Raw genomic sequence first — 57191 nt, 5'->3', positions numbered from 1 at the left:
GCTCATAGATACTTAGCCTGCACAACACAGGTGAACGGGAGGTAACGCCCGCCCTACATCTGGGCGTCGAGTTGTTAAAGGCTCTGAGCCGCTACGCTTAACCCCTTTCAGGTCCACCAGCCACCAGCAGCTCGGTGGCGCCCATCCTGTCCAGCTCCCAGGCGGTCTCAAAGGCCGCCTGGCGCCACTTGGCATAGCGGCCGGATACGCCGCCGTGGCCGGCCTCCATGTCGATGCGCAGCAGCGTGTTCTCGGCGCCCACCTCGCGCAGCTTTGCCACCCACTTCGCGGGTTCCACATACAGCACGCGGGTGTCGTTCAAGCTGGTCACCGCCAGGATCGGCGGATAGGTCAGGTCGGCCGAAACATTCTCATAGGGAGCGTAGCCCGCCATGTAGTCGTAGACCTGCGGGTCGTGGAAGGGATCACCCCACTCGTCCCACTCCGTCACGGTCAGCGGCAGCTCCGGCATGAGCATGCTGGTCAGCGGATCCACGAAAGGAACCACGGCCTCGATGCCCGCGAAGCGATCGCCCGCCAGGTTAGCCACAGCACCCATCAACATGCCGCCGGCGGAGCCGCCCTCGGCCACCATCTGCTCGCGGGTGGTCATGCCCTCGCGCAGCAGATGGTCGGCGACGGCCACGAAGTCCGTAAACGTGTTGCGCTTCTCCAGTCCCTTGCCGTGGTCGTACCACTGCCGGCCCATCTCGCCACCCCCACGGACGTGTGCGATGGCGTACACCACGCCGCGGTCCAGCATGGACAGCCGGAACAGGGAGAATCCCGGGTCGATGCAGTTTTCATAGGAACCGTAGCCGTACAGCAACACCGGGTTGGCCTGAGTGATGTCCACGTCCGTGCGGTGGATCAGGGAAACCGGAACGCGCGCGCCATCCTCGGCCGTCACCCACAGCCGCTGCGAGGTGTACTGCGCAGGGTCGAACTCCCGGCCGTCCGGGTCGGTCAGCACCTGCTGTTCCTTGCGCAGGATCTTCTCCCCCGTCGCCAGGTCGATGTCGTAAATCCGCGGCGGGGTGGTGAAGGCGGTATAGGCCACGCGCAGCACCGGGCTCTCCCACTCGCTGTTGCCGACGGCGCCAACCCCGCAGAGTTCCCCGGGGAACTCGATCCGCTCGAACTCGCCGAAGGCCGGGGCGGAAGAGTCGCCGGTCGAGGTGTCGGCGTCACCAAGCTTCATGATGTAGCTGGTCTCCAGCGCATTCTCCCGAGCTTCGAGGACAATGTGGTCGCTGAAGACATCCACGCCCTCCAGGCGCGCGTCCTCGCGGTGCGGCACTAGCGCTTGCACGTCGTCCCACGCGGCGATCTGGCCGGTTGGGTGGTAGCCGAGCTCGCTGTTCGCACCGGTCTTGTTATGCAGCACCAGCCACAGGTCCTGGCCGCCCACAACTGCGTGATCCACTCCGTACTCCACATTGGCTTCGCGCGGGATTACGCAGGTCAGCTCGGCATTCGGATCCTCCAGATCGAGGTACCACACCTCGCTGGTCACCTTCGAGCCCGTGTGGATCAACAGGTAGCGCTCGGAGCGGGTGGTTGCCACGCCCGTCCAGAACCGTTCGTCGTCTTCGCGGTACACCAGCTCGTCTTTATCGACGCCCTCACCGACTGTGTGGCGCCAAATCTCGTGTGGTCGCCACGCTTCATCCACGCGCTGGTAGTACACGGTATCCCTGCCGACCCAGGTGGCTCCGTAGAAGACATCCTCGATCTCGTCTTCCAGGTCCTCCCCCGTGGTGAGGTCGCGGATGCGCAGGGTGAAGCGCTCGGAGCCGGTCTCGTCCACCGAATAGGCCAAGCGCGTGCCGTCCTGGGTTACGCTGGCCGCACCCAGGCTAAAGAACTCCTTGCCCTCTGCTAGGGCGTTGCAGTCCAGGAAGGTCTCCTCGCCCGGCGCGGGGATGCCCGGTTCGATCGTCGGCGGGGTCCAGTCGTCCTCGTCGGCGATGGGAACGCGGCACATGGTGCCGTAGCTCTTGCCTTCCTCGGTGCGGGAGAAGTACCACCAGCCCTCGGAACGCACGGGCAGAGACATGTCCGTCTCCTGCACGCGGGCCTTAACTTCCTCGAACAGGCGGTCCTGCAGAGTCTTGAGGTGCTCCGTCTGCTGGGCAGTCCAGGCGTTCTCCGCCTCTAGGTGCTGGCGGACCTCCGCGTTTTCCTTGTCCCGCAGCCACTCGTAGTTATCGACGAACTCACGGCCGTGGAAGGTGCGGGTGTGCGGCACCCGCTTCGCAACCGGCGGGGCTGCGATTGGGTTGTTAGCTGTCTGGGGCGCGTCGTTATTAGGCATACGCGCCATGCTACTCAGACAGGACTACTGGGAGCCGAATTGGTTGGGACTGCAGTCGCCTAGACGCACTGGCCGATCCAGTCAGAGAAACGCTTGCCGGATAGTTTCTCGTAGGCCTCGATGTAGCGCGAGCGGGTGGCTTCCACCACGGAGCCCGGCAGCGGTGGCGGGGGCGTGCCCTCGGACTTGTCCCAGCCGGACTTCGGGCCGGTCAGCCAGTTGCGCACGTACTGCTTATCGAAGCTGGGCTGCACTTTGCCCTCCTCGTAGCCCTCGGCGGGCCAGTAGCGGGAGGAGTCCGGAGTCAGAACCTCATCGGCCAGTACCAGGGTGCCGTCGGCATCCAGGCCAAACTCGAACTTGGTATCAGCCAGGATCAGGCCGCGCTCCTCGGCAATGGCGGCGGCCTTCTTGTAGATCGAGAGGGTCGCATCGCGCAGCTCGTTGGCGCGCTCCTCCCCCAAAGCCTCGACGACCACGTCAAAGCTCACGTTCTCGTCGTGGTCACCCAGCTCGGCCTTGGTGGCCGGGGTGAAGATCGGCTCCGGCAGGCGGGAGGCCTCCACGAGCCCCTCGGGCAGCTCCACACCGCACACGCTGCCGGTTTCCTGGTACTCCTTCAGGCCAGAGCCAGTCAGGTAGCCGCGGGCCACGCACTCGAAGGGGATCATATCCAGCTTCTTGCACAGCATGGCGCGGCCGAGGACGTACTCGGGGATCCGCTCGTCATCCAACGCACCGGCCAGGTGGTTGGGGAAATCGATCTCGTCAAAGAAAAAAGCGCTCACGGCAGTGAGCACCCGGCCCTTGTCTGGGATCTCAGTATCAAGGACGTAGTCGTAGGCACTGATCCGGTCACTGACAACCATCAGCAGGTTGTCCTCGTCGACTTCGTAGATCTCCCGCACTTTACCTGCGGAATGGTGCTCGTACTCGCACAGTTCTGGACGCATGAGTAGACAGTGTAGCCCTGTACCATGCATTTGACTATTTGTGGCCGGAACTGTGCGAATCTTCGGCGTTTCCGCAGCTACAGAATCTCGCCCGGCGCGTAGGAAGCTGCCTCCGGGTGGCGGTTCTTAACTTCCTCGATGCGCGCCAGAACGCGGGACACCTGGGACTCGGCCGCGCCGATGAATGCGTGGCGATCCGCCAGAGCCTCCTCCAGCTGCGGTTCGTCCAGCGGGAAGCGGTCGTCGCCGGCGAGGCGCTGCACCAGATCCTGGTCGCCACCGTTCTCGCGCATGTTCAGCGCCACCGCCACGGCGTGCTCCTTGATCAGCTCGTGGGCCGTCTCGCGGCCTACCCCGGCGCGCACGGCTGCCATCAGGATGCGCGTGGTGGCCAGGAACGGCAGGTAGCGCTCGAGTTCCCGGTCGATCATCGCCGGGAAAACTCCGAACTCGTCCAGGACGGTCAGGAAGGTCTCACACATGCCGTCGAAGGTGAAGAAGGCGTCCGGAAGAGCAACGCGACGAACCACAGAGCAGAACACGTCGCCTTCGTTCCATTGCGCACCGGCCAGGTCGGCGGCCATGGTCAGGTAGCCGCGCAGCAGGACCTGCATGCCGCCCACGCGCTCGCAGGAGCGGGCGTTCATCTTGTGCGGCATGGCGGAGGAACCGACCTGGCCTTCCTTGAAGCCCTCCGTGACGGTCTCGTTGCCCGCCATCAGGCGAATCGTCATCGACAGCGAGGACAGGGCGGCGCCGATTTGCGCCAGGGCGCTCAGCGCGTCCATGTCCAGGCTGCGCGGGTAAACCTGGCCGACGGAATCGAATACGCGGGAGAAGCCAAGGTTCTCGGCGATGGTGCTTTCCAGTGCCACCAGCTTGGACTCGTCGCCGCCGACCAGGTCCAGCATGTCCTGGCTGGTTCCCATCGGCCCCTTAATGCCACGCAGCGGGTAGCGCCCCAGCAGGTCCTCGATGCGCTCCAGCCCTACCAGTAGCTCATCGGCGGCGGAGGCGAAGCGCTTGCCCAAGGTCGTTGCCTGGGCGGCCACGTTGTGAGAGCGCCCGGCCATCACCAGCGAGTGATTCTCCGCCGCACGGCGGCCGATGCGCGCCAGGACGGCGACAGCCTTGTCGCGGGCCAGCTGCAGGGAACTAAAGATCTGCAGCTGCTCCACGTTCTCCGTCAGGTCGCGGGAGGTCATGCCCTTGTGGATGTGCTCCTGGCCGGCCAGCGCATTGAATTCCTCAATGCGGGCCTTCACGTCGTGGCGGGTGACCTTTTCCCGCTCGGCGATGGATGCAAGGTCTACATTCTCGATGACCTTCTCGTAGGCCTCAATAGCCTCGGCCGGGACTTCTACCCCGAGATCAGCTTGGGCCTTCATGACGGAGATCCAGAGCTTGCGCTCCATGATGATCTTGTCCTCCGGGGACCAAATGGCGGTCATCTCCGGGGAGGCGTAGCGGTTGGCAAGGACGTTGGAAATATTTTTCTTAGCAGGCACGTCCCCGAGTTTATGCGTACCGCTGACTTTTAGGAATCCGCGAACTTATCCAGGTCCTTGATCCGCCCCGCGGCGATCACGAGGTCGCCGGAGCGAATCACGTACTCCGCCGGCGGAGTAGAGAAGTGCCCGTCCGCCGAACGCACCGCGACGATGGCGATCCCCTGCGGTGTCTCCTCCACCTTGCGACCGTGCATGTGCAGTGGCGGCGCCAGCTTGGCCATCGCAAAGTCGCGGTCGAACTCGATGTACTCCTGCACGTGGCCTGCGATCAGGTGCGCCACGCGCCGCCCGGTATCCCTTTCAGGGCGCACGACGTGGTGCACGCCGATCTGCGTCAGGATCTTCGCGTGTTGCTGGTTGTCTGCCTTCGCCCAGACGTTGGGCACCCCTAGGTCCATCACGGCGGAAGCTGTAAGTAGTGACGCCCCCATGTCTGAACCGATGCCGATTACAACACGGTGGGCATCATGCACCCCGAGCTGGCGCAGCGCATCCTGATCGGTGGTTTCGGCGATGACCGCGTGCGTCAACAGCGGGGCGGCTTTCGTCACCACAGCTTCGTCCACGTCGATGCCCAGCACCTCCACGCCGGACTGCACGAGTTCTTCGCCGAGGGCCATGCCGAAGCGGCCCAGGCCGATGATGACGACGGGAGGGTTAGCAGGGCGGGAAAAGAACTTAGCCAATGAACGGCCTTTCTACTGGGTAGGAATAGAGGCGTTGGTTAGTGCGGGCGGCCAGAGCCGCGACCACGGTGATGGGACCGATGCGTCCGAGGTACATCAGCACGACCAGCCATATGCGGGCGAAGTCCGGCAGCTCCGGGGTGATGCCGGTGGTCAGGCCCACGGTGGCGAAAGCGGAGATGGTCTCGAAGGTGATTTGATGGGAATCGTACTGCGGCAGCAAAAGTTGCAGCGCCATGATGGATACTCCGACCACCAGGAAGGCCATCATGAATACCGCCATCGCCTGGCGGACGATGCGGCTCGGAATTCGCCGACCGGCGACCAGCAGCTGCTCGTCGCCACGCACCTCCGCGATCAACACGGCCACCAGCACCGCAGCGGTCGTCACCTTCACGCCACCCGCGGTGCCGCCCGAGCCGCCGCCGATGAACATCAGAAAGTCCGTCAGCATCAGCGAGGACGGGCGCAGCTCCGTCAGATCCACTGAGTTGAAGCCGGCCGTGCGGGAGGAAACAGAGTGGAAGAACGCCGCCTGCAGCGCCGATAGCGGTGTGAGGTCGCGCAGGGCGTTGGTCCACTCCATCAGCGCGAAGCCGACCGTACCCACCACCAGCAGGATTGCGGTGCCGGTGAGCGTGAAGATCAAAGTCAGCGATGGCGGGCGCTTCACCTTCGAACGCCACCGCGCCCGCAGTTCCAGCAGCACGGGGAAACCCAGGCCGCCTATGACGATGCCGACGGCGATGGGCAGGATGATGCCCGCGTCGTTGACGTAGGGCATCAGGTTGTCGGAGCGCAGGCCGAAGCCAGCGTTGTTGAACGCGGAGATCGCGTGGAACGTACCCTCCCACACTGCCGGCAAGAAGCCGTATCCATAGCCAGAGGCAAAGCGGAAGGTCAGCACAATGGCTATCACCAGCTCAGTGGCCAGGGAAAAGCCGATGGTGCCGAAGATGATGGTGCGGATTTCGCCCAGGCTTCTTCCGCGTTGTTCCGCGGCGGCGCGCAGGCGGCCTTTGACGCCCATCTGTCCAGCCAAAACATAACTCACCACAGTGGCGAGTGTCATGATGCCGAGACCTCCGACCTGGATGAGCAGCATGATGACGACCTGCCCGAAATGGGACCAGTAGGTCGCGGTATCCACGACGGTGAGACCGGTCAAGCAAGTGGCCGAAGTGGCGGTGAAAAGAGCGGTGGTGAACTCCGGGCTCTCCGGTCCGCTGCGGGATATGGGCAACAGCAACAGCGCCGTGCCTGCGAGGATAAGCAGCAGGAAACTGACGGAGACCAGCTGCGCGGGGCTGAAGCCTTGCCAGCCCCGCCGGGGATTTTCGCCTGGGTGTGCAATCACAAGTGGTTACATTAAACCTATTGCCCCCAGTGCGAAACCCTTATGCGCGAGTTTTTCTCACAACATCCCGGGCGCTAGATGGAAATGCGGCCTTCAACTGCGGGAAGGGCGATGTCGGAGCGGTAGTGCGAACCTTCCAGCTGGATGCCCTGCAGGGTCTCATAGGCCTGCTTGCGTGCCTCTGCCAGGGTGGCGCCGGTGCCGATGACGTTCAGCACGCGGCCGCCGGAGCTCACCAGCTGACCATTCTGTTCCGCCACGCCCGCGGCCAAAATGCCGCGGGATTCGTTGCCCGGCTCCGCGCCGACAATCGGCTTGCCGGTAACCGGGCTGGCCGGGTAGTTCTCGGCGGCTAGCACGACAGTCAGCGCGTAACCGTCCTCCCACTCCAGCGGCGGAAGCTGGTCCAGGGTGCCGGTCGCCACAGCATTCAGCACCCCACCCAGCGGGGTCTTCAGCTGACGCAGCACGGGCTGAGTCTCCGGGTCGCCGAAGCGGCAGTTGAATTCCACCACAGCCGGACCTTCGCTACCCCAGGCCAGACCTGCGTACAGCAGGCCGTTGAAAGGCACGCCCTCGGCGACCATCTGCTTGGCCACCGGCTCCACAACCTCGGTCACGATGCGCTGCACGCCATCCGCCGGCAGCCACGGCAGCGGAGTGTAGGCGCCCATGCCGCCGGTGTTTGGGCCTTCGTCGTTGTCCCCCACTCGCTTGAAGTCCTGCGCGGGCAGCAGCGGCACCACGGTCTCGCCATCCACCAGGCAGAACAGGGAAACCTCCGGGCCATCCAGGAAGCTCTCCAGCAGCACCGGGTTGCCGCCTGCGTGCACGGCGTGGATGTGCTCCAGAGCCTCCGCACGGTCGGCCGTGACCACCACACCCTTTCCGCCGGCCAGTCCATCGTCCTTGACAACGTAAGTCGGGCCGAACTTGTCGAGGGTGGCGTCAATAAAAGAATCGCTAGACCCGACAGGAACAGCGACGGCATCGGCGGTACGGACCTGCGCCTTTGCCATGATGTCCTTCGCGAAGGCCTTCGAACCCTCGATCTGTGCGGCGGCGGCCGACGGACCGAACACGGCAAAGCCCGCCGCTCGCAGCTCGTCGGCAACCCCGGCGACCAGCGGGATCTCGGGGCCGATAACAACCAGATCCGCCTCGATCTCGCGGGCCAGGGCCACCGGATCGCCGTCCGGGTGCAGGGTGGCCACCGCCGTCATGCCGGCGTTACCCGGGCTGACGTGGACCTGTTCGACGGAGGGATCCAGGGACAGAGAATAAGCCAGTGCGTGCTCGCGGGCACCGCTGCCGATAACAAGAATGCGCATGGTTCCCCAGTCTAGCGAAGCCAAGCCCCGCCACCAGATACGTTTAACGCGCTAACATCGGCAGCATGGCTACGGTATTCACGAAAATCCTGAACGGTGAGATTCCCGGTCGCATCGTCTACCGCGACGAAACCGCGGCGGCGTTTTTGACCATCGAACCCGCGGCATACGGCCACACGCTGGTCGTACCGATCGAGGAAGTCGACCGCTGGACCGATATGGATGCGGCGACGTGGGCTCACTGCAACGAGGTCGCGCAGCTGGTGGGCAAGGCCATCGTCGAGGCTTTTGACGCCCCCCGCGCCGGCTACCTGATCGCTGGATTCGAGGTGCCACACGCCCACATCCACATTTTCCCGGCTTCCGACATGTCCGGCTACAGCCTGCAGAACGTGATGCGGATGGACGAGACGGATCCGGAGAAGATGGATGAATCGGCAGCCAAGATTCGCCAAGCGCTGCAGGCTCAAGGGGTAGACGAGGCGAAGATCCCTTCCGCTTAGCCTCAAACCCAGCAACTCAACCAGGCACCCTCTTACGTTTCATTGTCATTGCGACATTGTCGACATTGTCTTTGCGGTGGATAACCAATGGAAAACGACAACAACACCGACAACACCGAAAGCCCTCACAACGCTGACGACGTGGTTGACCCAGAACTCGACTTAGAGGAACTAGCCGAAGTCGATCCCCCGGCGGGCGCGGCCGTGACAGAGAACTTCGAGCGCCCAGAGAGCTTCGATAGCTACGACGGCTACGGCGACTACCACCGGAATGATGACTACGACCCTGCCAACGCGGGCGACGTCATCGGCCCCGACCCTGATATCCGCAGCTGGCTAAGCCGCCTTGGCAGCGGCATGGCCAGCGGTCTTTCCAACACCGGGCGCTTCCTTTGGGACATTCCGGGGCGCATGACCCGCCCGCAGCTACCGCAGCTCCGCGGTGCCATCCCCGACCCGCCGCTGGGCGCCCGCCAAGTCTCCCCCGGTTACGCGGACGACCTCTGGCAAGCCCGCCCCACTATCGACCGCCCGTACCCGGTAATCCTGATCCACGGGACGATCAGCTCGAAGAACGTGTGGCAGAACCTGGTTCTGCGCCTGCGGGACGACGACTTTGTGGTGTTCAGCCCGGACTATGGCGTGCACGGAACGCAGGATATTCCAACCTCCGCCCAGGACATCGGTGCCTACATCGAGCAGGTGCTGGCCGCCACGGGCGCGGAGGCTGTGGACATCGTGGGGCATTCCCAGGGTGGGCTGCTGGCCCGCTATTGGATCAACGAGCTCGGCGGCGAGGATTACGTCCACCACCTCATCACGCTCGGCGCACCGCACCAGGGCACCACGCTCATGGGCATGTTGGGCGGCATGTTTACCACGGACATGAGCCAGCGCGTGGCGGCTGCCACCATTCGCCGGGTCTTCGGCGCAGCGGGCATGCAGCAGGTCATCGGTTCGCCGCTGATGGAAACCCTGGCGGCCTCCCCCGAAACCCGCAACCACATTCGCTACACCTGCTACGCCACCCGCAACGATGCCACCGTGGTGCCTCACGAAAATGCCTTCTTGGGTGACCGGCAGCCCACCATCCCCAGCGACCACACCACGTTCCAACTCGAGGACGGCCATTCAAACGACACGGGCGAGGCCATCATCACGAACTATTTCCTGCAGGACTTGGGCGTGTCCAAGTGCAAGCACGAGGAGCTGCCGACGAACCCGGACGTGCAGGACATCGTCCACTTGGCACTGCTCGACGGCTTGGAGGAAGGCGATACAGAAGCGTAGGCGGGGCGGCCTCACATGCCCCGCGGGGCGCTATTCCGCTTCGGGTGCTTCGGGCAACTCGATCCGGAAGCGCGTTCCCTTGCCTTCTTCGCTGTCCACGGTGACCGTGCCGCCGTGGACCTCCACCAGCCCCTTGACGATCGACAGCCCCAGCCCCGAGCCACCGGAAGCTCGGGAGCGCGAAACATCCGGGCGGTAGAACCTTTCAAACAGGTGTGGCACGTCTTCAGCCGGGATGCCCTGGCCGTTGTCCTCCACATCCACGATCACGTTGCCGTCGCGCTTATCCAGGCGCAGCTTCACCTCAGCGTCTTCGCCCGCGTGCCGCAACGCATTGGTCACTAGGTTGCCCAGCACCTGGTGCAGGCGGTTCACGTCGCCGATGACGATCGGCACATCCCCGGTTTCGTTGACGACCTGCACCGTGCGGTTCGGGAATCCCGCGCGCGCCGACTCCGCGGTTTCCAGCACCAGTTCCAGCATGTCCACGCGGTTCTTCGCCAGCGGTCGGCCTTCGTCCATGCGGACCAGTGCGAGGAGGTCTTCGACCAGCAGACTCATGCGGCCAGCCTCTTCCGAAATCCGGTCGATGACCATGGGGGCGTCATCAGTAGCACCCGATTGGTACAGCTCCGCGTATCCGCGCACCGACGTCAACGGCGTGCGCAGCTCGTGCGAAGCATCCCCGATGAAGCGGCGCATCGATGCCTCGGAGCGACGTGCCTGCCTTTCCGAAGCGCCAATGGCCACGAACGCCGCTTGGATCTGCGCGAGCATCTTGTTGAGCGCCTGCGAAAGCCGCCCGACCTCTGTGTTGGGCCGCCAATTCGGCACGCGCTGCCCGAGGTCACCGTTCGAAATTTTTGACGCCGTCAGTTCCACCTCGTTCAGTGGACGCAAAGCGCGGCGCACCAGATACATCGATGCCAGGATGACGAACGCGACGACCGTCAGGCCGATCACTGCCTGCAACAGCACGAGGCGGGAGATAATGTGCTCTTCTTCGGCCAAAGGCAAAGCGACGATCGTGATGGTGCCGTCGTCATTGCGGAAGCTGGTAGCACGCCAGCTGATGTGCGTGCCGGAGTCCTCGCGCGAGCCGACGGTCACGGGCATGGTGGGCTGCCCCAGGCCGCGGATCTCGGGGCGGGCCTTCAACGGGGAGTTGAAGTACTCATAGGAGACCTGGTCGTCGACCACCAGAATGTAGAAGTCGCTGGGTGGGCGGGTAACACCGGTGACGGGATTCGGCGGCTGCTGGAGGTTCAGTACACCGAAACCTTCCAGCCCCAGAGCGCTGCTGTCGCTCCCGCTCCCGCTCGGCGCACTCTGATCCTCGGAATTGCCGTCGGCGAGGCCGGACCGGTGAGCCCAACCGTTTGTCGCCTGATCTAGCTGCTCATCAACCCTTTGAATGAGGAAACGCTGCAGGGTGGTCGTCACGGAAACACCGGAAACCGTTAGCCCCATTGCGACCAGCACCGCGATCACCACGACCAGGGAGATGCGCAGCGGATAGTGAGACAGGAAATGCCCAGGATGACCGGAGCGGACGGGGACGGCGGAGCCTACAGCAGACTCAGCAGACTCGGGCGCGCCGGTGTTTTCAGCGTTGGACATGGGAATCAGGTTTTAGGTGCGGGGCTTACGCAACACGTAGCCCACACCGCGGACGGTCTGGATGAGGTGTGGCTCTTCCTTGTCGATCTTGCGGCGCAGGTAGGAAACATAGGACTCGACGACGTTGCCGTCGCCGCCGAAGTCGTAGTTCCACACGTGATCCAGGATCTTGGCCTTGCTCAGCACAACCTCGGCGTTGACCAGCAGGTAGCGCAGCAATTTGAATTCCGTGGGCGATAGGTCGACGATCTCGCCGGCCTTCGTGACCTCGTGCATGTCGTCATCCAGAGTGATGTCCTCGTAGGCGATAAGGCTGGATTCCTGCTCTTCCTCGGAGGACACACGGCGCAGGATCACGCGCAGTCGGGTAATGACCTCTTCCAGGCTGAACGGCTTGGTCACATAGTCATCGGCGCCGATGGTCAGGCCGTGGATTCGGTCCTCCACACCATCCTTTGCGGTGAGGAAGAGCGCCGGGGCATCGTGGCCTGCGGCGCGGAGCTTGTTGAGGAGGGTGAAGCCATCCATGCCGGGCATCATGACGTCCAGGATGAAAGCGTCCGGTTGGTAGGTTTCCGCCAGCGCCAGCGCGTCTTGGCCGTTGTCGGCCGTTTCCACATCAAACCCCTGAAACTTCAGGCTTACCTTGAGGAGGTCAGAAATATTGGCCTCGTCGTCGACGACGAGGACCTTCACCGGCTGGGTGTTAGGCATTGTCATGCACCTCATTGTGCTGCAGAGAATTAGCGTCTATCTGCATGATAGCTGGATGTTTCCTGTGAACCCTGTAGCGGTTTCCCACCACGGCATGCCACCACGGCATACCAACGCGGAAAACTCTCGGAACTGTCTTCCTGCCTCCACGCGCCAGCTACCGCGCCAACTTCATTGCCCTCGAAAACTGCAGTGGTTCTGGAGAGAATCTAGGAATTAACTCGTGATTCAGTACACGTATTCTTCATGCGACCCGATAAGCTATCCCCATGACGAAATCCAACTCTCGCTCCCTCCGCCGCCGCCTCGCCGCTGCCGGTGTCGCAACCATGATGGCTGCCTCCCTGGGCACCGGCGCCGCATCTGCCGCTCCTCTGGGCTCCTCCCAGCAGGACATCAACAACTTCGTTCTGGGCGCCCGCGATAACGTCCACAACAGCACCCGCGGTCTGCCAGAGCCCGTCCGTGGCCAGATCAACCGTGCAGCCGACGATGCCGCTAACTTCTTCGCCCCAGGCGCCCTGGCCGCCCGCGAGCGCGCCAACAAGCCCGCCCCGCGCCCGGCTCCGAAGCACCGTCCCGCTCCGCGCAACACTCAGTGCCCGGCTCAGGCCCGCGGCTGCGTTAACCTGCGCAACCAGACTGCTTGGCTGCAGCGCGGTGGGAAGACCAGCTATGGCCCGGTGAAGATCTCCAGCGGCAAGCGTGGCTACGAGACCCCGAAGGGCTGGCACGTGATCACCCGCAAGGTGAAGAACGAGGTTTCCCGCACCTACGGCAACGCCCCGATGCCCTACTCCGTGTACTTCACCAACAACGGCCACGCCTTCCACCAGGGTGATCCGAACGTGATGTCCCACGGCTGCATCCACCTGGCTTCCCCGCACGCCAAGAACTTCTTCAACGCGCTGAACGTCGGCGACCGGATCTACATCTACTAGGATTCAACAGCGCTAGGGTTCAACAGCCTGAACGCCAGACCCCCAGGGCAAGCACCGCACCGGAGCAGCTTCGCCCTGGGGGTTGCTTTCGCTACGCTTACTCCTATGACTTCTTACAAAGAAAATCCTGAACTGTTCACCTTCCGTCGCGCGGTCGAAGCCGACCGTCCATTCATCCACAAGATGAACGCTGAGACGGATACCTGGGGTGATCCGAACAGGGAATACTCGGACACCTTCGACGAGGACACGGTCTTCTACGTAGATGGCTGGACTGAGGGACAAGGTGGCGTCATCGTCGAAGAAAACGGTGAGTCCATCGGCGCAGCATGGCTGCTCGACTCTACGGAAGAAAACCACGGCTACGGCTACGTTTCTGCAGAATACCCTGAGGTGGCGATCGCCATGGCGCCCGGCAACACGGGCAAGGGGCTGGGCACGAAGCTGATGCAGGCAGTGCTGGATCAGGCGAAGGCCGACGGCAAGCCGGGCGTAAGCCTGTGCGTCGTTTTCGGCAACGACCGCGCGAAGCACGTCTACGAGAAGATCGGATACGTCGACAAGGGCGTGGACGAGGCCGAGCACGCGCACGTGATGCTGTACACGTTCGACAGCTAGCCCCCACTTGCCGCCCCAAGGCGAGAGAAAAATTTGAGCCGGCGACGAGAATCGAACTCGCACTCTCAGCTTGGGAAGCTGATGTTCTACCACTAAACTACGCCGGCAGTTCCAGCACACGGATTGCATAGGTGCAGCCCGCCACGTGCTGTCGAATACTCTAGCACCAGGGGTTCCGCCGCCACGATAAGCGGGCGAATTCCCTGGGCGCGAGGTGAGCTGGAGACGAGACTTGAACTCGCAACCTACGGTTTACAAGACCGTTGCGCTACCGATTGCGCCACTCCAGCACTGATCCACCTTCAAACGCGAGCTCTAGCAACCGGCGACGACCGGGGGCTCACCCGCAGGCGATGGACTTTCCAAGCCTAGCAAGCCACACCTGTGAACAGTAAAACTTCCCCGCTGCACCCCATCCCACCTGGGGGAACAGGCTCTTGTGAAATCTCCCTAGCCCCGATGTACGGTGTGGGAGTGTCTAGTTTCATGTCGAAGGCATTGAGGAAGGGCTCTGACCTGCTGTTTTCCGGCAACAGGGCAACGATCGATGCTATCCGCTTAGCGCCGCCGCCATCTCCTTTGGCGCCGGTGGATCTTTCCGATCCTGTGAAGATCCACGCAGTGATGGACCTGGCCAGCCGCATCGGCGACCAGCTCCTCACCGCGGGCACCAGCAATTCGGATGCGAAGGCGCAGATCCGAAGCATCATGAGTGCCTACGGCCTGAACAATACGCACGTCGACATCACGTTGAACACGATCTACGTCTACTCGCGCTTCAACGAAAACACCCCGCCGACGAACATGTTCCGCGTGGTGCGGCAGCTTTCGACGGATTTCTCCCGCATCACTGAGGTCGACCGGCTCATCCGTTCGATCGTCGCAGGCGCCACCCCCCTGGAGATGGCGCAGAAGATCCTCTTCGACATTGAAACTTCCCTACTGCCCTACCGCAACCGCTACGCGCTGGCCAGCTGGGGTGGGTTCGCCGCTGCCGTCGCCCTGCTTCTCGGCGGCGGTTGGGCCGTGGCGATTGTTGCTGGCATCACCACGATCTTCACCATGTTTGCCAACGCCTGGCTGGCCTCGAAGTCCCTGCCGCTGTTCTTCCAGAACGTCCTCGGCGGATTCGCGGCGGTGATCCCGGCGGCGGTGACGTATTCGATTGCGGATCGGATCGATTTCTACCTGCCGCCCTCGTTGATTATTGGTTCTTCTATTGTCGCCCTGCTTGCGGGGTTGACCCTGGTCCAGGCGCTACAGGACGGCATAACGGGCGCCCCGGTCACCTCCGCTGCACGTTTCTATGAGACGGTTCTGCAGACCGGCGGCATCATTACCGGCATTGCTGCCGGTATTCAGACGATGGCCGTCATGGGCATTACCCTGCCACCGCTGGATACGACTCATACCTCGGGCGTGCTGGGGTCGGTGACCATTCAGATCATCTCGGGCGCTGTGGCCACGGCATTCTTCTGCAGCGCCTGCTTCTGCGAGCGACGCGCCACCGTGGTCGCCAGCCTGACGGCCTTAATCGCCTCGCTGGCGCTGTTCAGTGTGACGAACGTGCTCAACTGGCCCGGCACCTTCGGCACCGCAATGGCCGCCCTGGTCGTCGGCCTGGCCGGTGGTCTGCTTTCCCGTCGCTACATGATTCCCCCGCAGATCACCGCTGCCGCGGGCATCACCCCGTTCCTGCCCGGCCTGGCACTGTACCGGGGCATGAGCTCCGTCCTCAACGACCAATTCGTCGTCGGTATGTCCAACCTGGGCCTCGCGCTGACAACCGCGACCGCGCTGGCTGCGGGCGTGGTACTGGGCGAGTGGATCGCCCGCCGCATTCGCCGCCCCCGCATCCTGCACCGTTACCAGCAGTTGCGGCGCCCCCGCGTGGATCCCCGACGGACGAACCAGAACAAGCCCCGGATGGGCGCCGACGGACGGGTGCGCCAGCCCCTGCACTGGCGTAGGCGCCGCAAGAGCGCGTCGAAGAGTACGTGGCAGCTGGATAGCGAGATGCGCGCGGCGGAGGGCGAAGAACAGTCCGAAGACCACCCGGCGGGCACGAGCGAACACTAAATCGCGTAAAATATTTAAAGTTGAGACTTAAAGTTCCGTACGTCGACTTTGTAGAAATGGGGTCAGGCTCGTGCCTCCGAAGGTCACCGACAACCGTTCCGCCAACAATGAATCCCTGCACGCGGTAGAAGCGGAAACCGCACAGGCAGCGCAGCGCATCGTCGCGACCTTCTCCGAGGACTTCCTCGACGCTGCAACGCTGATGTGCATGCTGGGCGTGGAGCCGGAGGGTCTGATCCACCGCCGCGTGGTTGCCGAGCTCGAGGAGGCGGAGCAGGAGGCCAAGAAGTCCACCCGCAAGACCACCAAGAAGGCCGCAAAGAAGACTGCCAAGAAGTCGACGAAGAAGACCACCAAGAAGGCCGCGAAAAAGACGACCAAGAAGGCCGCCAAGAAGTCGACGAAGAAGACCACCAAGAAGGCCGCAAAGAAAACCACTAAGAAGACGGCGAAGAAGGCCACTAAGGCTAGCGAGTAGCACGTAGCGAATAAACCGCCTAATTGCACCGACACGGGTGATACACATGCAGTCCGATTTTCTGGTTGTCGCCAATCGCCTTCCCGTCGACCGCAACGTGGATGGGTCCACCGGGGAGGTCACGTGGGTTCCTTCTCCGGGTGGGCTGGTCACCGCGCTGAAGCCGGTGCTGGAATCCAACCGCGGCGCGTGGATCGGCTGGCCGGGGGCAACGGACGAGGTCGCGGCCGAGGATATGCCCGCGCCGGAGGAAGCCGGCATCCAGATGGTTCCGGTGAACCTGGACGCGCAGGATTTCGCGCAGTTCTACGAGGGTTTTTCCAATGCCACCCTGTGGCCCCTGTACCACGACCTGATCGTGCATCCCACTTACGATAAGCGCTGGTGGGAACGCTATCAGCAGGTTAATCAGCGCTTTGCCCAGGCGGCGGCGGATACGGCCGCGCAGAACGCAACCGTCTGGGTGCAGGATTATCAGCTGCACCTGGTTCCCGGGCAGCTACGCGAACTACGCGACGATGTCTGCATCGGCTTCTTCCTGCACATCCCCTTCCCCGCCCCGGAGCTTTTCCGTCAGCTGCCGTGGCGCCGCCAGGTGTTGGACGGCACGCTGGGCGCGGACGTGGTGGGCTTTCACACCCAGGATTCCGCGCGGAACTTCATGGTGGCGCTGCGGGCCATGGATTATTCGGTGCAGATCGTGGACGATTCCGAGTCCGCGAACTTCCTGCGCGGCGCCCGCCTGCCGGAGGAAGCGCAGGTGGTCGGCACCGTCACGCTGGATTCTGGCCGCCAGGTCAAGGTGGGAGTGTTCCCCATTTCCATCGACTCCGCGAAGGTAAACGCGCAGGCCAATCAGCCGGACGTGCTGGCCCAGGCCAGCGACCTGCGAGCCCGCCTGGGCAATCCGAAAGTACTGATCGCGGGCGTGGATCGGCTGGACTACACCAAGGGCATTCAGCACCGGCTAGAGGCCATCGAGTTCCTGTTGGACTCCGGCCGCCTGGCTCCGGAAGACGTGGCTATGGTGCAGGTCGCCACCCCGTCGCGCGAGCGCCTGGATGATTATCGGCGCACCCGCCAGCAGGTGGAGGCCATCGTTTCCCGCATCAACGGCAACCATGGCAGCCTGGGGCGTTCGCTGATCCACTACATGCACTCCGGCCTACCGTTCGAGCAGATCGTGGCGCTGTACACTGCGGCGGACGTCATGCTGATCACCCCGCTGAAGGATGGCATGAACCTGGTGGCTAAGGAGTATGTGGCCTGCCACTCGGATGGTTCAGGGGCACTGGTGCTCTCGGAGTTCGCGGGCGCGGCGACCCAGCTGGTGCAGGCGTACCTGTGCAATCCGCACGATGTCGATTCCATCGCCGACGCGCTGCAGCTGGCCATCGAGGACGAGCCTGCGAATAAGATTCGCCGCATGCGCCAGATGTGGGAGCACCTGCAGGATCACGACGTCAACCGTTGGGCCGATGCGTTTTTACAGCAGCTGCGGGAGGTTGAATAATGCGCCGTGCCGCTAGTTTCCTCGCGCTTGGTCTAAGCGCTGCAACCGTGGCCGGTCTTTCGGCGTGCTCCGACTCGGAGGCGCCACTGGGCAACTCCCAATGGCAGGTTTCGGCGATTTACGATTCGGACGTGCGTGGCGGCCTACTGCCGGAGGCTCAGCAGGGCCGCAGTTACTTGATCTTCGGCATGGAATCGCTGAACGGCGCCAGCGGCTGCGTCCACTTGACCGGAAACGTGGAGTGGAAGGACGAGTCCATACACATCACCGACTTTTCCTCCTCCCGCATCGACGGCGCCCAGTGCCTGCCGGGCGACGAGGACACTGCCGACCGCCTGAAGTCCGTCCTCAACGACCAGGACCTCACCTACACCCGCCCTTCCGATAATTCGCTGAAGCTGCAGCAGCCCGCGCCGGAGGACAAGCAGGATTGGCAGTCCGTCCCGGCGGTTGAGTTCATTAGCGGTCCGCAGGAGGGTTAGGCGCATGGATGGTTCGTTACTGCCCCTTCTTTCTGACGCCGACCTCTCCGGCCTGGCCGCCACTCCAGACTTACTGGTAGCGATGGATTTCGACGGCACCCTGGCTCACTTCTCGGACGAGCCCACGGGCGTGCACGCCGTCCCCGGCGCGATGGAGGCTTTGGAGGGGCTGGCGGAGTTGCCGAACACAGTGGCGATGGTGATTTCCGGGCGCAACTTGGAGCAGCTTGCGCATGCGACGATGCTGCCGGTGCACGGCCCGGTGCGCCTGGTCGGCAGCCACGGCGCGGAACCCGCCGACGGTGGCACGGCGAACCTAAGCCCAGAGCAGCAAGCCTGGCTGGGCGAGCTGCGTTCCCACACGGAGGGCATTGCCGCTGAGCACGAGGGCGCGTGGGTGGAGGTCAAGCCCCTGGCGGTGGGACTGCACACCCGCCTGGTGTCGGATAAGGAACTGGCTGCACAGTTGAATCAGCGCCTGGCGAACTTCGCTGCCACCAGCGAGCTTTCTCACGTGACGTGGGGCAAGGACATCTTGGAGGTCGCGGTGGATAAGACCACCAAGGGCTCCTACATCGAGGATTTCCGCCGTGCCTACGCACGCCAGCACGACCGGGAGCTGCGAGTGCTATTCGCGGGGGATGACACGACGGACGAGACGGCGCTCTCCACGCTGCGTTACTCCCCGGCCATCGCGCCGGCTACCGCGCCCGCCCCGGACGTCGGCATCCGCGTCGGCGGCGGCGAGACCTCCGCCACGCACCGCTTGGACACCCCGGAGGACGTCCGGGACTTCCTGGAGGATCTACTGCGGCGCCGCGACGGACGTTCCGCGGATTAGCTCGGTATCCAGCAGCACGCTCGGCGCCGCTGCCCGGCGGGCGGCCTTGGCCGGGTTTTCGCTCAACCGCTGTTCGATGAGCTCGGCAAGCATATTGCCGCTCTCCAGTCCCTTGTCTTTGCTGGGTTGGCGGACGGTTGTGATGTGGGCGTCAATAGCTTCGGGAATACCGTCGAACCCCGTAACAGAGAGCTGACCCGGCACGTCGATCCCCTGCTCGGCCGCGTAACGCACCACCCCGAGGGCCTGCGAGTCGGTGGTGCAGGCGACGGCGGTGAGCTCGGGGTGGTTGGTTAGCAGCTCCTGGGCTGCTTCGAAGGCGGTCTGGGGATTGTTGATGTGCCGTTCGACGATGGGTGCCTGCGAGATCCCGGCTTCCTCCAGCACGTCCAGGATTCCCAGCACTCGCGAGCGCTGTACGTGCATGTGAGCGGCCTGAATGCGTTCGTCGCTCACCGGGCCGTTGTTCGGGGCGCGGTCCAGGCGGATACACAGCACACCGATGTGGCGGTGGCCTGCGTCGACGAGTTCGCGAATAGCGGGCTTGATGGCCTCGCGGTCGTCGATGCCCACGAAGGGGTCACCCACTCCGGCGGGCTGGTCGCACACCACGGTCGGCAGACCACGGTTTCGGACGGCGGCCAGGTACGGGTCGTCGACTGCCACGGAATAGACGATGAATCCGTCCACGCTGGCCTGGTTCACCAGCTGTGCGGGGCGGTCGGCGGTGGGGTTATCGTCCACGCCCGCCGGGATCAGCAGCATGGAGGCGTCCATCGCCCCGCAGCTCACCGACACACCGGAGACGAACTCCAGCGAGGCCTGATCCTCGAACGCATAGGGCAGCTCTTCGGTCAACAGCACGCCGATCGCCCCCGCCCGGCGCGTACGCAGCGAGCGTGCCATCGGGTCCGGCCCTGGGTAGCCGACCTTCGCCGCGACGTGCAGGATCTTGTCGCGCAGCTCGGGCGAAAGCTGATCCGGGCGGTTGTACGCATTGGACACCGTGGTGCGCGAAACGCCCAGTTCAGCCGCAATGGAGGCCAAGGTGCCGCGCCGTGCTGGTCTGTTCATTCTCTTAAGGGTAGTCGCCGGCCCTTCCTTCTTGGGGGTTGACGCCACCTTCTCCGGGCTGTCGTGGGGTTCCGTAGAAGATTCAAACTTAATATTGACGATCGTTTTCGTGACCACTAACCTCGGAAGAATGAAGAAAATGGTTGCCAATATCGCAGCAGTGTTCAGCATCGCAACGTTGGCGTTGGGCGTAACCGCCTGCGCCGGCGGCTCCGAGGATTCCGCCGCCGACGGAGACAAGATCAAGCTCGTCGCCTCCACATCCATCTGGGGAAGCATCGCGGAAGACATCACCGAGGGTCACGATGACGTCGAGGTGACCACCATCCTCAGCAGCAAGGACGACGACCCGCACGAGTACGAGGCCACTGCCCGTGACATCGCGGCGGTTAAGGACGCGGACATCGTAGTCGCCAACGGCGCGGGCTACGACAACTGGCTGACCGACAACGTGGAGGAGGGCACTCCGCTGGTTACGGCTCAGCCGCTGGCCGAGGCGCACCACCACGGCGATGGCCACGGTGACGAGGGTCACGACCACGAGCACGGACATGACCACGAGCACGGCGAAGATGCCGGGCACGATGAACACGAGGGTCACGACCACGAGCATGGCGACGAGCACGATCACGAGGGGCACGACCATGAGCATGGTGACGAGCACGGTCACGAGGGGCACGACCACGGTGGAGCCAACCCCCACGTCTGGTTCGACCTGGACGTCGTCTCTGAGTTCGAGCAAAAGCTCTCCGCCGAGCTGCACAAGCTCAACTCCGACATCCCGGAATCCAACGAGGACGTCACTAAGAAGACCGACGAGCTGAAGCAGCGCATCGAGAAGCTGAGCGGCAAGAACGTCATCCTCACCGAGTCCGTCGCCGCCGAGCTGGTGGACGATTCCGAGCTGAAGGACATCACCCCGGAGGGCTTTGCCCACTCGGTGAATAACGAGTCCGAGCCTTCCGCCGCAGATCTGGCGGCCACCCGCCAGCTGATCACGGACAAGAAGGCCGACATCCTCATCACCAACGAGCAGTCGGAAACCCCGGCTGCCGAACAGCTGACCGACGCAGCCAAGGAAGCTGGCATTAAGGTAGTAAACGTCAACGAAACCCCCGATGAGGGTCAGGATTACTTCGAGTACGCCGATGCCCTGATCAAGCAATTGGAGGATGCAACCAAGTAATGGTTCTCGCTCTCCGCGAAGCGGCAGTCGAACCCCTCTGGCGCGACCTCAACCTCGAGGTCGCGCCAGGGGAGTTTTTGGCTATCTTGGGGCCCAACGGAGTGGGAAAATCCACCCTGCTGAACGTCGCCCTCGGCACCCGCAGACTCAGTCGCGGCAGCGTCAAGGTGACGGACAAGCTGGGATACATCCCCCAGCAGAGGATGTTCGACCCGACCATTCCGCTACGCGCGAGAGATCTGGTTGGCCTCGCGCTCGCAGCGGGCGTCATAAAGAATAGGCGACCGAAGAAAGCCCAGATCGACGCAGCGCTGGAAGAAGTAGGCGCGACCGGCCTGGCCAATCGGCGGGTCGGCGAGCTATCCGGCGGGCAGCAACAGCTGATCCGGCAGGCGCAGGCGATGGCGCAGGATCCGGAGCTGCTGCTGTGCGACGAGCCGCTGCTTTCCCTGGACCTGCGCGCGCAGAAGAAGACCGTGGAACTGCTGGATCGCAGGCGGCGGGAGCACGACACGGCAATCGTGTTCGTCACCCACGGCATCAATCCGATTCTTAACGTGACCGACCGGGTGCTATACCTCGCCCCGCACGGCCACACGATCGGCACGGTGGACGAGGTAATGAACAGCGAGACGCTCTCCCGCCTGTACCAAACGGACGTGAAGGTAGTGAACGTAGACGGAAAGCTGGTGGTCGTATGAGTAGCCAATTTCAGACCGGCGACTGGTGGGAGGACACCCTCGCACTGCTTTCGGTGGACTTCGTGCAGAACGCGCTGCTGGCGGCGCTGCTACTGGGCATTGTCTCCGGCGCGATCGCTCCGCTGATCGTGATGCGGAAGATGAGCTTCGCCGCGCACTCCACCGGCGAGCTGGCGCTGATGGGCGCCGCCGCCGCGCTGCTGTTCGGCTTCAGCGTGAGCTGGGGCGCGCTGATCGGCGCGGTGCTTGCTGCCGTGGCACTGACCGCGCTGGGGCAAAGGGAGCAGGACGCCATCGTGGCGGTGATCTTGAGCTTCGGCATGGGCCTATCCGTGCTGTTTATTTACCTCTACCCAGGCAGGTCGTCCGCCGCGTTTAGCCTGCTGACGGGCCAGATTGTGGGCGTGAGCTCCGCCTCGCTGGGCATCCTGGCGGTGCTGGCAGTGCTGGTAGTGGTGACGATGGCACTTCTATGGCGGCCGCTGCTGTTCGCCACGGTGGATCCGGTGCTGGCCGCAGCCTCGGGTGTGAAGGTGCGCACGTTGGCGCTGGTGTTCGCCGCGCTGATCGGTGTGGTGGCCAGCCAGGGCGTGCAGATCGTCGGCGCCCTGCTGTTGATCGCGCTGCTGATCACGCCCGGCGCAGCAGCGGTGAAGGTGACCAGCAACCCGGTATTGGCAGTGGTGCTGTCGGGCGTTTTCTCCGTGGTGTCGGCGGTCGGCGGGCTGGTGGCATCGCTGGCGCCGGGGCTGCCGGTTTCGGTGTTCGTGACTACCTTAAGCTTTGTGATCTACCTGATCTGCCGCGGGATCGCGTGGATGCGTTCCCGGAATGTGCAGGCGGATGCGGTGCGGGCGCGGGAGTATTCGGCTGCTGGCGAGTCGATCTCGAAGCAAACCAGCAACGAGGCCGCAGGCCACGCACACCACGCCTAGAGCAACCAGGCGGGTAAACCGCATAAAACATAAGCACCGCCCCCGGAAGAGGGACAAGGTCAGCGCGGCTCGTTAAGGTAGCACTTGTGATTACCGAGACGTCTGCGAACTCACAACCCGCAAACCCCTGGATCGTCCGCACCACTACCGGGCTGATCAAAGGCCACGCGGAAACCGGCGTGACCGCCTTCCGCGGAATCCCCTACGCCGAAAAGCCCACCGGGGAGCGCCGCTTCCGCCGGGCCGAACCCATCGCGCCGTGGGAGGGCGTGTTCAACGCCGCCACCTCCGGCGATGCGTGCTCGCAATACCGCCCGGCGCGCAAGTCCGCCGGCAACTGGGAGGGCACGGAGGATTGCCTCTGGCTGAACGTGGTCGTTCCCCGCCCGGCGGACTCACCTACCCCAGCCATCGACCCGGAAGCCGGCCGCCCGGTGGTGGTCTACTTCCACGGCGGGTCGAACATCCACGGCTCGGCGAACAAGCCCCTGCTTTCCGGCGAGTACTTCGCCCAGGCCATCGATTGTGTGTACGTGGCCGTGAACTACCGCGTGGGCATCTTTGGCCAGCTGGCTCTGGGCGAAGGCACGCATACACCGGAGGGCATGGATAGCAACGCGGGCCACTCCGACCTGCTGACGGCACTGCGCTGGATCCACGACAACGCCCGCGCTTTCGGCGGCGATCCCGACCGCGTAACCATCATGGGCGAATCCAGTGGTGGCTCCATGGTCACCGCACTGATGGCCACCCCGTCCGCGAAGGGTCTGTTCAGCGCGGCCATCGCGCAATCCCCCGCCCCGATGATCGTCCACACCCGCGCGAATGCGAGGTATTGGACGGACTTCGCCGCCCGCTGGCTGCACCGCATGCGCGCGGAAGAATCCCTGCCGATGGACCAGCGCACCCCGGTTCGCCAGGTCCCACCGGAGCTCAGCGACGAGGAGCTTGCAGCCGCCACCGAAGACCTGCTTACCGCCGAGCACGCAATTCTGGGTCGCCTCTCGGACGAGATCGTGCGCTTCCACGCGGACAATCCGATCTCCAAGGCCGGCCCGTTTGCTCCGGTTATCGACGAGGACCTGCTGCCGGAGCACCCCCTTTCCCCCGGTGCGATGATGGATGTGCCAATGCTGATCGGCACGAACCGCAACGAGTACGACATGATGCACCTGGAGCCGAAGCGTAGCTCCATGCAGTACACGCGCACGCGCACGTTCGCCCACGCGATTTCCGGCGCCGATGCTCAGGCCGCCAACATCCTGGAGCAGCACTACGGTGGCCCGAAGTCCCGCAAGCTCAAGGGGCGTTTCTTCGGCGATGCGCTGTTCACCGGCCCCTCCTGGTACTTGGCGCAGAATCACCCGAGCGACCGGGCGTGGGTTTACCGACTGGATACCACTACCCCGTTCCTGCGCTATTCCGGCATGGGCGCGATGCACGCCCTGGATCTGCCGATCCTCTTCCAGCGCTATGACCAGGACAAGGGGCGCATTGCCGTGCTACTCGGTGGCCGTGACGAGATGCGCGCCACCACCGTCGCTATGCAGTCGCGGTGGAGGCAGTTCGTGCACTCTCACGACCCCGGTTTTGATCCTTATTCGCTGGGCTTCGCCACGCAGGTTTTTGACGCCCACTTCCCCACCGGCGAGGAAACCATCTACGACCCACAGCCCGAGTTGCGGGAGGCGTGGGCGCAGGTTCAGTGGGATAAGCAGGAGGAAATGTTCGGCTAGCGCGAATTATTGGCTAGCGCTGGAGCCGGCTACGGCTGGGACGAAGGGGGCGTCACTTAGTAGCGCGACGCTTCCGCCACGAAGCCAGAGCGACCATGCCCACGCCGAGCGCGACCCAGCAGAACAAAACAACCACCGCGTGGGTAATGCCGTGGCCATCGAAGTAGGCGACAGAGCGCACGGCCGTTCCTGCTGCGCCGATGGGTAGGTACTGGCCGAACCAGCCCCAGGGGCTAGGCAGCCACTGCCAGCCTGTCGCTATGCCGGACAGCGGGTTGGAAACAAGCAGAGTGATGATCGCGCCGATGCCCAGACCTGCGCCGCCGAGCAGGGATTCCATGCCGAGTACGAACATCGAGGTACCGGCGATACCCAGCGCGAGGATTCCCGCCAGTTCAAGATAGTTTCCGTCGAACAGGTCATATCCGAACTGCATGATCGCACCGAGCACCAGACCGGCCAGAATGGAGAACACGGCTGCGCCGACCACCCGGCCCCAACGACGCCCCTTGAGCCCGAAGGTCAGCAGCGCGGCCGAGGCCATGCCTCCGAAAGCCAGCGGCAGGGCAAGGGTATTCAGGCCGATTCCGTTCGGGTCGCCTTCGGGTAGCGGGGCGACGTCCTCCACGGTGACCTTCTGTCCCTGCTGCTTCATACCATCGGCAAGGCCGGTCATGATCTGTTTGAATGTGGAACCGGCGCCGCTAGCGATGGTGACGACGGTGCCATCCTTGCCGATAGTGATGCCGCCGATCGCTTCGCGTTCCAGGACCTTCGTTTTTACCTCGTCTGGATTGTCGTAGGCGGTGACGTCGAAGGCGCCGGGCTGCTTCTGCTCGAGCATTCCCTCAACCTTCTGGACTGCAGGCGCAGGGCCAGAAACCGCAAGAGGCAAATCTTCCGGACCGGAGTTCATGCTCGGGGTGAGGAACGCCAACAGCATCAGAGTGATAATTCCCGTGAGGGCAACGACGATGGCGGCGAGGCGACCGTTGCCACTGCGCTCAGAAGCCGGAGGCGCTTGGGTTGGTGGATTCTTCTGTGCATCTACAGCGTTGGACATTGGGTTTCCCCTTTCTGAGACCCATAAAGCGGAACGTTGTGTTCCGTTTTAACAAAATGGATCATAACGTTCCGTTTAGATAAAATGCAAGCGATAGAGCAACAAATTGCGAAAGGTTGGCTATGCGCGCGGACGCACACGAGAACAGGCAGGCAATACTCATTGCAGCTTGGAGGATGTTTTCCACCGTCGGGATCGACGTTTCAATGCGCACTATTGCCAGCGAAGCCGGCGTGGGCATCGGCACCCTCTACCGCCACTTCCCCACCAAGCAGGACTTGCTGACGGGGCTTTTCGACTACGGGCGCGAGCGCCTCATCGACATCATCGACCGCCACACGACGGGATGGGACGACGCTCAACAAGCTGCCGAAACGTGGAACAGTTTCGTCCATAACGTAGCGGAGCTCAAGCTAGGGGTCATCGTCACGCAGGTAGAGCCCACTATTGTGGAAAACATGGACTTCGAGGCAGACCTCGCCCCTCGAATGAACGAGCTGATGGAACAATTAGAAAGGGTGCTTCACCGGGCACGCCGCTGGGCACTCCTCAGAGAGGACGTAGACACACTACATTTCCACCTCGGCCTGGCGGTGGTCGCCCGCCCCCTCACCGACGATGCACGAAAGCTTGTCCCCGATTATCAGCCTTGGCTCGTGGAGACGTACATTCGGGGACTTAAGCCTTAGAAACTAGCAGCCCCCGCTGAGAAACACGGAGGGCGAAAACGAAAGGGCGTCACCTAGCAGCGCGGCGCTGACGGGCGAACTCGCTGAGCACCACGCCCGCAGCGACCGACGCATTGAGAGATTCCACCCACTTGGCCATGGGGATCGACATGATCGTGTCGCACGTTTCCGAAACCAGGCGGGACAGGCCCTTGCCCTCCGATCCGACGACGATGACAGTCGGGGTGGTGCCGTCATAGGTATCAAGGGTGTGGTCGCCACCAGCGTCCAAACCCACGACCTGGTAGCCGGCCTGCTGGAACTGCTTCAGAGAGCGCACCATATTGGTGGCCTTCGCTACCGGCAGGCGCGCGGCCGTGCCCGCGGAGGTACGCCAAGCAACAGCGGTCACGGAGGCGCTGCGGCGCTCCGGGATGATCACGCCGTGGCCGCCGAATGCCGCTACGGAGCGGATAACCGCGCCGAGGTTACGCGGGTCGGTGATGTTATCCAGTGCAACAACCAAGCCGGGCTGGGGCGCGGAGGCGGCCTGCTGAATCAGGTCTTCCACCTGCGTGTACTGGTAAGGCGGGATCTGCAGACCAATGCCCTGGTGCATGCCGTTGCCGGTCATACGATCCAGCTCGGCGCGGGAAACCTCCAGCACAGAAATGCCTCGGTCGGCGCAGGTGTGGACAGCCTCTGCCAGGCGCTCGTCGTTCTTGGTGCCCTCCGCGACGTACAGCGCGGTGGCGGGAACCTTGGCGTGCAGACACTCGATCACCGGGTTGCGGCCGACAACCAGCTCCACCTGGTTATCGTCCTTTGCGAAGCGGTCGTGTGCGCCGGAAGCCCGGCGCTTGGCAGCCTGCTTGCGCTTGTAGGCGGCGTGGTAGACGCGATCCTCCGCCTTCGGCGTGGCCCCCTTGCCCCGCAGGCTGCGGCGCCCCTGGCCGCCGGAGCCCTTGGTTGCGCCCTTCTTGTTCTTCTTGCGCACGCCTCCGCTGCGCTGGGTGTTGCCCGCCACTGTGATTGCCCCTCTTACCTGGTCGACTACGTGCGTTTGTGTATGTTACTTCCCGGCACGCAAAACTGGAACCAGGCTCACGAGAACGTGGACAGCAAAGCACCCCACCTGCTGTGAATTTGTTGCTTCCATTACCAATCTTGCCGGCAGCAGCTGAAACGAGCAATAGTTCTTCGCAGATGGGGTGGTACGATGCTTTCCTTCTAGGCAGTGATGCCGAAGTTCTTCAAAACTCCTCGCCAATCCACGGGCCCGAAGGCCAGTGCCCCTACCCCAATCACTGCCACAATGGCGGCGATCACACCGGCCGCGATGCCAAGGGACGAGTTTTTGGAACTGCCGCTAGAAGAACCGGAGAATCCGCTTGCACTTCCCTGCAGTTCCTGCGGGGTTACATCTTCTATCTGCTTGCCATCGTCATAGTCCAGCAGCAGGTCAACGTCCGCGCCCTCCAGCTGCTCGCCCTCGTTGTAGCGGAGTAGAGATCTCTGCAATCCGATACCGGCCGTTGTGGGACGGTTCTGGGCAACGAGATCCTTACCCGGATCAATCGGGGCTTCCAGGGTGAAGGTCACGATTACTTCATCGTCGCCGCGCTTGTCTAGCTGTGTAGGATCGTTCGCCGTGTTACCGGAAAGGGAGTAGTCCCCAATAAGCGATACCGCCTGACCTGTGACATTCAACTTCAAGTCGAAGTAAGAGACATCCAAAGCTGGCCCGCCGTTCTTACCAAGACCTTTGTATGCGGTCACATGTGCGCTGCCGTCCAGGGCAATCGTGCCATTCCCCTGCGGGTCCAGCTTTGTTTCTTGGGTATTTACTGGGAACACAAACTGGTTTCCCTTAAACTCCGCGCCTCCATCGCCGATGACGGTTCCCCTGGCGATCGGCCCCTGCACATGCTTAAGGAAAGAGGTTTTGATCGGCCAGGCAAAAGCACCGGCTCCTAACACTGGGGCGGACACTTCCTCTGCCTGTGCTACAGGAACCGCCATGCCGCTTAACGCGACGGAACCGGCCAAGGCGCTGGCAACGAAGTGGCGGGAAGTGGACTTGGACAAGAATGGTGTATTCACGCGCAGACTCCGTAAAGATCTGTGAACAGGGAAAAATTCATACCAAAAGCATCGATGGCTTCCTCAATCAATTCGGAACGCTGCTGTGCTGTGAGTGGCAGGCTATCGAGGCGCTGACGGTAGCTGGTTCGGTACGGAGGGATCTTGCCAATAGCGGAGAAGTCATAGAACTTCAATGCCTCAGGAGCGACATTGTAGAGGTCTGCTACACGTACAGCGATGACCTGACCGCCGGAAATATCCCCGAGGTAGCGGACATAGTGATGAGCGATCACTCGTACAACGTCTTGTTCTCCGAAAGAGTCGAGGCGATCTACATACCGCCGGGTGGCGGGCAGTAGTTCAAGTTGTTCGCGCCAATCGGAGCCGAGGCAATACGTCAGATCGTGTTCCAACGCAGCGCAACGTTGCAGGCGCGGATCGGCAATAACCGACCCGATGGGAGTGCCGGAGACTCTTTCTACAGCGTTCTCTAGAGCGCTGTAGACAAACCAGAGTTGTCCCGAAAGCGCATACACCGCTTGAGCGTCAAGCTCGCCTTTGAAAAGGGTGCTCATGAACTCGGATCCTTCTGCGCGCCCGTGCGCCTCCGCAGTGGCATTGCGCAGTGCCTGAGAGATCGGCTCGGCTGTGTTAAAGCTTGTGTTTGAAAGTGTGGAGGTCGAAGCCATCACGTTATTCCTTTCGAAAGAGTTTCAAGATCCGCGTGGAATCTGGAATTTGTCGCTGAACGAGAAAAGGGAACTCGTTATTAGCGCAAGTTGTGGTGGCGTAGGAATTCATCAATCTTCTTGTGAATGCCATCGAGAGCGCCAGACACGTTGATCGCGTGGCCAATGATCGCCAGCATGCCTAGGATTCCGACCGTGCCAAGAATGTAGTTCCACACCTTTCCGAACTTGCCCAGCGAACCTTGGCCTTGCCCCTGGTCATCCGGGTTGTCTGGGTTGCTCGGGTTGCCCGGGCCAGAACCACCTTCATCATCCGGATTCGGCTCCCCTGGCGTTGCACATTTCTTCTCGGTGGTCAGAGAAACATTGATGTCATCCAGCTCTGGCTTGTAGTCCGCCGAGTAAATGCCCATGAATAGGACGTCTACGCCCTTCACAATGTTCTTGCCCCCATCCGTTCCTGGCTTAGGAACGTAGGTCATGCTGCTTGCATCCAGCGTGACAGTATCCCCGTTGACCTTCCAGTTTCCGTGCCCCTTCGAGAACACGTCCCTGCCGGAAACCTTGTTCTCTTCGATACGGTCCTCAGGCGTATACTCAGTCATGTGCTTGCCAGGCACGTAGTATCCCTCATAGCTGGCGCCGCCCTGAATACTAGCTCCCTCGGCTGTGATGTAAGGGGACTTGAAGTTCGAGTACAACGCGCCATGATGGCCTTCGAAAACGACATCGGACGGCTTGGTGCCGATCTCTGCCTTGGTTACGTTGCCCTCGGAATCGACCTCAATGCTAGATACACTTGGGTCTACCTGGAATTGGAATTGGAAGTCCTTGGACTTCTTGTTGGCAGGATCAGATTCCTTAACCTCACCCTTCGTCTCCCAGCTTCCCTTAGCGATATTCCCCAGAATGTAGCTGCGGAAGCTCTCCTTCAATCCCCAGTTGAAGGTACCGCCAGTGATAACAGTTTTGCATTCAGGTTGAGCTTGAGATGCGCCATCCTGTGCCGATGCAACGGGTACGGAAAGTGCAGCAGTGCCCAGGGCGAAAGTCATCACAGTGCCGAGCATGACATTTCGAGTTGACTTAATAGACATGAGAATTACTCCTGATGAATGGATCCTAGGGACTTAGCCCTAGTGAATGGAATGGATTGATATGCAGAAAGCAGTCGAGCTACTGCAGCTGGCGGATCCCTCCGCCGCGGACGAACAGAGACGTCATTATCCGCACTGCGGACAACTTCGATGGGCCAGTCATAAACGCTGGAGAGAATCTCGTCGGTATAGACCGAATCAACCGATCCAGCGGCGGCAATTCGCCCATTCGATAGACAGACGATGTGATCGCAATACGCCGCAGCTGCGTCGAGGTCATGCAACACAATCACCACCGCAGTTCCAACTCTGTGAGCGATCTGCTGCATCAAGCTCAAGACTTGTTCCTGATGACGGATATCCATCGCCGCGGTCGGCTCGTCTAACAACACCACCGGTGTTTGCTGGGCCAAAACTCGGGACAACGCAACCCGAGCACGTTCGCCACCGGAAAGAGTGACGATGTCACGAACTGCCAACGCAGTGGAACCGGTGGCGTCCAGAGCAGCGTCAACAATGAGCTCATCCACACTGCTATCGACTGTCCCTCGCCACGGTCGCCGTCCCATCGCCACAACATCTCGAACAAGAAACTCAAACGCGACTTGGACATCCTGAAGCAACACCGCACGGCGCTGCGCCATTGCCCTTGCATCGGCCCGAGAGGGGTCTAATCCGGCGACGGAAACCACACCCTCAGTAGGTTTAATATCCCCAGACAGCGCGGCGAGCAGCGTCGACTTACCAGCACCATTCGGCCCAATGAGCCCTGTGACCTCGCCGGCACGAGCGACAAAACTAATGTCACTGAGCAACCGCTTGGCACCAACGTCGACGGCGAGGCCAGATACCTCAATGGCCTTATCGCCGATAGCCATACTGTTAGTAGTCGCATCGCTACCGTGAGCACTCATGCGTGCATCCCCTTTCGCATCATTCGGCGCAGCAGAACGAAGAAAGTCGGGCCGCCGACAAGGGCAGTGAAGATGCCAATCGGCAAATCTGCGAATTCAATCAACGTGCGGGCAGCCACATCGGCCAGACCAATCAAGACCGCCCCGCCAAGCGCAGAAGCAGGGATGAGGAGATAATTCTCCGGCCCCATGACCGTTCGCAACAGGTGCGGGATAATCAGCCCTACGAAGCCGATGAGCCCAGCAAAGGCAACTGCACCTGCAGTGAGTACGGTCGCAGCGATGATCACAATCGCTCTCAATTGACTTACATTGATCCCTGTGTGACCAGCGGCTTTCTCACCCAAAGCAAGCACGTCTAGTGCCCCACCCATCCGTAGGGCTACGGCAATTCCAACCATCGTGATCGGCAAAACCGCCCAAACGTGCTTCCACTGGGCACCATTTAGGGATCCCATCTGCCAAAAGATGATCTCTTCCCGACTGGCGGTCGGAGCCAAATAGACCATGAAGGAGATAATTGCTCCACACACGGCATTGACCGCGATACCTGTGAGAACCAGATTGATAACCACAACTCGGCCTTGACTTCGTGCTAGCTGGTAAATCAGGCCAGCGGCAACCAATGCGGAAAGAAAGGCGAAGAACGGAACGGTGAACGTGCCGAAGAAAGCAAGGTTAAAGACGATTGCCAACGCCGCACCAACCCCGGCGCCCGAGGTCACGCCAATAATCGATGGCTCGGCCAGAGGGTTGGCAAACACCGCCTGCATCAATGTTCCAGCCACACCCAAACATGCGCCGACTAGGAACCCCAGCAGGATGCGCGGCAAGCGAATATCCCACACTACGCTGGAGGCCAGACCTGAATGATGGTCTTTCCCCAGCAAGATTGAACCTAAATCCTGCAGTGGCACGTAGTACTGTCCAAGCACGATCGATAGCACCGCAGCAACAAGCATTAGCACCACCAGTGCACCGAAAATCCCTACCCATCGGCGCGTTCGCGCCCGGAGAAACTCGTTCGTATTAACCGTGTGGGTCATATAACGCCTTCGCTGTCCGCAAAAGTGTTTGCCCAGTCATAGGGCCGAACGCCAACGATTGACCATCTGGAATCGTGATTACGCGCCGCTTCTGTCCTGCCGTGGTTTGAGCTATGCCGGGGCGTTTGAGCAGGCCTTCGATCCCTCCGGTGGATTCCAACCCGCCGGTCATCATGATGAACGCATCTGGGTTTAACCTAGCTAGCGACTCCGCATTGGCTGGTTCGATGTAGGAAAGGTTGTTCTCCGTCCCCACGTCAACCGCACCAACGCCCTCGATCAGGTCTTTTGCTCCGGTCCCTTCGCCCATGATGAAGAACACTCCACCATTTCCACGGGCATAAAGGAATGCCACCCGCATCGGTGTAGAGGGCACCATCTTCTTGATGGTCTCTTTATCCAGATTTATTTCCTCGACTGTGCGATCCGCAAGCTTTTCCGCATCCTCCGGGAGGCCCACGACAGCACCGAGCGTGGTGATGTCCTCGGCTACCGAATCGATCGTGCGGGTCGGTTCCATGACCACAGTGGTCACGCCCGCCTGACGAATCTGATCGATAGCGTCCCGTGGCCCGATGGAGTGGTCCACGATGACGATATCCGGCTCCAACGACAACACGGCTTCCACGTTGATGTTGTGCCCACCTTGAGTGACCACTGGCCTGTCGGCCAAGATGTTTTCAGTAGAAGAGACCGTGCGGCCTACAATCCGATCGGCAAGACCCAGGCCAGTAAGGGTTTTAGTGTAAGTACCGTACAGGTCAAGAGCCAGAATCCGATCGAGCTTATTAACCTTGACATCGTGGCCGTCTGCGTCGGTCAGCTCCACCGGCAGCTTCGGGGATGGATTCTTGGTCACAGGCTCCACATCCGTGAAGTCCTTGACCTCCGAAACGCCCTCAAAGCTACGAGGATCCTGCAGATCAGCAGCATTCTTGATGTCGTTTCGCAGAGCAGCATCAGCTTCGGATTCATAGGCGCCCTTAACGCCACACGCAGCGATGCTAGCCGTGCAGATAAACAACACACAGGTGCGGAACGCTAACCGCACAGTTCGATTAAGAACAATGGACATTAAAACGTGCTTTCTAACTGAGCAGTGTCTTGCCACCTAGTAGGCGGATTAAGACGGATTACTTACAACCAGTCGACCGATGCTTCCACCTGCGACGATGACTCCTACGATCAATCCGAGAAGGTAAGTAGCCGGGTTCTCATCCTGACCCTCAGCCGCAGCAGGCTTAACCTTGAATTTGCTCGATCCGTTTTCGTACCCCGCCGATGAAGAATCGCCGTCGACGCCATTGCCGGAACCGTCCTTATTGCCGGCGAGCTTCGCGGCGGCAGCATTGTGCGCAGCAGAAGAACCACCGCCCGATCCACCCGCACTCGATCCAGATGCTGTCGTACCGCCCACTGCGTCGCAGTCACCCTGGCCACCTAGCTGGGCGCTGAAAGATATGGGCGCTAGTTGAGTTCCCGGATCGTAAAATTCGGCGAAAGCCACAGAGCCATCCTGGGTCAGCGATACACTCGCCTCTCCGCTTACTGAGTTATCCGAGATATCAAGGGAACTAAAGCTCAGGTCTCCCAGCACTGTGCGCCCGAAGTCTCGCTTCTCCCCTTCCATGTTTGAAGAACGAACATCGGCAACAAGCCTTCCTGTTCCACCGTTGAACTGGATCTCCGGATTCGCAATGTTCAGGTCGAGAATTCCGTTGTGACCGGTGAATTGCATCGCGCCACCATAGGAAATCGTTCCCTGTTGAGAAGACGTATCGACGTTGCCGCCGTTGCCGGTGAACTGATACTTGCCGCCGCTGTATCCGACCCCGCTCAAATCCCACTTGCCCTTAGCGATAGAGCCGGTGATGTACGACTGGAAGGATTCCTTCAGAGCCCACGATGCCTTGGCGCTTTCGACTGCCTTGACCGACTCGCAGTGCAGGTCTCCACCGCCACCAGCTGCTCTACCTGCTGTGGCACCGCCCCGGGTTGTTCCGCCTCCGCTGGCGGCCGACCCGCCGCCTGTTCCGCCGTTTCGCGCACCACTGTTCCCTGCTCCAAGCGATGTTCCGCCAGAGGCCGATCCACCACCAGAACCGGAGTTGGAGTTAGAGTTCGTTCCGGAGGTAGAGCTAGTTCCGGAGTCGCTTCCGCTAGAAGATCCGTTCTTTACGCTCCCGCGATTGACGAAAGATTCATACTCGTCCAAGAAGGCTTGGGAGTTACCCATGAAAGTGGTCAGGGCGTTCATCGTGTCGTTCGTCTCAGACAGAATTCCCATAGCTTCCTTGTTAAAGCCGGTGAAGTTGCCATCGATCGTGGTCAGCGTGCGCTTTTCGCCCGATCCCGAGCCACTGCCCGAATCTGATCCACAGCTGCCGTCCAAAGCCACTGAGCCACTGGTTGGATCCATCGAGGTTCCCGCATTGTAAGCGAGAAACAGCCGGCTGCCACCTTGAGTAAGTGTCGTAGAACCAGAAAGGTTCACGCTCCCTGAGCCAGGGGTCACCGGGGTGGACAGGTTCACCTTGGCGATGACTTCATCGTCGCCAGTGATTTTGGCTCCTCGCTTGCTCTTATTGACCATGTCCGACTCATAGGAGACATAGTCCACCAGAATCTCGGCGGTTTTTCCCTTTGCGCGCACCTTCCAATCGGAGAGCGTCATATCTAACAGGTCATCACCGCCATAGTTGTGGCCGTTGAAACGGAGAACTCCGTTGAGCGGAACCGTCACCGTATCACCGTTTACCTGGGGCTTTTGGGGGCGGAACTGGAAGGCTCCATTCGGGCCGGTCTTATCGCCATTAAAGCCGATACCGTCGCCACCCCATCCGCCTTTAGCGACAGGGCCTTGGATATAGGCACGGTAGCTCTGCTTGATACCCCAATTGAATTCACAGGTTCCCGCCGCTGAGGCAACGGGGGTAGCGACCGTGGTAAATGCTACGGGAGCGAAGGCAAGTACGGAGGTGGCAGCCACAGCCGTGGATGCGCGGACGAACAACCGTCGCGAGGAGCCTCGACGTGATCCAAACGGTGAAAGATGCATGCTGATCCTACTCAAAACTGAAACATCAAAAGATTTGCGCCGCCTTACCTCTACCTAGGTTTTACCCATTAGATTAGGATAGTGTTACCTTAATTAGGTAAGGCTCGACTTAGCTGAAAGTATCATGAGTCAGCCTAAGAGACGAAAGCATCTTGTGTTTAGTTTCGTCCCCCACCCCCACCTCTCACCCCCGAGAAAGGACGCGAAGAATGACCGCATACACCCCGGCCCCTCTGGCCAACCTCTACCCTGAAGTAGACCCCCACCAGGCAATTCCGCTTTCCGCGACCGAACGCTTTGCCCTAACCGTATCGATCGGCGTGATGGCATACGGCGCAGTAGTCGGCGACTTCATTATCGCCGGAGTCGGGCTGGCACTAGTCGCCATCGCATGCGTCGTATGTTCTCAGAAAACGCAGCGCCGGATCCGCTCCCAAGCCCGCAGCCGCTTCCCCAGCGAGGACTGGGTCGAATACAGAACCGCAAACAGGTTGAATCTGAACCTCTTCCTCCCCCTGTGTATCGGCTCCATCGGCGCCCTGATCGTGGCCGGTTTTTGGTACATCCCGCCGGAGCACGCAACACTGGGCGGCATCATCATCGCCATCGTTTCTGCCGCCACCATTTGGTTCTTGCCAGGCCTGAACCCCATGTGGTCGAACGACGAAGAATATTTCGTACCCGAAGAAATGTATGACGACGAGGTCGAGCTTCCGGGATCAGAGTTACAACCCGACGAGTACGTCTATGGAACTACCCCTTCAGCGACCACTTCGCGCCATCGGCTGTATCCGTAACCTCAATGCCGGCCTCGGCCAGGCGGTCGCGCACCTCGTCGGCGGTGGCCCAGTCCTTGGCTGCGCGGGCCTCAGCACGGCGCTCCAGCTCGGCCTTCACCAGCACGTCCAGGGCGCCCATCGCCACGTCGGAACCACCGGCAGCAGCCTTGGTAGATTCCAGCCAGGTCTCGCTCAGCGGATCCACGCCCAACACAGCAGCCATCGCACGAACCTGTCCGGCGATCTCCTTAACCTGCTGCTTTGCCTCGTCCGTGGGCTTTGCGTCCAGTAGCTTGTTGCCCTCACGAACCACGTCGTGGATCACGGCCAGCGACTGCGGCACGGCCAGGTCGTCATCCATCTTCTCCGCGAACTGCGCCGGCACCTCGCCCACCGGCAGCGCCTGCGGGTCCACAGCGGTCTCTCCGGTGACGTACTCGATAGCGCGCACCAGGAACTTCTCGATACGGCAGTAGCCCGCAGCGGCCTCACCTAGCGCAGCCTCAGAGTACTCCAGCATCGAGCGGTAGTGCGCGCTGCCCAGGTAGTAGCGCAGCTCAACCGGACGCACCAGCTTCAGCACATTCGGGATAGAAAGCACGTTGCCCAGGGACTTCGACATCTTCTCGCCGGACATCGTCACCCAGCCGTTGTGCATCCAATAGCGCGCGAAACCATCGCCCGCAGCCGTCGCCTGTGCGGCCTCGTTCTCGTGGTGCGGGAACTGCAGGTCCAGGCCACCGCAGTGGATGTCGAACTCACTTCCCAGGTAGGTCGTCGCCATCGCGGAGCACTCGATGTGCCAACCCGGGCGACCACGACCCCACGGGGTATCCCAGGCCGGCTCGCCCGGCTTGGCTGCCTTCCACATGGTGAAGTCGCGCGGGTCGCGCTTGCCGGTACCCGCCGACTCACCCTGATCCATCTCGTCCAGCTTCTGGCCGGACAGGAAGCCGTAGTTATCGATCGTCGCGGGTTGCGCGTACACGTTGCCGTCTGCGGCGTAGCCGTGGCCGTTGTCGATGATGCGCTGCATGTACTCGATCATCTGCGGTACGTGCCCTGTGGCGCGGGGCTCGATGGAAGGTGGAGTGACGCCCAACTGGTCATAAGCCCAGTTAAACGCACGCTCGTGCGTAGCGGCCCACTCCCACCACGGGCGGTCGTTCTCCGCGGCCTTGGTCAGGATCTTGTCGTCAATATCGGTGACGTTCCTTACGAAAGCGACGTCCAACCCTTTGGCCTCTAGCCAGTTCCGCAGAATGTCAAAGGCAACTCCGCTGCGCACATGTCCAATGTGCGGGATCGACTGCACGGTCGCTCCACACAAGTAGATCGAGGCATGGCCTTCACGGATAGGCTCAAAGTCGCGGAGCTGGCGGGCGGCAGTGTCGTAAATTCGCAAAGTCACACCACACAGTATAGGCATGCACGGTCGACCTCTTTCCCCATGCGTGTCAGTATCGTGGAGGACATGAGCACTCAAAACACCCCGAGATTCGCCACCATCCGCCTCAACGATCGGGGTGCATGGCGCCCAATTGCAGTCACCTCCTTCTCTGAGGAAGGTGGCGAGGGCAAGCTCCTCGCCGAATTCCCTTACAAGGCGCAGGTCACCAGCACGGAACTGGATTCCCTCCCCACCGTTTCTTTCACCGCCGACCAGCTGGGGCCGGTCGTGCCGAACCCCAGAAAAATTTTCTGTGTAGGCCTCAACTACCGGGAACACATCGCAGAGATGGGGCACCCGATTCCGGATCACCCCACCCTGTTCGTGAAGTACGCCTCCGCCTTGGCGGGCCCGTTCGACGAGGTCGTTGTGCCCCCGGAGCTCTCCGCGCAGGCGGACTACGAGGGCGAGCTCGCTGTCATTATGGGCGAAGCCGGCCAGATCGCAGGCTACGCCGTGATGAATGATTTCTCTCAGCGCGATTGGCAGTACCGCACCCAGCAGTGGCTGCAGGGCAAGAACCTGGATCGCTCCAGCGGTTTCGGTCCGTGGATGATGCCGGCCGAACACTTCGATCCGATTGCGGAAGGGGCCGTCTTACGCACTTGGGTCAACGGCGAACTCCGCCAGGAGCACAGCGTTGCCGACCTGGTGTTTAAGCCGCAGGATCTGGTGGATTACATCAGCAACTTCGCCTCGTTGGCGCCTGGTGACGTCATCGTGACGGGCACACCAGAGGGCGTCGGCCACGGCATGACCCCACCGCAGTACCTGGCCGATGGCGACGAGGTGCGTATCGCGATCGACGGCATCGGGGAAATCTGCAACCGCATTAACTGCTGAGCTGAGCCAAACTAGGCTCGGCCTTCTTGATAGCGCTCCGCACTGCCGCGAAAAGTAACAGGCAGATGGGAAGCGCAATTACAATCACACTGATCCTGGGCGACCAGAACAATGGCAGGTATCTACTAGGCAATACCGATATGAGCAGGCACTGGGCGGCAGTTAGTAGCAGCAGTCCATAGAAGCTCTTTCGCAGGTCCACTACGAGGCATGCGCCGAAAATCACCGACAGTGCAATGAGCGTGTACTGCAACATGCCTGGGTTGCCCAGGAGCGCGACAACGCCGCATTCGCCCAGGCAAAGCCCGAGGAAAAGCCAGTCGCAGGCCGCCCATGTGCGAACAGTTAATTCTTCCAGCTGGGAAAGCCGGTTATCCCAGAACATCACCGCGGAGCTAACGATGGCGATGGAAAACACGAAGTTAAACGGGATAACTCCGGACGAACTCCACGAAGCCCAAGGAATGGGAATAGTGGTCGTGCCGAACAGTACGGCGCCCACGACGCCGAGTATCTGAAGCATCACCGCGTAGGTCGCGGAATGTCCACGCCAATAGATCTGTACTCGATGTTGGGCAGACACTATCCCTCCCAGCACTCGGAGTTCGCCCGATCCAGGATGAACTTCACGTCCACTCCCGCATTCGTTCCATGCACCCCGCGCCATTGTCCGGAAGGCGTCAAGGTCGCTCGTTCCAGCTCTTCTTCCGTCAGATCGGGAAGAGACTCCGCTACGGATACGGGTTGCTGCGGGGTCCCCCAACACGATGGTGCCCCCTTAAGCGCAGGTTCATTGCTGAGGAGCTCGACCAGGAGCGCGTGCTTTACTTCCGGTTGTTGACCCGAGCGAGCGAGCCGGATGTCGTCGTCCCGTTGCGGTTCGGCGTCGATCAGCCTATAGGTAGTGACGCCCAAAGATTCCCACACCTTGCGGTTAGCGTCTACCTGCCCAGATGGAGTTTCGCGCCAGTAACACACCGCTCCCTCGCAGATCATGTGCTCTTGGGGGCGGGGCACCGCGGAACTGTAGTTTCCGTCTTGGGCGATTCCGTAGCCTAAACTACAGCTCACGCCGAATAGACCAATGGCTGCCACGCGAAGTGGCCACGCCGACAACCCCGGAAGCCAGTTTCCATGAAAAGCCGCGATCAACAGCAACGAGCAAACGCATATGGCCCCCAGCACCAGAGCCGAAGCCTTCCACAGAATCGGGTCCACGCTCTGTGATACTTGGCAACAGGAGCTGAACGGCTGCCCGAACATTTGTCGCCACGCCACGTTTGAGAGCGACACCGGGTAAGCGACCAGGATATAAGGAAGAAGCAAGCCGACAGCGATCGCCACAATTGCTGGTAGGTACAGCCCTAAAGTTGCCCCCAAGCTCAGCCATGCCACGCCGTGAAGAGCAATAAAGACCAACCCTGTTGCAAGGAACCGTCCGGACTCTACGTAGCCGATATCCGCCAACTGCACTGCGAGGTACGCCAGCACCACTACCACCGCAAGCAATAGTGGCAGCGCCAAGGATCTGAGCCAGACTTTAAAAACATCCTGCACAGACCCGCGGGACTTAAAAAAGGAACGGAAGCGTGCCATCTCTTTAGCGCCGATAAAGCCAAGGATTGGCCCCAGCGAATAGTAGAGGGCCAAGCTATTGGAGATCGCGTTGTCCTGCGTAGGCACCGGGTTTGCGTTGAGTGTAATGCTCAGCAATCCAAGCACAGAAGCCGCGAGCACCAAAGCAACGTTGAGAGCGTTAATCCTCGCCATGACCACCATCCCTGGAAAATGCCTCCGCAAGGTTTCTCACAGTCTCGGAATAACGATGTGACTTCTCCGACTCTAGTGATTCACGCCCAATTCGTAGAAAATCGCCCATCGGCCCCTGGAATTCAACTCTGCCTTCATGCAACACGAGCACATGCCCGAACGGCTTCTCTACTTCCAAGGGCTGATGGCTAGAAACCCAAAGACCAACGCCCGATTCCGCGATGGATCGATAGAGCCCTTGAAGTTCCCGTTTCGCCAGCGGGTCGAGTGCAGCGCTAGGTTCGTCTAGCAGAATGTGCTCCGCGTTAGAGTTCAGGGCTGTAGCGATTTGCACGCGGGCTTGCTGCCCGCCAGACAGCTTGCTGCATTGCTTATGTGCGTGTGCTTTAAGTCCGACGAATTCAATCCAATAGGCTGCGGACCTCTTACTCTCCGCCCAACCGGCACCGTTAAGCCAGGCGACGTAGGAAACATAGTCGACCACACGCGCCCCATTGATGCTTTCGAAATGCTGCGGGACGTACACCGCTCGGCCCAACTTAGGCACAGCGCCCTTGGACGGTTTTAGCTGCCCGGCAAGCAACTTCATAAGCGTGGTCTTACCGGCACCATTGACACCCAGGATCACTGTTGGGCTAGCAGGAACCTCGAGGGAGCGGACCTCGATCCCTTCATCGGAACGCGGGTAGCTAAAGGAAAACGAGTAGCTATTCGACAAGGAAGTTCCAGACCTTTAGTGCACGGAGTTTCTGTTTGATGGAACAAACCTACGAAGGCATAAAAAGATTGTCAATAACTAATTCTGCGACTGCCACACGACCGCCGTCGCCACAGCCGCCACGCCCTCGCCGCGGCCGGTGAAACCCATGTGATCGGTCGTGGTTGCAGAGACGGAGACCGGCGCGCCGATCAGCTCCCCCATCACCTTCTCGGCCTCTTCGCGCCGGGTGCCCATCTTCGGGCGGTTCCCCACCATCTGCACCGCCGCGTTGCCGATCACGAAACCCTTGGATTCCAACAGCTCGCGGCACTCGCGCAGGAGGCGCTCGCCGGAAACGTTGTCGTATTCCTTGCGCCCCACTCCGACGAAACTACCCAGATCCCCCAGCCCTGCGGCGGAGAGCAACGCATCCACTACCGCGTGCGCCACCACGTCGCCGTCGGAGTGCCCTTCGCACCCATCCTGCCCTTCCCACAGCAGGCAGGCCATCCAGCAGTCCTTACCTGGCTGCACCTGGTGGGCGTCCGTCGCAATACCTACGCGGGGAATGATGTGTGGGGTGTTCATGCGGTCTGCCTCTCGCCTCTGGTCGCGTTCTACTTGTCTATTTCGGGCCTTCTAGCCTTCGCTGCCATTCAGAATCATCTGCGCCACACGGTAGTCCTGGGGCGTGGTGATCTTCATAGCTAACGGGTCAGCGTCCACCGCCACCACCGGGAAGCCTGCCATCTCCATCAGCGAGGCATCGTCCGTTACCAGCGACAACGGTGAGGCACCCACCCGATCCACCGCATGCGCAGAACTGATTTCCGTGGTGCGCAGGTACTGCTCGTTAGCCTCGATCAGCTTCTCCAAGTCGAATACCTGTGGCGTAGCCGCCGCCCGCAGGCTGGCACGGTCGGGGGTTTGCTCCACGACCGTCTGCCCTGCGCGCGGGCCGGAGGTGGGGGCGTCAATAACTTTAATAGTGTCTACCACCGGCAACACCGGGATCGCCCCGTACCAGGAACCATCCGCGACACCACGGCGCGCGCGGTCGACAACCTCGGCGACCATGGCGGGCGGGGTGAGGCAGCGGGCGGCGTCGTGGACGGCGACGAAGCGCCCCTCGGTGGCCTCGCCCGCAGCGCTTAATCGCCGTTGGATTGCAACGAGGCCCGCGTAAACAGAATCAAAACGCTCTCCACCACCGAGCTCCACGCTGACGGTCATGGGCGCCCACTCCGCGACGTTGATGGGATCGCCGACGATGCTTTCGGCGTGGTCGCGCATGTTCTCGCTGACCAGCACGATCGCTTCTTCGATGTTTTGGGACGCCGCCAGGCCGTCCAACGACCTTTCCAGCAACGACCGACCGTTGAGCTCGACGAAAGCCTTCGGGGTGTCGAAGCCCAGGCGGGTACCGCTACCGGCAGCGGCGACGAGTGCGTAGACGTTCGCTGTCACAGCGCCTGCCCGGCTTAGTCTTCGCCGTCCAGCTCGTCGTCCAGATCAATGGAGCTGCCGGACTTGGAGTCCTCGTCCACGCCTGCGGCACGGGCTGCAGCGGCGGCCTCGCGGTGGCGCTTGATGGCGACCTGCATCTCGGCCAGCAGCGCGTCGGTCTTCTTGTCGTCCACGCCCTCGGCCAGGGCGAGTTCGCCCACGAGGATCTGGCGGGCCTTGGCCAGCATGCGCTTCTCACCGGCAGACAGGCCGCGGTCCTGGTCGCGGCGCCACAGGTCGCGCACAACCTCGGCGACCTTGTTCACGTCACCACTAGTCAGGCGCTCCTGGTTCGCCTTGTAACGGCGGGACCAGTTGCCAGCCTCTTCGACGTCGGTCTCGCGCAGCACGGAGAAGACCTTGCGCAGGCCTTCCTCGCCCACCACGTCACGCACGCCAACCTTCTCGGCATTCGCGGCCGGGACGCGGACGGAAAGATCACCCTGGTTGATGCGCAGCACCAGGTAGTCGACGGTTTCCCCCTTGAACTCCCGCTGCTCGATGCCCTCGATGACGGCGGCGCCGTGGTGCGGGTAAACGACCGTATCTCCGACTGCGAACTCCATAAGTGTTCCTCTAACGTCCTTCCGAAAGGCTGTGACAGGCTGTGCCGGGCACTGACAGGCACGGCGTAAATACCCGAGTAAATACCCGATAGATTCTACCGTAATCGACCGCGCTACCCGCATTTGGGGCATAAAATCCCCAGCAAGTACGCACTAGGGGGCACTAATTAACCTTAAAGGCCTCCTTGGCTAGGTGTACCGGCCCCCTACAGGCTAGGCTGGGTGCAGACGTTTTTATTCAACTGCTTTTAAGACATGCCTCAGATGGAGGAACGCATCGTGAAGACCCTCAAGGCCCAGCCGCTGAAGACGACCTTTGCCCGTGGTGCGCTGGCGCTGGTCGCAGCAGGTTCCGCACTCGCCCTGTCCGCGTGTGGTGCAGGTCAGATTTCCCAGACTTCCAGCCAGGTTGCCGCTGTCAACGGTGCTAGCGGCACCGCCGAGCACGCTGACGTTCAGGACGTCACCGTGGTTGTCGGCCCGGATAACGCTCTGGCCCTGAAGTTCACTATCACCAACGAGGACACCCACGGTAAGCCCGTCAAGGTTGAGTCCGTGAAGGTGGAGGGCAAGGAGATCTCCGGCCTGGACGAGACCGAGATTCCGGCTGGCGGCTCCCTGGTTGCTGATGGCAAGTTCGCTATGGAAGACATTGAGGCCAAGGAGCAGAAGCAGCTGCAGTACGCCACCACCTCCATCAAGGGACTGGATGACGTTTACGTCGGCGGCCACAAGAAGGTCACCTTCAAGCTGGATGTCGGCGAGGTTGAGCTGAGCGCTCCGGTTTCCGCTTATGTTCCGGAAGCAGGCCAGCTGCACCGTGACGAGGACGGCAGCCTGACCGACAAGTAGCCCAAGAGCAAGCTTTCAGCGAAGGCTTCCTCAAAATCGAACAAACGCCGCCGCCGGACATTGGTTGTCCGGGGTGGCGTTTATTGTTGTGAGCATGGCAAGTAAGTCGAGCAAAGCAAGCCGGGTTTTCGTCTGTACCTCCTGCGACCACCAGCTGTCGAAGTGGATGGGCCGCTGCCCGCAGTGTGGGGAATGGGGATCGCTGGAGGAGCGGGACACGCGCTCCTTAGGCTTGGGCGCAATGGGGCTCGCCGGAGTTGCGGGTGCTGGCGCTAGTGCGGGGCGCCGCGGCGGGGGACGCGGGTCCGGCGGCCTAGTTCCAGGGGCCAGCGCCCAACCGGTCACCCAAGTGGATCCGACCATCGCCAAGCACCGCCCCACGGGCATCGGGGAACTAGACCGCGTTTTAGGCGGCGGCATTGTCCCAGGCAGCGCTGTGCTACTGGCGGGCGAACCGGGCGTGGGTAAGTCCACCTTACTGCTAGAGGTCGCCGCTGCGTGGGCCAAGAAGGGGCATACGGTGCTGATCCTCACCGCGGAGGAGTCCGTGGGGCAGGTGCGCCACCGGGCGGAACGCACCGGTGCACTGCACGACAAGCTCTATTTGGCCAGCGAGAACGACCTGGAGAATGGCCTGGCGCAGGTCGATGCACTAAACCCAGAGCTGATCATCGTGGATTCCCTCCAGACCATGCAGGCCACTGGGGTGGAAGGCGTTGCTGGTGGCGTGGCCCAAACCCGCGCGGTCACCAGCACGCTGACGACCCTGGCGAAGATGTCGGGCACGCCCGTCATCGCGGTGGGGCACGTGACGAAGGAGGGCACGGTCGCCGGCCCCCGCACCATCGAGCACCTGGTGGATGTTGTGCTGAACTTCGAGGGCGACAAACACTCCTCCATGCGCTTCCTGCGCGGCATCAAGAATCGCTTCGGTGCCACAGACGAGGTCGGCTGCTTCGAGCAGACCGCCCACGGCATCCAGGAGGTTGCGGACCCCAGCGGGTTGTTCCTGCATCACCGCACCGAATCCGTGACCGGCACCGCAGTAACCGTCGTGATGGACGGGCGCCGCGCCATGGTCGGCGAGCTGCAAACTTTGGCGCTTAACAGCGAGTTTAAGAATCCGAAGCGCTACATGACGGGCATGGATGCCTCGCGAGTGTCGATGGTGCTGGCCGTGCTCTCCGAACGCTGCGGGTTGCCGCTGGCGGATAAAGAGGTCTACGCCGCCACGGTCGGCGGGATGAAGATTCTGGAACCCTCCGCGGACCTCGCCACCGGGCTTGCGCTGGCCTCCACCGCAAAACGTACCCCGCTCCCCCTTGGGCTGGTTGCCCTCGGCGAGGTGGGCTTAGGCGGGGAGGTGCGCCGCATTCCGCAGCTCACCCAAAGGCTGGCAGAGGCCCACCGGCTGGGATTCCACACCGCGCTGGTGCCAAAGAACTGCCACTACGAGGCGCCGAAGGGCATGAAGGTAAAGGAGGTCTCCACGCTCTGCCAGGCGGTCAACTACTGCCTATCTACTGACTAGTCCACCGGCTGGGCCATTACTGGCTACTGCAAGTTAAACGAGGCCGGCTGGGAAGTATTGTCGCCCACGTGGGCGTACAGCAGGTAGCTTCCCGGATCGACCGGCTTGCGGTCCTCGCACTTGCCCGGAGCGGAGGTGGTACGGGACCAGGCGGCCATCTCGTAGTTCGCAGACTCGCCGGCCTTGATCTTCGTATCGCCTACGACCTCCGGCTCGTTGCAGTCGATGTCTCCCCACACGCGCTCATAGTTGCCCATGGTGAAGACCTCGAACTTCAGCGGGGAATCATCGAAGTTGATGTCGCAATCCGCGTTCGTCGGGTTCTCGATCTTCACGAAGAAGTTCGGCTGCTGCTCCGCGTTAAACGTCGGAGCACCCGGCCGAGCGGTGACGCGCAGGTCGGCAAGCGAGCAAGAATCCTTCTTCTCGTCCTTGTTCTCGTCGCTCTCGTCGTCCTTGTCTTTATCTTTGTCCTTTTCGGACGCCTTCTCGTCCTCCGAGTCGCTCGGTTCCGTACCCTTCGGCGGCTCCGGCGAGCTAGTCATATCCTGCTGCTCGGAGGTAGTGATGGCAGTCTCGGTGGACGCCGTGTTCTCGGAGTCCCCTCCCCCACTGACCAGGCTGATCAAAGCCCAGATCACACCGATAACAACGACCAAGATCACCACCGCAGCAATACGGCGGCGGATATACACTTCGCGTGGCAACGGGCGCCTGTTGTCTTCATCAGTCACGCAACTAATGCTAAAGGCTGCCCGCTAAAAGACGGCGCATAGACACGGAATGAACGCCGCAAAACTCCTAGTGAACGCGCTGCGCACCCTCAATATCCAGGCCATAGCTGACCAGCGGCTCGGCCAGACCATCGGACAGGCGGTAGCGCAGCCCCACAACGGCACAACGGTTGTCGGCCAATCGCGCCTGAATCTCCGGCGAACGATCCACGATGTGGTCGGCGATCTCCGCCACGTGGTTGCGTTCGAAGGCGTCACTACTTTCCATGCCGCGCTTCTTCGCGGACAGCAACGAGGGCGTGACCTTCTCCACGAGCACGCGCTGAAAGCCCGCGGGCATGTCGCCGCCGTTCAACGCCTGGGAGGCCGCCGCAACCGCACCGCACTTCTCGTGCCCCAGCACCACAACCAGCGGTACTTCCAGGGAGTCCACCGCGAATTCCAGGGAGGCCAGAACGGACAGGTCGGTGATCTCTCCGGCAGTGCGGATCACGAAGACATCGCCGAGCCCCTGGTCGAAGAGGATCTCCACCGGCGCGCGGGAATCGGAACACGCCAACACCACGGCCTGGGGCTTCTGCCCCTCCTGCAGGGAAATGCGGCGGCTCAAGTCCTGGTGCGGGTGGTCGGAATCGCCGCGCATGAAACGTTCGTTGCCTTCACGCAGGCTATCCCAAGCCTGCTGCGGGGTCTTATGTTGGCTGGAAGTCATGATTCCATTGTGCACCGCGCTACAGTGATTCGTGCAATGAACTCCCCTTCCGCCGCCTCCCCCAACCTGCCCACCGGCTCGCATAGCAGCCTGCCTGCCAAGTTGAATTATTGGTACGCGCGCAACGCCCGCGACCTGCCGTGGCGCCATCCGGACACCACCCCGTGGGCGATTCTGCTGAGCGAAGTCATGAGCCAGCAGACGCCCGTCGCCCGCGTGATTCCCCTCTGGCAAGCTTGGCTGGAACGCTGGCCCACCCCGGCGGATCTGGCCGAGGCGCCGCGGTCCGAGATCCTAAAAATGTGGGCCAACCTGGGCTATCCCCGGCGCGCGCTGCGCCTAAAGGAGTGCGCGCTCGCCTGCGTGGAACGCCACGGCGGCGAGGTTCCCAGCGACATCGCCGAGCTCGAGGCCCTGCCGGGTATCGGCCACTACACCGCCCGCGCCGTCGCGGCCTTCGCCTTCGGCCAGGCCGTGCCGGTTGTGGATACGAATGTGCGCCGCGTCTACCGCCGCCTCGTCGACGGACGCTACCTGCAGGGCCCCGCCCGCGCGCGCGACTTGGCGGATGTGGCCTCGTTGCTGCCCCACGTCGATCCAGACCCTCGTTTAGTTGGACGCCAACTGCCTCCACCGCCCCAACCCCAGCCCACCGACACGGGCACCGGCTCCTGGGAGGGCACAGACACGGGCACTGACGCCACAAGAGACGCAGACCGAGACGCCGCGAATCTGATGTGCGCCGCACTCATGGAACTCGGCGCTTTGATCTGCACTGCGAAAAGCCCAGCGTGCGACCAGTGCCCCGTAATCGACGACTGTGCGTGGGTGCAGTCGGGCAAGCCGCAGCCGACGGAGGCGGAGGCGCAAGCCGCGGCCCGGCGCGTGCAGAAGTTCGTGGGGACCGATCGCCAGGTCCGCGGAAAGATTATGGGGCTACTGCGGGAAGCGGGGGAAGGTGGCGTCACAAAGAAAGAGATAGACCTACTGTGGCCCGCAACCGAGCAGCTCGAGCGAGCCCTGCAATCGCTGCTCGACGACGGGCTGGTAGCTCGCGACGGTGCAATGTACCAGCTACCGCACTGAGAAAGCTCCGTAGAATCCCCGCAGAATCTCCGCCCGAAATAGGGGCAAAACGCAAATAGTTTTGACCGGCTTAGGCTCTACGGGGATACGTGCATTAGAGTGATAAACGTTACCCAGATCACAATAGGAAAATTTTATGTCGACTCCACCCTCCTCGACTGCCAAGCAGCCAAACACAACTACCACCGTGGCGGCCGTTGGCCTCATGTTGTTTTCCATGTTCTTCGGCGCCGGCAACCTCATCTTCCCGCCCATGCTCGGCGTGGAATCCGGCGAGAACTTCACCCCTGCCATGATCGGCTTCTTGCTGACCGGAGTACTCATGCCGGTGCTGACGGTCATCGCCATCGCAATTTCCGGCAACGGTGTGCGCGACCTGGCCTCTCGCGCCGGCGCACTGTTCGGGCTCATCTTCGCGATCGTTGCCTACCTTTCCATCGGTGCGCTCTACGCCGTACCGCGCGCCGCAGCGATCGGCTACGAGCTGGGCATCGAATCCACCTTCGATCTCTCCGGTGGCTGGTGGCGCCTGGCGGGCACGTTCGCCTTCTTCCTGATCTGCTTCCTGCTGACGCTCTGGCCTGGCAAGGTCGTAGATACCCTAGGCAAGGCCCTAACCCCAGTACTGCTGATCCTGCTGGCCGTGCTGGCTATCGTCGGTCTGCAGAAGCTGAACTCCCCGAGCATTCCCGCCACTGAGGAGTACACCTCCAACCCGCTGGTCAGCGGCATCTCCCAGGGCTATTTCACAATGGACTCCATCGGTGCACTAGCCTTCGCGCTTATCGTCGTGAGCGCTTTTAGCCAGAAGGGCGAGACCGACCACAAGCGCATCGTCAAGCTCTCCGGCATTGCGGCCTTCACCGCCGGTTTCTTCCTCATGCTGGTCTACCTGGGCCTCGGCCTGGTCGGCGCCCGCATGCCAGAGAAGGAAAGCTACAGCGACGGCGCAGCTATCCTGAGCTCCGCTGCGCATCTGACCATGGGCAACACAGGCGAGATCGTGTTCTCATTGATCGTTCTGCTGGCCTGCATTACCACCGTCGTTGGCCTGACCGCAGCATCGTCCACGTTCTTCCACGAGCTAGTTCCGGCCATCAGCTACCGCTGGTGGGCGACCATCTTGACGCTCGTTGGCCTCGCTATCGCCAACCTGGGTCTGGAAAAGATCCTGAACGTCTCCGGCCCGGTGATCGGCCTGATTTACCCGCCGGCGATCGTGCTTATCGCGCTTTCCTATGTGCACCTGCTGTGCCGCCAGCACAAGCTGGTGTTTTCCTACCGCATCGGCGTGGCCGTGGCCTTCCTGTTCTCCTTCATCGACTTCCTGGCCGCCCTAAACGTGCCGGTCGACGATCTGCAGGGCGCCTTGAGCTGGATCCCGCTGATGGATGCAGGCATGGGCTGGCTGCTGCCCACCATCTTCCTCACCGCCATTGGCTTGGTCATCGACCTGACCCGCAAGGTGCCAAATGACGAGGACAAGGACGTGGACCTGGAGGCGCTGGATCCGTTCACGGCGAATGTGGACACCGAAGGCACAGAAGACAGCGCCGAAGTAGCCGCAGACAGCGCAACCGATACCCCCACTTCACGGGGCTAATTAGCAATACCTAATACTTCGGACAGAGAAAACGCTTAGGATTCCCCTATGACGTTTTCTCGTAGAAGTTCCAACCGTTCCCGTCCCCTCCGCTCCCGTACCCTAACCGCTACCTTCGCAGTTCTGCTGCCCGCCGCCATCGCCGCTTCCGGAATGGCCCCGGCCACCGCAGCACCCGGCGGACTATATGGTTCCGTCGAGGGATCCGCCTCCAAGGCCGCCGCCACTGGCAGCGGCAAGTCCGTAGTGGGTTCTCTGCCCAACTACGACCCGGATGGCTTTTACTCCTCCCTGCCCTTGCAGGTGAAGGGCAAGCCAGGGGAAATCATCAAGACTGCCCCCAGCAACTTTGCCCTCGGAATCCCCTTCGTCGACTGGACGAACAGCGAGGCCCAGCGCGTAGCCTACGTTTCCACCAATTCTCGCGGCGAGACCGTACCCGTCACCGGCACCGTGCTGGTGCCCCGCGCTCCCTACACCGGTGGCGGGGAGCGCCCACTGCTGGTCGTAGCTCCAGGCACTCAGGGCAGCGGAGATGCGTGCGCCCCAGGCAAGCTGCTGCCGATGGGCTTGGAGTATGAGGCCGCGCCCGTCGCCGCCGCCCTCTCCCGTGGCTGGGCTGTGGCGCTGACCGACCTGAACGGCCTGGGCACCCCGGCGCAGCACACATACATGAACCGTGTGGATCAGGGCAACGCCACCCTGGACATGGCTCGCGCGGCGAAGAACATGCCTCGAGTGCCGAAGGCCGCACCGGTCGCGGTGTGGGGTTACTCGCAGGGCGGCGGTTCCTCCGCTGCAGCTCTGGAGCTGGCTCACACTTACGCCCCGGAGATCAACCTGAAGGCCGGCTACGCGGGTGGTGTGCCGGCGGATTTGGCTATGACTGCCACCGCCATCGACAACGGCCCGCTGGCCGCCGCCCTGGGCTACACGCTGAATGGGTTCCTCGTCTCCAACCCGGAGATCCGCGGCGCCGTGGAGGAAAAGATGAATGACAAGGGCAAGGATTTCGTCCGCCAGACCGCCAGCGAATGCGTCCCCGAATCCCTCGCACGCCACGCATACACGGATACGCGCACGCTGACAAAGAACGGCGAGTCACTCACGGAGCTGCTGGAGCAGGAGCCGTTCAAGAAGCTTGTTGACGCCCAACGCATCGGCAGCCGCCCACCCCAGGTCCCTGTGTACGTCGGCCATGGCACGAACGATGACACGATCCCGGTTGAGCAGAGCCGCCGTATGGCCCGCCAGTGGGCGGAGGGTGGCACGAAGGTGAACTACGCGGAGCACAATATCCCGCGCACGTTCCCGCTTGGCGATCACATGCTGCCGATGTTCTCGCACATGCTGCCTGCCCTGGACTGGGTGGATAACGTGATCCACGATCGCCCAGTGCAGTTCAACAAGGCTTAATTAGCCTTTCTGATTCCAGTCGTCGCTGGAATCTGCGGCGTCAAAACCCTTATCCTCCGGCACGTTGCCCTCGGCGGCGACGGACACCGCCTCCTGGGCCTCGTCGGCGGCGAAGTCCTCCTCACCGACCTCCGGCAGGGGCTTGGGCTTGGTGCCGAAGACGAACTTCGCATCGTCGCCCTTGGATTCGCCGTCCCAGTTTTCGACGTCGACGGTGACGATCTCGCCGGCGCCGATCTCGCCGAATAGGATCTTCTCGGACAGGTGATCCTCGATCTCGCGCTGGATCGTGCGGCGCAGCGGGCGGGCGCCCAGTACCGGGTCGAAGCCACGCTTGGCCAGCAGGGACTTCGCCTGCTCGGTGAGCTCCAGGTCCATGTCCTTCGCCTGCAGCGCGGTGCGCACGCGGCCCAGCAGCAGGTCCACCATCTGCACGATCTGCTCGCGGGTCAGCTGGTGGAAGACCACGATGTCGTCGATACGGTTCAGGAACTCCGGGCGGAAGTGCTTCTTCAGCTCGTCGTCGACCTTCTGCTTCATCCGCTCGTACTGGGTCTCCTCGTCGGCTTCGCCGGAAGCGCTGAAGCCCATGCCCACAGCCTTGGAGATGTCCCTGGTACCCAGGTTCGAGGTGAAGATCAGGACGGTGTTCTTGAAGTCCACCATGCGGCCCTGGCCGTCGGTCAGGCGACCGTCTTCCAGCACCTGCAGCAGGGTGTTGTAGATCTCCGTGTGGGCCTTCTCGATCTCGTCGAACAGCACCACGGAGAACGGCTTGCGGCGGACCTTCTCGGTCAGCTGGCCGCCCTCGTCGTAGCCGACATATCCCGGAGGCGCACCGAACAGGCGGGATGCCGTGAACTTGTCGTGGAACTCGCCCATGTCGATCTGGATCAGCGCGTCGTCGTCGCCGAACAGGAACTCGGCCAGTGCCTTCGACAGCTCGGTCTTACCCACACCGGACGGGCCGGCGAAGATGAACGAACCGGACGGGCGCTTCGGGTCCTTCAGGCCGGCGCGGGTGCGGCGGATGGCGCGGGAGACGGCCTTGACGGCATCGTCCTGGCCGATGATGCGCTTGTGCAGCTCGTCTTCCATGTGCAGCAGGCGGGTGGACTCTTCCTCGGTGAGCTTGAACACGGGGATACCGGTCCAGGTGCCCATGACCTCGGCGATCTGCTCCTCGCCCACCTCGGCGACTTCGTCCAGCTCGCCGGCGCGCCAGGCCTTTTCCTTCTCCGCGCGCTCTTCGCCCAGCTTGCGCTCGTCGTCGCGCAGGGCTGCTGCCTTCTCGAAGTCCTGGTCGTCGATGGCGGCTTCCTTCTTACGGCGCACCTCGGCGATCTTGTCGTCGATGTCCTGGATGACCTTCGGGGCGGTCATGCGCTTGATGCGCATGCGAGCGCCGGCCTCGTCGATCAGGTCCACGGCCTTATCCGGCAGGAAGCGGTCATTGATGTAGCGATCTGCCAGCTGGGCTGCGGCCTTCAGCGCACCGTCGGTGATAGATACGCGGTGGTGCGCCTCGTAGCGGTCGCGCAACCCCTTCAGGATCTCCACGGTCAGCTCCACGGAGGGCTCCGGAACCTGCACCGGCTGGAAGCGACGCTCCAGCGCGGCATCCTTCTCGATGTGCTTGCGGTACTCGTCCAGGGTGGTTGCACCAATGGTCTGCAGCTCGCCGCGGGCCAGCTTCGGCTTCAGGATGCTGGCAGCGTCGATCGCACCCTCGGCGGCACCTGCGCCGACCAGGGTGTGGATCTCGTCGATGAACAGGATGATGTCTCCGCGCTGGTTGATCTCCTTCAGCACCTTCTTCAGGCGCTCCTCGAAGTCACCACGGTAGCGGGAGCCCGCCACGAGGGAGCCCAGGTCCAGGGAGTACAGCTGCTTATCCTTCAACGTCTCCGGCACCTTGCCGTTGACGATGTCCAGCGCCAGGCCCTCGACCACGGCGGTCTTACCCACACCGGGCTCGCCGATCAGCACTGGGTTGTTCTTGGTGCGGCGGGACAGCACCTGCATAACGCGCTCGATCTCGTTCTCGCGGCCCACGACCGGGTCCAGCTTGCCATCCTTGGCTGCCTGAGTAAGGTTGCGGCCGAACTGGTCCAAAACCAGGGAGTTGGACTTCTGGCCCGGGCGGCTCGGCGCGCCCTCCGGGCTGCTGCCCACACCGGCGGTAGCGGGCTCGCCGCCACCGCTTTCTTCCTCGTTCCCCTCGTAGCCGCTGAGCAGCTGGATTACCTGCTGGCGCACGCGGGACAGGTCTGCACCGAGCTTGACCAGCACCTGCGCTGCCACGCCTTCACCCTCGCGGATGAGGCCCAGCAGGATGTGCTCGGTGCCGATGTACTTGTGGCCCAGCTGCAGCGCCTCGCGCAGTGCGAGCTCCAGCACCTTCTTGGCGCGCGGGGTGAACGGGATGTAGCCGCTCGGCGGGTGGCCACCGGTGCCGATGATGTCCTTGACCTCGGTGCGTACGGCGTCCAGGGAGATGCCCATGGATTCCAGGGCCTTCGCTGCGACACCTTCGCCTTCTTGGATCAAGCCGAGCAGGATGTGCTCGGTGCCGATGTAGTTGTGATTCAGCGCGCGTGCTTCCTCCTGCGCCAACACAACGACGCGGCGCGCGCGATCCGTGAACCTCTCGAACATGGTGTGCTCCCTTTTTCAAAAGATGTAGCTTGCGTATTCGCCAATGTTGCCCACCTTAGCCGTGAGCGTGGACAACTCATATCGCCTTTCACACAACACTGTGTTGTTGTTGCTTTATTCCGACGCCACCTCGGCCTCAACCACCCACATACCAGCAGGTCAACAGGCATTCTGAGCTTAAGTTTCTAAGCTGTACGCCGTCAGCGAACGCCCCCTATAAACCCCTATTCCCCGACTCCCCCACAACCTGTTGCTTCATAGTTATTTTTTCAAACCGAGAACTTTTTAGTCCAGAAACATTAAAGTGATGCACGCCACTAAAACTTCGAGGCAGTGGTACTTGAGAACCCCTCCAAGAGGGCGCCTCAGGAGAAGCCGCCACGGAGAGAGCACCCCAGAGATACCAACCCAGAGAAACCAGCCCAAAGAAACCAGCTCAGAGAGACTGACCCAAGGAGAGTCACCCAGAAATGAACGCAGCAGCAGCCGCCCAGTTGCCCAAGCCCTCCCTCACCGAACAGATCGGGACCGCCGGCACACTTCTCAAAGGCACACTGCCCCTGTTCAAATCGGGCGTCCTGGGATCCATGGGTCCCGTCGCAGCCGGCAAAGCCCTCAAGGGCATCATCCAGTGGAGCTTCCTGCCCGCAGGCCTGCTGGCCATCGGCGCCGCGCGCGACCCGTACCACACGGCCATCATCGACGACGCCGGCTCGATGACCTACCAAGAACTGCACGAGCAGTCCACCGCCCTGGCGCAAGCCCTCTTCCGCACCGGCGTCCGCGAGCGTGACCGCATCGGCGTCCTGTGCCGTAACCACCGCGGATTCATTCTCACCCTGTGTGCACACGGTCGGTTGGGTACGGACATTGTGCTATTCAATACTGGGGCGTCAGCAAAGCAGACCCAGGCCGTGCTACAGGAACAAAAGATCGACATTCTTTTCATCGACGAGGAATTCCTGCCGCTTCTACCGAAGGATTTCGACGCCTGCCCGGTCGTCGTCGCCTGGGAAAACGGAGACACGCTAGGGCTTACCCGTGAGGCGGAGGAAGCACTGAAGAAGGCCTCCAACGTTCGGGATGCGATCAACAGTGGCGACTACGCCACCCGTAGTGAGGACTGGCCCTCCCTGCACGAGGTGCTGAGCACCACCCCGGAAAATCTCTCTATCCCCGCCCGCCCGCGCCAGGGGCGCACCATCATCCTGACCTCCGGAACTACCGGCACCCCGAAGGGAGCGCGTCGACCGGAGCCGAAGACGTACATGCCAGCGTCCTCCATCATGAGCCGCATCCCGATGCGCCACCACCGGCCGTCGTTCCTCTCCGCACCGATGTTCCACACCTGGGGCTTCGCACAGATCCAGTTGGCGCTCGCGCTGCGCAACACCATGATCATGCAGCGCCGCTTCTCCCCCGAAGCTGCCGTGAAGCTGATTGAAAAGAACCGCCCGTACACCATCGCAATGGTGCCGACGATGCTGCGCCGCATGCTGGAGGTCGTGCCGGAGAACTTCAACTCTGGCACGAAGATCATCGCCACCTCCGGCGAGGCACTGCCGCCGAAGGTAGTGCGCGAGACGCAGGAGAAGTTCGGCGACGTGCTGTACAACCTCTACGGTTCGACGGAAGTCAGCTGGGCTTCCATCGCCACTCCGGAGGATCTGCGCAAGCACATCAACACTGCCGGGAAGCCGCCGATGGCAACGACACTGAAGGTTCTGGACGATAACGGCAACGAGCTGCCGAACGGCGAGATCGGGCGCATCTTCGTGAAGAACGACATGCTGTTCGAGGGCTACACGCGCCCCGGCTCCGACAAGGAGATCATCGACGGCATGGTGGCCACCGGAGACCTGGGCTACTACAACGACGAGGGTCTGCTGTTCATCTCTGGCCGTAGCGACGACATGATCGTCTCTGGTGGCGAGAACGTCTTCCCGCAAGAGACCGAGGACGTGATTAACTCCATGGATTGTGTCGCCGAGTCCGCCGTGCGTGGTGTGGATGACCCGGAGTTTGGCCAGGCACTGTGCGCGTGGGTTGTGCCGGAGGGCAAGAGTGCGGCCGAGCTGACCGACGAGGAGAAGGCGGAGTTCGAGGAAAAGGCAAAGACGGAGGTCAAGGCTCACCTGGCTCGTCACAGTGTGCCGCGCTACTTCGTCTACCTGGACAAGCTCCCCCGCAACGCGGTGGGCAAGGTGGTTCCGCGCGAGCTGCCACAGCCTTAGCCCTCCCGGCCGCAGCCGTGGCCGCCCACCAGTCACGGCCTCGCCCCTAGGCCTGTAGCCACCCCGCAGCCCATCCAAAAAGGCTTAAATGTCGTTAGAACGAGAATACGTTATCGGAAACGTTTTTCGTTTTAGCAAAACTGCTGGTCAGAGCATTGCCGTCAGGGCTACACAGGTAGCAAATGTGACACTTTCTCGTTCTAACGACATTTAGCGCTGCGTAAAGCCAACCGAGGCGGTGGGCGCAAGCAAATGCGCCATAATGAGGGGCATGACCAACAACAGTCCCGACATCAACCCCAGCAACCCAAACCCCAGCGACCCCAGCCCCCTCCGCCCGCGCGTGCTGTCCATCGCCGGCACCGACCCGACAGGCGGGGCGGGCGCGCAGGCGGACCTGAAGTCCATCATGGCGGCGGGCGGCTACGGCATGTCCGTCATCACCGCCCTGGTCGCGCAGAACACGCAGGGCGTGCGCGAGATCCACACTCCCCCGCTGGACTTCCTCCGCGCGCAGTTGGACTCTGTCTTCGACGACGTCACCGTCGATGCCGTGAAGATCGGCATGCTCGGCGACACGGAGACCATCCAGACCATCCGCGATTACCTGCAGAACCACCAGGTCACGACGGTGCTGGATCCAGTGGCGGTGGCTTCCTCGGGCGACCGGCTGCTTACTGCGGACGCCGAGGACGCACTGCGGGACTTCGCTGCCGCTTCTTCGGTTGTGACGCCCAACCTCCCCGAACTAGCACTCCTCACCAAGACCGAACTGGCCACCAGCGAGCAGGAGGCCGTGGAGGTTGCCGCGAAGTGGGCGCGGGAAACCGACACCACCGTCATCGTGAAGCTGGGTCACCTGGCCGGGCCGGAGGCCGGAAACATTGCAGTATCCCCTGCCGGGAAGACGCATAAGGTCAGCTCCCCGCGCGTGGAAACAAAAAACACCCACGGCACGGGGTGTTCTTTGTCTTCTGCGCTGGCCACTCGGCTGGGCGCGGGTGATTCGCTAGAGGATGCGCTGGATTGGTCCACTAAATGGCTCAACGAGGCCATCGCCAATGCCGACCGTTTGCTTGTCGGTAAAGGCCATGGCCCCGTTGATCACTCGGTGCGCCTGTCCTAGGCAGCTAGGCGAGGGCGCAGACTCGAGCGCGCAGCTCGCAGCCAGGCTGTTAGCCGGCTAGGCGCGGGCGGCAGCGCGCAACGTAGCCGCTGCCTGCGCTCTCGCGCAGCCAGCTACTACTTGAGCTCCTTGGAGGAAA

General features: G+C 62.0%; 52 protein-coding genes, 2 tRNA genes and 1 pseudogene (2 of these 55 running past the window's edge). 23 read left to right on the top strand and 32 right to left on the bottom strand.

All coding sequences use genetic code 11. From position 1 onward, the window contains the following. The 7 genes from MHX52_RS02445 to purD form a co-directional block, all read right to left on the bottom strand. Positions 1–6, bottom strand: the start of a protein-coding gene (locus MHX52_RS02445) for a DUF2334 domain-containing protein (RefSeq protein WP_239316407.1). Its footprint begins 729 nt before the window's first position; 6 of the gene's 735 nt are visible here — the first part of the coding sequence; it begins with the start codon at positions 4–6; its stop codon lies off the left edge, out of view. A 91-nt stretch (positions 7–97) separates the two neighbouring features. Next, the gene (locus MHX52_RS02440; RefSeq protein WP_239316406.1) at positions 98–2326 is read right to left on the bottom strand and encodes a S9 family peptidase; all 2229 of its coding nucleotides are present in this window, start codon (positions 2324–2326) and stop codon (positions 98–100) included. A 50-nt stretch (positions 2327–2376) separates the two neighbouring features. Further along, positions 2377–3270, bottom strand: coding sequence for a phosphoribosylaminoimidazolesuccinocarboxamide synthase (locus MHX52_RS02435; protein ID WP_035004628.1), 894 nt, complete (start codon positions 3268–3270; stop codon positions 2377–2379). 77 nt (positions 3271–3347) lie between these two features. After that, positions 3348–4778 (bottom strand): adenylosuccinate lyase, encoded by a 1431-nt coding sequence (gene purB, locus MHX52_RS02430; protein WP_239316404.1) that lies wholly within the window; start codon positions 4776–4778, stop codon positions 3348–3350. 29 nt (positions 4779–4807) lie between these two features. Continuing rightward, positions 4808–5467: a TrkA family potassium uptake protein gene (locus MHX52_RS02425; RefSeq protein WP_239316402.1), complete on the bottom strand. Its 660-nt coding sequence runs from the start codon at positions 5465–5467 to the stop codon at positions 4808–4810. Beyond that, positions 5460–6824, bottom strand: coding sequence for a potassium transporter TrkG (locus MHX52_RS02420; RefSeq protein ID WP_239316400.1), 1365 nt, complete (start codon positions 6822–6824; stop codon positions 5460–5462). The genes MHX52_RS02425 and MHX52_RS02420 overlap by 8 nt, the downstream gene beginning before the upstream one ends. A gap of 74 nt (positions 6825–6898) precedes the next feature. Then, positions 6899–8155: a phosphoribosylamine--glycine ligase gene (gene purD / locus MHX52_RS02415; protein WP_035004634.1), complete on the bottom strand. Its 1257-nt coding sequence runs from the start codon at positions 8153–8155 to the stop codon at positions 6899–6901. A gap of 65 nt (positions 8156–8220) precedes the next feature. Here purD and MHX52_RS02410 point away from each other — a divergent pair, with 65 nt between their 5' ends. Together MHX52_RS02410 and MHX52_RS02405 are read left to right on the top strand one after the other, a co-directional pair. Continuing rightward, a complete protein-coding gene (locus MHX52_RS02410) occupies positions 8221–8658 on the top strand; it encodes an HIT family protein (protein WP_034986095.1) in 438 nt (145 codons plus the stop codon). Between the two features lie 87 nt (positions 8659–8745). Then, complete coding sequence (locus MHX52_RS02405; RefSeq protein WP_239316398.1) at positions 8746–9948, top strand: triacylglycerol lipase; 1203 nt, start codon at positions 8746–8748, stop codon at positions 9946–9948. 30 nt (positions 9949–9978) lie between these two features. Here MHX52_RS02405 and MHX52_RS02400 read toward each other — a convergent pair whose 3' ends face one another. Together MHX52_RS02400 and MHX52_RS02395 are read right to left on the bottom strand one after the other, a co-directional pair. Further along, positions 9979–11568 carry a cell wall metabolism sensor histidine kinase WalK gene (locus MHX52_RS02400; RefSeq protein WP_239316396.1) on the bottom strand — a complete coding sequence of 530 codons (1590 nt, stop codon included), beginning with the start codon at positions 11566–11568 and terminating at the stop codon, positions 9979–9981. Between the two features lie 12 nt (positions 11569–11580). After that, positions 11581–12288, bottom strand: a complete 708-nt coding sequence (locus MHX52_RS02395) for a response regulator transcription factor (protein ID WP_239316394.1) — start codon at positions 12286–12288, stop codon at positions 11581–11583. Between the two features lie 263 nt (positions 12289–12551). Here MHX52_RS02395 and MHX52_RS02390 point away from each other — a divergent pair, with 263 nt between their 5' ends. Together MHX52_RS02390 and MHX52_RS02385 are read left to right on the top strand one after the other, a co-directional pair. Beyond that, the gene (locus tag MHX52_RS02390; protein ID WP_239316392.1) at positions 12552–13223 is read left to right on the top strand and encodes a L,D-transpeptidase; all 672 of its coding nucleotides are present in this window, start codon (positions 12552–12554) and stop codon (positions 13221–13223) included. A gap of 105 nt (positions 13224–13328) precedes the next feature. Then, complete coding sequence (locus MHX52_RS02385) at positions 13329–13841, top strand: GNAT family N-acetyltransferase (RefSeq protein ID WP_239316390.1); 513 nt, start codon at positions 13329–13331, stop codon at positions 13839–13841. A 36-nt stretch (positions 13842–13877) separates the two neighbouring features. Here MHX52_RS02385 and MHX52_RS02380 read toward each other — a convergent pair. Both MHX52_RS02380 and MHX52_RS02375 read right to left on the bottom strand, forming a co-directional pair. Continuing rightward, positions 13878–13948, bottom strand: a tRNA-Gly gene (locus MHX52_RS02380). A 110-nt stretch (positions 13949–14058) separates the two neighbouring features. Beyond that, positions 14059–14131 (bottom strand) — tRNA-Thr (locus MHX52_RS02375). A gap of 196 nt (positions 14132–14327) precedes the next feature. On the opposite strand from MHX52_RS02375, the gene MHX52_RS02370 reads away from it, so the two are divergent. From MHX52_RS02370 to otsB, 5 genes are all read left to right on the top strand, one after another. Further along, entirely contained in the window at positions 14328–15920 is a 1593-nt protein-coding gene (locus MHX52_RS02370) for a threonine/serine exporter ThrE family protein (RefSeq protein ID WP_115597332.1), read from the top strand. Positions 15921–15990: 70 nt separating this feature from the next. Continuing rightward, positions 15991–16398: a hypothetical protein gene (locus tag MHX52_RS02365; RefSeq protein ID WP_070487281.1), complete on the top strand. Its 408-nt coding sequence runs from the start codon at positions 15991–15993 to the stop codon at positions 16396–16398. 46 nt (positions 16399–16444) lie between these two features. After that, complete coding sequence (locus tag MHX52_RS02360; RefSeq protein ID WP_239316388.1) at positions 16445–17911, top strand: trehalose-6-phosphate synthase; 1467 nt, start codon at positions 16445–16447, stop codon at positions 17909–17911. Then, positions 17911–18393, top strand: a complete 483-nt coding sequence (locus MHX52_RS02355; RefSeq protein ID WP_070487279.1) for an META domain-containing protein — start codon at positions 17911–17913, stop codon at positions 18391–18393. Before MHX52_RS02360 ends, MHX52_RS02355 begins: the two co-directional genes overlap by 1 nt. 4 nt (positions 18394–18397) lie before the next feature. After that, the gene (gene otsB / locus MHX52_RS02350; RefSeq protein WP_239316386.1) at positions 18398–19234 is read left to right on the top strand and encodes a trehalose-phosphatase; all 837 of its coding nucleotides are present in this window, start codon (positions 18398–18400) and stop codon (positions 19232–19234) included. Here otsB and MHX52_RS02345 read toward each other — a convergent pair. Next, on the bottom strand, positions 19199–20308 hold the full coding sequence (locus MHX52_RS02345; protein ID WP_239316384.1) for a LacI family DNA-binding transcriptional regulator: 1110 nt from the start codon (positions 20306–20308) through the stop codon (positions 19199–19201). The genes otsB and MHX52_RS02345 overlap by 36 nt on opposite strands. A 139-nt stretch (positions 20309–20447) precedes the next feature. Between MHX52_RS02345 and MHX52_RS02340 the strand changes: the two genes are divergently transcribed. The 4 genes from MHX52_RS02340 (at position 20448) to MHX52_RS02325 (ending at position 24866) form a co-directional block, all read left to right on the top strand. Continuing rightward, positions 20448–21494 carry a metal ABC transporter solute-binding protein, Zn/Mn family gene (locus MHX52_RS02340; protein ID WP_239202248.1) on the top strand — a complete coding sequence of 349 codons (1047 nt, stop codon included), beginning with the start codon at positions 20448–20450 and terminating at the stop codon, positions 21492–21494. After that, positions 21494–22195 (top strand): metal ABC transporter ATP-binding protein, encoded by a 702-nt coding sequence (locus MHX52_RS02335; protein WP_070487275.1) that lies wholly within the window; start codon positions 21494–21496, stop codon positions 22193–22195. Before MHX52_RS02340 ends, MHX52_RS02335 begins: the two co-directional genes overlap by 1 nt. Beyond that, a complete protein-coding gene (locus MHX52_RS02330) occupies positions 22192–23130 on the top strand; it encodes a metal ABC transporter permease (RefSeq protein WP_035007504.1) in 939 nt (312 codons plus the stop codon). The genes MHX52_RS02335 and MHX52_RS02330 overlap by 4 nt, the downstream gene beginning before the upstream one ends. Before the next feature lie 86 nt (positions 23131–23216). Then, positions 23217–24866: a carboxylesterase family protein gene (locus MHX52_RS02325; protein WP_239316382.1), complete on the top strand. Its 1650-nt coding sequence runs from the start codon at positions 23217–23219 to the stop codon at positions 24864–24866. 52 nt (positions 24867–24918) lie between these two features. Here MHX52_RS02325 and MHX52_RS02320 read toward each other — a convergent pair whose 3' ends face one another. Continuing rightward, positions 24919–25929: an ABC transporter permease gene (locus MHX52_RS02320; RefSeq protein WP_239316380.1), complete on the bottom strand. Its 1011-nt coding sequence runs from the start codon at positions 25927–25929 to the stop codon at positions 24919–24921. Between the two features lie 122 nt (positions 25930–26051). Between MHX52_RS02320 and MHX52_RS02315 the strand changes: the two genes are divergently transcribed. Next, positions 26052–26618, top strand: a complete 567-nt coding sequence (locus MHX52_RS02315; RefSeq protein ID WP_255721252.1) for a TetR/AcrR family transcriptional regulator — start codon at positions 26052–26054, stop codon at positions 26616–26618. 49 nt (positions 26619–26667) lie between these two features. Here MHX52_RS02315 and rlmB read toward each other — a convergent pair whose 3' ends face one another. The 8 genes from rlmB to MHX52_RS02275 all read right to left on the bottom strand — a co-directional run bounded on the left by rlmB (position 26668) and on the right by MHX52_RS02275 (position 35486). Further along, positions 26668–27624, bottom strand: a complete 957-nt coding sequence (rlmB, locus tag MHX52_RS02310; RefSeq protein ID WP_239316377.1) for a 23S rRNA (guanosine(2251)-2'-O)-methyltransferase RlmB — start codon at positions 27622–27624, stop codon at positions 26668–26670. 203 nt (positions 27625–27827) lie between these two features. Continuing rightward, the gene (locus MHX52_RS02305) at positions 27828–28700 is read right to left on the bottom strand and encodes an HtaA domain-containing protein (protein WP_239316375.1); all 873 of its coding nucleotides are present in this window, start codon (positions 28698–28700) and stop codon (positions 27828–27830) included. After that, on the bottom strand, positions 28697–29371 hold the full coding sequence (locus MHX52_RS02300) for a heme oxygenase (biliverdin-producing) (RefSeq protein ID WP_011273032.1): 675 nt from the start codon (positions 29369–29371) through the stop codon (positions 28697–28699). Before MHX52_RS02300 ends, MHX52_RS02305 begins: the two co-directional genes overlap by 4 nt. Positions 29372–29451: 80 nt before the next feature. Then, positions 29452–30468 carry an HtaA domain-containing protein gene (locus MHX52_RS02295; RefSeq protein ID WP_239316373.1) on the bottom strand — a complete coding sequence of 339 codons (1017 nt, stop codon included), beginning with the start codon at positions 30466–30468 and terminating at the stop codon, positions 29452–29454. Positions 30469–30473: 5 nt separating this feature from the next. Next, positions 30474–31346, bottom strand: a complete 873-nt coding sequence (locus MHX52_RS02290; protein WP_005296738.1) for a heme ABC transporter ATP-binding protein — start codon at positions 31344–31346, stop codon at positions 30474–30476. A 32-nt stretch (positions 31347–31378) separates the two neighbouring features. Beyond that, entirely contained in the window at positions 31379–32428 is a 1050-nt protein-coding gene (locus MHX52_RS02285) for an iron ABC transporter permease (protein WP_005296741.1), read from the bottom strand. After that, the gene (locus tag MHX52_RS02280; RefSeq protein ID WP_005296744.1) at positions 32412–33503 is read right to left on the bottom strand and encodes a hemin ABC transporter substrate-binding protein; all 1092 of its coding nucleotides are present in this window, start codon (positions 33501–33503) and stop codon (positions 32412–32414) included. Before MHX52_RS02280 ends, MHX52_RS02285 begins: the two co-directional genes overlap by 17 nt. Positions 33504–33551: 48 nt before the next feature. After that, the gene (locus tag MHX52_RS02275; RefSeq protein WP_011273027.1) at positions 33552–35486 is read right to left on the bottom strand and encodes an HtaA domain-containing protein; all 1935 of its coding nucleotides are present in this window, start codon (positions 35484–35486) and stop codon (positions 33552–33554) included. A gap of 209 nt (positions 35487–35695) precedes the next feature. On the opposite strand from MHX52_RS02275, the gene MHX52_RS02270 reads away from it, so the two are divergent. Beyond that, positions 35696–36283: a hypothetical protein gene (locus MHX52_RS02270; RefSeq protein ID WP_011273026.1), complete on the top strand. Its 588-nt coding sequence runs from the start codon at positions 35696–35698 to the stop codon at positions 36281–36283. Here the strand turns inward: MHX52_RS02270 and cysS are convergent. Next, positions 36240–37676 carry a cysteine--tRNA ligase gene (gene cysS / locus MHX52_RS02265; RefSeq protein ID WP_239316371.1) on the bottom strand — a complete coding sequence of 479 codons (1437 nt, stop codon included), beginning with the start codon at positions 37674–37676 and terminating at the stop codon, positions 36240–36242. The two genes, MHX52_RS02270 and cysS, sit on opposite strands and share 44 nt — an antisense overlap. A gap of 63 nt (positions 37677–37739) precedes the next feature. Here cysS and MHX52_RS02260 point away from each other — a divergent pair, with 63 nt between their 5' ends. Continuing rightward, positions 37740–38558, top strand: coding sequence for a fumarylacetoacetate hydrolase family protein (locus tag MHX52_RS02260; RefSeq protein ID WP_239316369.1), 819 nt, complete (start codon positions 37740–37742; stop codon positions 38556–38558). On the opposite strand, the gene MHX52_RS02255 is transcribed toward MHX52_RS02260, so the two are convergent. From MHX52_RS02255 to MHX52_RS02230, 6 genes are all read right to left on the bottom strand, one after another. Further along, positions 38548–39060, bottom strand: coding sequence for a hypothetical protein (locus MHX52_RS02255; protein WP_239316367.1), 513 nt, complete (start codon positions 39058–39060; stop codon positions 38548–38550). The genes MHX52_RS02260 and MHX52_RS02255 overlap by 11 nt on opposite strands. Positions 39061–39140: 80 nt before the next feature. Beyond that, on the bottom strand, positions 39141–40328 hold the full coding sequence (locus MHX52_RS02250; protein ID WP_239316365.1) for an ABC transporter permease: 1188 nt from the start codon (positions 40326–40328) through the stop codon (positions 39141–39143). Continuing rightward, positions 40315–41046 (bottom strand): ATP-binding cassette domain-containing protein, encoded by a 732-nt coding sequence (locus MHX52_RS02245; RefSeq protein WP_049049583.1) that lies wholly within the window; start codon positions 41044–41046, stop codon positions 40315–40317. The genes MHX52_RS02250 and MHX52_RS02245 overlap by 14 nt, the downstream gene beginning before the upstream one ends. A gap of 78 nt (positions 41047–41124) precedes the next feature. After that, complete coding sequence (gene ispF / locus MHX52_RS02240; RefSeq protein ID WP_070487267.1) at positions 41125–41616, bottom strand: 2-C-methyl-D-erythritol 2,4-cyclodiphosphate synthase; 492 nt, start codon at positions 41614–41616, stop codon at positions 41125–41127. A 51-nt stretch (positions 41617–41667) separates the two neighbouring features. Then, on the bottom strand, positions 41668–42495 hold the full coding sequence (locus MHX52_RS02235; protein WP_239316363.1) for a 2-C-methyl-D-erythritol 4-phosphate cytidylyltransferase: 828 nt from the start codon (positions 42493–42495) through the stop codon (positions 41668–41670). A 14-nt stretch (positions 42496–42509) separates the two neighbouring features. Continuing rightward, positions 42510–43100 carry a CarD family transcriptional regulator gene (locus tag MHX52_RS02230; RefSeq protein WP_239316362.1) on the bottom strand — a complete coding sequence of 197 codons (591 nt, stop codon included), beginning with the start codon at positions 43098–43100 and terminating at the stop codon, positions 42510–42512. Between the two features lie 279 nt (positions 43101–43379). On the opposite strand from MHX52_RS02230, the gene MHX52_RS02225 reads away from it, so the two are divergent. Together MHX52_RS02225 and radA are read left to right on the top strand one after the other, a co-directional pair. Continuing rightward, complete coding sequence (locus MHX52_RS02225) at positions 43380–43952, top strand: hypothetical protein (protein WP_237746295.1); 573 nt, start codon at positions 43380–43382, stop codon at positions 43950–43952. A gap of 94 nt (positions 43953–44046) precedes the next feature. Then, positions 44047–45483 (top strand): DNA repair protein RadA, encoded by a 1437-nt coding sequence (gene radA / locus MHX52_RS02220; protein WP_080971923.1) that lies wholly within the window; start codon positions 44047–44049, stop codon positions 45481–45483. 23 nt (positions 45484–45506) lie between these two features. Here the strand turns inward: radA and MHX52_RS02215 are convergent, their stop codons facing one another. Both MHX52_RS02215 and MHX52_RS02210 read right to left on the bottom strand, forming a co-directional pair. Further along, complete coding sequence (locus MHX52_RS02215; RefSeq protein ID WP_053088969.1) at positions 45507–46217, bottom strand: hypothetical protein; 711 nt, start codon at positions 46215–46217, stop codon at positions 45507–45509. 67 nt (positions 46218–46284) lie between these two features. Continuing rightward, a complete protein-coding gene (locus MHX52_RS02210) occupies positions 46285–46929 on the bottom strand; it encodes a carbonic anhydrase (protein WP_049049596.1) in 645 nt (214 codons plus the stop codon). Between the two features lie 36 nt (positions 46930–46965). Here MHX52_RS02210 and MHX52_RS02205 point away from each other — a divergent pair, with 36 nt between their 5' ends. The 3 genes from MHX52_RS02205 to MHX52_RS02195 all read left to right on the top strand — a co-directional run bounded on the left by MHX52_RS02205 (position 46966) and on the right by MHX52_RS02195 (position 51034). Next, entirely contained in the window at positions 46966–48015 is a 1050-nt protein-coding gene (locus tag MHX52_RS02205; RefSeq protein ID WP_049049598.1) for an A/G-specific adenine glycosylase, read from the top strand. A 136-nt stretch (positions 48016–48151) separates the two neighbouring features. Continuing rightward, the gene (gene brnQ / locus MHX52_RS02200; protein WP_049049600.1) at positions 48152–49618 is read left to right on the top strand and encodes a branched-chain amino acid transport system II carrier protein; all 1467 of its coding nucleotides are present in this window, start codon (positions 48152–48154) and stop codon (positions 49616–49618) included. A 48-nt stretch (positions 49619–49666) separates the two neighbouring features. Continuing rightward, complete coding sequence (locus MHX52_RS02195) at positions 49667–51034, top strand: lipase family protein (protein ID WP_239316360.1); 1368 nt, start codon at positions 49667–49669, stop codon at positions 51032–51034. Here MHX52_RS02195 and MHX52_RS02190 read toward each other — a convergent pair whose 3' ends face one another. After that, on the bottom strand, positions 51035–53692 hold the full coding sequence (locus tag MHX52_RS02190; protein ID WP_239316358.1) for an ATP-dependent Clp protease ATP-binding subunit: 2658 nt from the start codon (positions 53690–53692) through the stop codon (positions 51035–51037). 470 nt (positions 53693–54162) lie between these two features. Between MHX52_RS02190 and MHX52_RS02185 the strand changes: the two genes are divergently transcribed. Further along, a complete protein-coding gene (locus MHX52_RS02185) occupies positions 54163–55926 on the top strand; it encodes an AMP-binding protein (protein ID WP_049049602.1) in 1764 nt (587 codons plus the stop codon). A gap of 292 nt (positions 55927–56218) precedes the next feature. After that, positions 56219–57034: pseudogene (gene thiD / locus MHX52_RS02180) on the top strand (bifunctional hydroxymethylpyrimidine kinase/phosphomethylpyrimidine kinase); the annotation flags it as partial. Between the two features lie 134 nt (positions 57035–57168). Here the strand turns inward: thiD and MHX52_RS02175 are convergent. Beyond that, positions 57169–57191, bottom strand: partial view of an acyl-CoA dehydrogenase family protein gene (locus MHX52_RS02175; RefSeq protein WP_005296808.1) — the final stretch only. 1186 nt of this gene lie beyond the right edge of the window; 23 of the gene's 1209 nt are visible here — the last part of the coding sequence; its start codon lies off the right edge, out of view; the stop codon is at positions 57169–57171.

The organism is Corynebacterium sp. ACRQJ, from assembly GCF_022346045.1.
In the GTDB taxonomy this organism is placed as follows: domain Bacteria; phylum Actinomycetota; class Actinomycetes; order Mycobacteriales; family Mycobacteriaceae; genus Corynebacterium; species Corynebacterium evansiae.
The sequence above is the reverse complement of the archived record's forward strand: the minus strand, read 5'-3'. Positions and strand labels throughout refer to the sequence as shown.

Excerpts from the sequence above, each read along its gene's own strand:
- MHX52_RS02390 (WP_239316392.1), top strand. The coding sequence starts at position 12,552 with ATGACGAAATCCAACTCTCGCTCCCTCCGCCGCCGCCTCGCCGCTGCC.
- brnQ (WP_049049600.1), top strand. The coding sequence starts at position 48,152 with ATGTCGACTCCACCCTCCTCGACTGCCAAGCAGCCAAACACAACTACC.
- MHX52_RS02185 (WP_049049602.1), top strand. The coding sequence starts at position 54,163 with ATGAACGCAGCAGCAGCCGCCCAGTTGCCCAAGCCCTCCCTCACCGAA.
- MHX52_RS02280 (WP_005296744.1), bottom strand. The coding sequence starts at position 33,503 with ATGTCCATTGTTCTTAATCGAACTGTGCGGTTAGCGTTCCGCACCTGT.
- radA (WP_080971923.1), top strand. The coding sequence starts at position 44,047 with ATGGCAAGTAAGTCGAGCAAAGCAAGCCGGGTTTTCGTCTGTACCTCC.
- MHX52_RS02320 (WP_239316380.1), bottom strand. The coding sequence starts at position 25,929 with ATGTCCAACGCTGTAGATGCACAGAAGAATCCACCAACCCAAGCGCCT.
- MHX52_RS02370 (WP_115597332.1), top strand. The coding sequence starts at position 14,328 with ATGTCGAAGGCATTGAGGAAGGGCTCTGACCTGCTGTTTTCCGGCAAC.
- MHX52_RS02345 (WP_239316384.1), bottom strand. The coding sequence starts at position 20,308 with ATGAACAGACCAGCACGGCGCGGCACCTTGGCCTCCATTGCGGCTGAA.
- MHX52_RS02290 (WP_005296738.1), bottom strand. The coding sequence starts at position 31,346 with ATGGCTATCGGCGATAAGGCCATTGAGGTATCTGGCCTCGCCGTCGAC.
- MHX52_RS02360 (WP_239316388.1), top strand. The coding sequence starts at position 16,445 with ATGCAGTCCGATTTTCTGGTTGTCGCCAATCGCCTTCCCGTCGACCGC.
- MHX52_RS02435 (WP_035004628.1), bottom strand. The coding sequence starts at position 3,270 with ATGCGTCCAGAACTGTGCGAGTACGAGCACCATTCCGCAGGTAAAGTG.
- MHX52_RS02300 (WP_011273032.1), bottom strand. The coding sequence starts at position 29,371 with ATGGCTTCGACCTCCACACTTTCAAACACAAGCTTTAACACAGCCGAG.
- MHX52_RS02400 (WP_239316396.1), bottom strand. The coding sequence starts at position 11,568 with ATGTCCAACGCTGAAAACACCGGCGCGCCCGAGTCTGCTGAGTCTGCT.
- MHX52_RS02385 (WP_239316390.1), top strand. The coding sequence starts at position 13,329 with ATGACTTCTTACAAAGAAAATCCTGAACTGTTCACCTTCCGTCGCGCG.
- MHX52_RS02315 (WP_255721252.1), top strand. The coding sequence starts at position 26,052 with ATGCGCGCGGACGCACACGAGAACAGGCAGGCAATACTCATTGCAGCT.
- otsB (WP_239316386.1), top strand. The coding sequence starts at position 18,398 with ATGGATGGTTCGTTACTGCCCCTTCTTTCTGACGCCGACCTCTCCGGC.
- MHX52_RS02230 (WP_239316362.1), bottom strand. The coding sequence starts at position 43,100 with ATGGAGTTCGCAGTCGGAGATACGGTCGTTTACCCGCACCACGGCGCC.
- MHX52_RS02205 (WP_049049598.1), top strand. The coding sequence starts at position 46,966 with ATGAACTCCCCTTCCGCCGCCTCCCCCAACCTGCCCACCGGCTCGCAT.
- MHX52_RS02190 (WP_239316358.1), bottom strand. The coding sequence starts at position 53,692 with ATGTTCGAGAGGTTCACGGATCGCGCGCGCCGCGTCGTTGTGTTGGCG.
- MHX52_RS02440 (WP_239316406.1), bottom strand. The coding sequence starts at position 2,326 with ATGGCGCGTATGCCTAATAACGACGCGCCCCAGACAGCTAACAACCCA.
- MHX52_RS02410 (WP_034986095.1), top strand. The coding sequence starts at position 8,221 with ATGGCTACGGTATTCACGAAAATCCTGAACGGTGAGATTCCCGGTCGC.
- MHX52_RS02195 (WP_239316360.1), top strand. The coding sequence starts at position 49,667 with ATGACGTTTTCTCGTAGAAGTTCCAACCGTTCCCGTCCCCTCCGCTCC.
- MHX52_RS02395 (WP_239316394.1), bottom strand. The coding sequence starts at position 12,288 with ATGACAATGCCTAACACCCAGCCGGTGAAGGTCCTCGTCGTCGACGAC.
- MHX52_RS02275 (WP_011273027.1), bottom strand. The coding sequence starts at position 35,486 with ATGCATCTTTCACCGTTTGGATCACGTCGAGGCTCCTCGCGACGGTTG.
- MHX52_RS02285 (WP_005296741.1), bottom strand. The coding sequence starts at position 32,428 with ATGACCCACACGGTTAATACGAACGAGTTTCTCCGGGCGCGAACGCGC.
- MHX52_RS02210 (WP_049049596.1), bottom strand. The coding sequence starts at position 46,929 with ATGACTTCCAGCCAACATAAGACCCCGCAGCAGGCTTGGGATAGCCTG.
- MHX52_RS02335 (WP_070487275.1), top strand. The coding sequence starts at position 21,494 with ATGGTTCTCGCTCTCCGCGAAGCGGCAGTCGAACCCCTCTGGCGCGAC.
- purD (WP_035004634.1), bottom strand. The coding sequence starts at position 8,155 with ATGCGCATTCTTGTTATCGGCAGCGGTGCCCGCGAGCACGCACTGGCT.
- MHX52_RS02260 (WP_239316369.1), top strand. The coding sequence starts at position 37,740 with ATGAGCACTCAAAACACCCCGAGATTCGCCACCATCCGCCTCAACGAT.
- MHX52_RS02355 (WP_070487279.1), top strand. The coding sequence starts at position 17,911 with ATGCGCCGTGCCGCTAGTTTCCTCGCGCTTGGTCTAAGCGCTGCAACC.
- MHX52_RS02295 (WP_239316373.1), bottom strand. The coding sequence starts at position 30,468 with ATGTCTATTAAGTCAACTCGAAATGTCATGCTCGGCACTGTGATGACT.
- MHX52_RS02250 (WP_239316365.1), bottom strand. The coding sequence starts at position 40,328 with ATGGCGAGGATTAACGCTCTCAACGTTGCTTTGGTGCTCGCGGCTTCT.
- MHX52_RS02270 (WP_011273026.1), top strand. The coding sequence starts at position 35,696 with ATGACCGCATACACCCCGGCCCCTCTGGCCAACCTCTACCCTGAAGTA.
- MHX52_RS02340 (WP_239202248.1), top strand. The coding sequence starts at position 20,448 with ATGGTTGCCAATATCGCAGCAGTGTTCAGCATCGCAACGTTGGCGTTG.
- MHX52_RS02405 (WP_239316398.1), top strand. The coding sequence starts at position 8,746 with ATGGAAAACGACAACAACACCGACAACACCGAAAGCCCTCACAACGCT.
- MHX52_RS02330 (WP_035007504.1), top strand. The coding sequence starts at position 22,192 with ATGAGTAGCCAATTTCAGACCGGCGACTGGTGGGAGGACACCCTCGCA.
- ispF (WP_070487267.1), bottom strand. The coding sequence starts at position 41,616 with ATGAACACCCCACACATCATTCCCCGCGTAGGTATTGCGACGGACGCC.